This window comes from Lysinibacillus sp. NPDC096212 (genome assembly GCF_044763105.1).
In the GTDB taxonomy this organism is placed as follows: Bacteria; Bacillota; Bacilli; order Bacillales_A; family Planococcaceae; genus Lysinibacillus.
In genome coordinates this window covers 1-57,671 of record NZ_JBIWFQ010000002.1, presented here as the reverse complement: position 1 = coordinate 57,671, position 57,671 = coordinate 1, and the positions used below count along the sequence as shown (strand labels likewise).

General features: G+C 37.5%; 49 protein-coding genes, 1 pseudogene, 1 riboswitch and 1 other annotated feature (1 of these 52 running past the window's edge). Of the genes and pseudogenes, 15 read left to right on the top strand and 35 right to left on the bottom strand.

What is annotated here, in order from left to right:
- The 3 genes from ACIQ7T_RS02010 to asnB all read right to left on the bottom strand — a co-directional run.
- Positions 1–489 carry the 5' portion of a pseudouridine synthase gene (locus ACIQ7T_RS02010; protein ID WP_370081948.1) on the bottom strand. The gene continues 225 nt to the left of window position 1, outside the view, so 489 of the gene's 714 nt are visible here — the first part of the coding sequence; its start codon is at positions 487–489; the stop codon falls past the left edge of the window.
- 9 nt (positions 490–498) lie between these two features.
- On the bottom strand, positions 499–2,112 hold the full coding sequence (locus ACIQ7T_RS02005) for a putative polysaccharide biosynthesis protein (RefSeq protein WP_370081950.1): 1,614 nt from the start codon (positions 2,110–2,112) through the stop codon (positions 499–501).
- 465 nt (positions 2,113–2,577) lie between these two features.
- Positions 2,578–4,425, bottom strand: coding sequence for an asparagine synthase (glutamine-hydrolyzing) (gene asnB, locus ACIQ7T_RS02000; protein WP_370081952.1), 1,848 nt, complete (start codon positions 4,423–4,425; stop codon positions 2,578–2,580).
- A gap of 290 nt (positions 4,426–4,715) precedes the next feature.
- Here asnB and ACIQ7T_RS01995 point away from each other — a divergent pair, with 290 nt between their 5' ends.
- Both ACIQ7T_RS01995 and ACIQ7T_RS01990 read left to right on the top strand, forming a co-directional pair.
- Positions 4,716–4,922: a hypothetical protein gene (locus ACIQ7T_RS01995; protein WP_370081954.1), complete on the top strand. Its 207-nt coding sequence runs from the start codon at positions 4,716–4,718 to the stop codon at positions 4,920–4,922.
- A gap of 101 nt (positions 4,923–5,023) precedes the next feature.
- A complete protein-coding gene (locus ACIQ7T_RS01990; RefSeq protein WP_402868311.1) occupies positions 5,024–6,274 on the top strand; it encodes a BaiN/RdsA family NAD(P)/FAD-dependent oxidoreductase in 1,251 nt (416 codons plus the stop codon).
- A gap of 106 nt (positions 6,275–6,380) precedes the next feature.
- On the opposite strand, the gene ACIQ7T_RS01985 is transcribed toward ACIQ7T_RS01990, so the two are convergent.
- The 9 genes from ACIQ7T_RS01985 to ACIQ7T_RS01945 all read right to left on the bottom strand — a co-directional run bounded on the left by ACIQ7T_RS01985 (position 6,381) and on the right by ACIQ7T_RS01945 (position 19,929).
- Positions 6,381–7,073 (bottom strand): AIM24 family protein, encoded by a 693-nt coding sequence (locus ACIQ7T_RS01985; protein ID WP_370081958.1) that lies wholly within the window; start codon positions 7,071–7,073, stop codon positions 6,381–6,383.
- A gap of 389 nt (positions 7,074–7,462) precedes the next feature.
- Positions 7,463–8,734 carry an L-lactate MFS transporter gene (locus ACIQ7T_RS01980; protein ID WP_370081960.1) on the bottom strand — a complete coding sequence of 424 codons (1,272 nt, stop codon included), beginning with the start codon at positions 8,732–8,734 and terminating at the stop codon, positions 7,463–7,465.
- 933 nt (positions 8,735–9,667) lie between these two features.
- Positions 9,668–10,606 (bottom strand): hypothetical protein, encoded by a 939-nt coding sequence (locus ACIQ7T_RS01975; RefSeq protein ID WP_402868309.1) that lies wholly within the window; start codon positions 10,604–10,606, stop codon positions 9,668–9,670.
- Complete coding sequence (locus tag ACIQ7T_RS01970) at positions 10,593–11,114, bottom strand: sigma-70 family RNA polymerase sigma factor (RefSeq protein WP_370081964.1); 522 nt, start codon at positions 11,112–11,114, stop codon at positions 10,593–10,595. Before ACIQ7T_RS01970 ends, ACIQ7T_RS01975 begins: the two co-directional genes overlap by 14 nt.
- A gap of 323 nt (positions 11,115–11,437) precedes the next feature.
- The gene (leuS, locus tag ACIQ7T_RS01965; protein ID WP_370081966.1) at positions 11,438–13,852 is read right to left on the bottom strand and encodes a leucine--tRNA ligase; all 2,415 of its coding nucleotides are present in this window, start codon (positions 13,850–13,852) and stop codon (positions 11,438–11,440) included.
- Between the two features lie 88 nt (positions 13,853–13,940).
- Positions 13,941–14,152, bottom strand: a binding site (T-box leader).
- Between the two features lie 100 nt (positions 14,153–14,252).
- The gene (gene dhaK / locus ACIQ7T_RS01960) at positions 14,253–16,004 is read right to left on the bottom strand and encodes a dihydroxyacetone kinase subunit DhaK (RefSeq protein WP_370081968.1); all 1,752 of its coding nucleotides are present in this window, start codon (positions 16,002–16,004) and stop codon (positions 14,253–14,255) included.
- A gap of 435 nt (positions 16,005–16,439) precedes the next feature.
- Positions 16,440–18,164: a SulP family inorganic anion transporter gene (locus ACIQ7T_RS01955; protein WP_402868306.1), complete on the bottom strand. Its 1,725-nt coding sequence runs from the start codon at positions 18,162–18,164 to the stop codon at positions 16,440–16,442.
- A 65-nt stretch (positions 18,165–18,229) separates the two neighbouring features.
- Positions 18,230–18,577: an ArsR/SmtB family transcription factor gene (locus tag ACIQ7T_RS01950; protein WP_370081972.1), complete on the bottom strand. Its 348-nt coding sequence runs from the start codon at positions 18,575–18,577 to the stop codon at positions 18,230–18,232.
- 173 nt (positions 18,578–18,750) lie between these two features.
- Positions 18,751–19,929: an MDR family MFS transporter gene (locus tag ACIQ7T_RS01945; RefSeq protein ID WP_370081974.1), complete on the bottom strand. Its 1,179-nt coding sequence runs from the start codon at positions 19,927–19,929 to the stop codon at positions 18,751–18,753.
- Positions 19,930–20,199: 270 nt separating this feature from the next.
- Here ACIQ7T_RS01945 and mnmL point away from each other — a divergent pair, with 270 nt between their 5' ends.
- Together mnmL and mnmM are read left to right on the top strand one after the other, a co-directional pair.
- Positions 20,200–21,156 (top strand): tRNA modification radical SAM protein MnmL/YtqA, encoded by a 957-nt coding sequence (gene mnmL / locus ACIQ7T_RS01940; RefSeq protein WP_370081976.1) that lies wholly within the window; start codon positions 20,200–20,202, stop codon positions 21,154–21,156.
- Positions 21,153–21,731, top strand: a complete 579-nt coding sequence (gene mnmM / locus ACIQ7T_RS01935) for a tRNA 5-(aminomethyl)-2-thiouridylate-methyltransferase MnmM (protein WP_370081978.1) — start codon at positions 21,153–21,155, stop codon at positions 21,729–21,731. Before mnmL ends, mnmM begins: the two co-directional genes overlap by 4 nt.
- A gap of 215 nt (positions 21,732–21,946) precedes the next feature.
- On the opposite strand, the gene ACIQ7T_RS01930 is transcribed toward mnmM, so the two are convergent.
- The 3 genes from ACIQ7T_RS01930 to ACIQ7T_RS01920 form a co-directional block, all read right to left on the bottom strand.
- Complete coding sequence (locus ACIQ7T_RS01930; RefSeq protein ID WP_370081980.1) at positions 21,947–22,585, bottom strand: superoxide dismutase; 639 nt, start codon at positions 22,583–22,585, stop codon at positions 21,947–21,949.
- Positions 22,586–22,745: 160 nt separating this feature from the next.
- On the bottom strand, positions 22,746–24,248 hold the full coding sequence (locus ACIQ7T_RS01925) for an alanine/glycine:cation symporter family protein (RefSeq protein WP_370081982.1): 1,503 nt from the start codon (positions 24,246–24,248) through the stop codon (positions 22,746–22,748).
- Positions 24,249–24,375: 127 nt separating this feature from the next.
- Positions 24,376–25,182 carry an alpha/beta hydrolase gene (locus tag ACIQ7T_RS01920; protein WP_370081984.1) on the bottom strand — a complete coding sequence of 269 codons (807 nt, stop codon included), beginning with the start codon at positions 25,180–25,182 and terminating at the stop codon, positions 24,376–24,378.
- Between the two features lie 136 nt (positions 25,183–25,318).
- Between ACIQ7T_RS01920 and ACIQ7T_RS01915 the strand changes: the two genes are divergently transcribed.
- On the top strand, positions 25,319–25,837 hold the full coding sequence (locus tag ACIQ7T_RS01915) for a gamma carbonic anhydrase (RefSeq protein ID WP_142510678.1): 519 nt from the start codon (positions 25,319–25,321) through the stop codon (positions 25,835–25,837).
- A 158-nt stretch (positions 25,838–25,995) separates the two neighbouring features.
- Here ACIQ7T_RS01915 and metK read toward each other — a convergent pair whose 3' ends face one another.
- Positions 25,996–27,192, bottom strand: coding sequence for a methionine adenosyltransferase (metK, locus tag ACIQ7T_RS01910; RefSeq protein WP_132364592.1), 1,197 nt, complete (start codon positions 27,190–27,192; stop codon positions 25,996–25,998).
- A 394-nt stretch (positions 27,193–27,586) separates the two neighbouring features.
- Positions 27,587–27,706: riboswitch (SAM riboswitch) on the bottom strand.
- A 766-nt stretch (positions 27,707–28,472) separates the two neighbouring features.
- On the opposite strand from metK, the gene pckA reads away from it, so the two are divergent.
- Positions 28,473–30,059: a phosphoenolpyruvate carboxykinase (ATP) gene (gene pckA / locus ACIQ7T_RS01905; protein ID WP_370081988.1), complete on the top strand. Its 1,587-nt coding sequence runs from the start codon at positions 28,473–28,475 to the stop codon at positions 30,057–30,059.
- A gap of 564 nt (positions 30,060–30,623) precedes the next feature.
- Positions 30,624–31,580, top strand: a complete 957-nt coding sequence (locus ACIQ7T_RS01900) for an alpha/beta hydrolase (protein ID WP_402868302.1) — start codon at positions 30,624–30,626, stop codon at positions 31,578–31,580.
- 202 nt (positions 31,581–31,782) lie between these two features.
- Here the strand turns inward: ACIQ7T_RS01900 and ACIQ7T_RS01895 are convergent, their stop codons facing one another.
- The 4 genes from ACIQ7T_RS01895 to ACIQ7T_RS01880 all read right to left on the bottom strand — a co-directional run bounded on the left by ACIQ7T_RS01895 (position 31,783) and on the right by ACIQ7T_RS01880 (position 34,693).
- Positions 31,783–32,787 carry an MBL fold metallo-hydrolase gene (locus ACIQ7T_RS01895; RefSeq protein WP_402868301.1) on the bottom strand — a complete coding sequence of 335 codons (1,005 nt, stop codon included), beginning with the start codon at positions 32,785–32,787 and terminating at the stop codon, positions 31,783–31,785.
- Positions 32,788–32,816: 29 nt separating this feature from the next.
- Positions 32,817–33,593, bottom strand: coding sequence for an alpha/beta hydrolase family protein (locus ACIQ7T_RS01890; RefSeq protein WP_370082037.1), 777 nt, complete (start codon positions 33,591–33,593; stop codon positions 32,817–32,819).
- Positions 33,577–34,041, bottom strand: coding sequence for an NUDIX domain-containing protein (locus tag ACIQ7T_RS01885; RefSeq protein WP_370081994.1), 465 nt, complete (start codon positions 34,039–34,041; stop codon positions 33,577–33,579). The genes ACIQ7T_RS01890 and ACIQ7T_RS01885 overlap by 17 nt, the downstream gene beginning before the upstream one ends.
- Positions 34,042–34,375: 334 nt before the next feature.
- Positions 34,376–34,693 carry a transposase gene (locus ACIQ7T_RS01880; RefSeq protein ID WP_402868299.1) on the bottom strand — a complete coding sequence of 106 codons (318 nt, stop codon included), beginning with the start codon at positions 34,691–34,693 and terminating at the stop codon, positions 34,376–34,378.
- Between the two features lie 135 nt (positions 34,694–34,828).
- Between ACIQ7T_RS01880 and ytzI the strand changes: the two genes are divergently transcribed.
- The 4 genes from ytzI (at position 34,829) to ACIQ7T_RS01860 (ending at position 36,550) form a co-directional block, all read left to right on the top strand.
- Positions 34,829–34,975, top strand: coding sequence for a YtzI protein (ytzI, locus tag ACIQ7T_RS01875; protein WP_370081997.1), 147 nt, complete (start codon positions 34,829–34,831; stop codon positions 34,973–34,975).
- Positions 34,976–35,044: 69 nt separating this feature from the next.
- Positions 35,045–35,206, top strand: a complete 162-nt coding sequence (locus ACIQ7T_RS01870; RefSeq protein ID WP_370081999.1) for a hypothetical protein — start codon at positions 35,045–35,047, stop codon at positions 35,204–35,206.
- Positions 35,203–35,436 carry a membrane protein insertion efficiency factor YidD gene (gene yidD, locus ACIQ7T_RS01865; RefSeq protein ID WP_053485074.1) on the top strand — a complete coding sequence of 78 codons (234 nt, stop codon included), beginning with the start codon at positions 35,203–35,205 and terminating at the stop codon, positions 35,434–35,436. The genes ACIQ7T_RS01870 and yidD overlap by 4 nt, the downstream gene beginning before the upstream one ends.
- Before the next feature lie 109 nt (positions 35,437–35,545).
- Positions 35,546–36,550 carry a metal ABC transporter solute-binding protein, Zn/Mn family gene (locus ACIQ7T_RS01860; RefSeq protein WP_402868297.1) on the top strand — a complete coding sequence of 335 codons (1,005 nt, stop codon included), beginning with the start codon at positions 35,546–35,548 and terminating at the stop codon, positions 36,548–36,550.
- A gap of 80 nt (positions 36,551–36,630) precedes the next feature.
- Here the strand turns inward: ACIQ7T_RS01860 and ACIQ7T_RS01855 are convergent, their stop codons facing one another.
- A complete protein-coding gene (locus ACIQ7T_RS01855) occupies positions 36,631–37,848 on the bottom strand; it encodes a transglutaminase domain-containing protein (protein ID WP_402868295.1) in 1,218 nt (405 codons plus the stop codon).
- Between the two features lie 293 nt (positions 37,849–38,141).
- Between ACIQ7T_RS01855 and ACIQ7T_RS01850 the strand changes: the two genes are divergently transcribed.
- Together ACIQ7T_RS01850 and ACIQ7T_RS01845 are read left to right on the top strand one after the other, a co-directional pair.
- Positions 38,142–38,522: a DUF7668 domain-containing protein gene (locus ACIQ7T_RS01850; protein ID WP_370082005.1), complete on the top strand. Its 381-nt coding sequence runs from the start codon at positions 38,142–38,144 to the stop codon at positions 38,520–38,522.
- Positions 38,523–38,696: 174 nt separating this feature from the next.
- Entirely contained in the window at positions 38,697–38,921 is a 225-nt protein-coding gene (locus tag ACIQ7T_RS01845) for a hypothetical protein (protein WP_402868293.1), read from the top strand.
- Between the two features lie 282 nt (positions 38,922–39,203).
- Here the strand turns inward: ACIQ7T_RS01845 and ACIQ7T_RS01840 are convergent, their stop codons facing one another.
- The 9 genes and pseudogenes from ACIQ7T_RS01840 to ACIQ7T_RS01800 form a co-directional block, all read right to left on the bottom strand.
- Positions 39,204–39,917 (bottom strand): MraY family glycosyltransferase, encoded by a 714-nt coding sequence (locus ACIQ7T_RS01840; protein WP_402868291.1) that lies wholly within the window; start codon positions 39,915–39,917, stop codon positions 39,204–39,206.
- Between the two features lie 253 nt (positions 39,918–40,170).
- Positions 40,171–40,722 carry a GNAT family N-acetyltransferase gene (locus tag ACIQ7T_RS01835; protein ID WP_402868289.1) on the bottom strand — a complete coding sequence of 184 codons (552 nt, stop codon included), beginning with the start codon at positions 40,720–40,722 and terminating at the stop codon, positions 40,171–40,173.
- Positions 40,723–40,941: 219 nt separating this feature from the next.
- Complete coding sequence (locus tag ACIQ7T_RS01830; RefSeq protein ID WP_402868287.1) at positions 40,942–41,055, bottom strand: DUF3953 domain-containing protein; 114 nt, start codon at positions 41,053–41,055, stop codon at positions 40,942–40,944.
- Positions 41,056–41,248: 193 nt separating this feature from the next.
- On the bottom strand, positions 41,249–42,673 hold the full coding sequence (locus ACIQ7T_RS01825; protein ID WP_402868285.1) for an o-succinylbenzoate--CoA ligase: 1,425 nt from the start codon (positions 42,671–42,673) through the stop codon (positions 41,249–41,251).
- A 355-nt stretch (positions 42,674–43,028) separates the two neighbouring features.
- A pseudogene (locus tag ACIQ7T_RS01820) lies at positions 43,029–43,232 on the bottom strand (hypothetical protein); the annotation flags it as partial.
- 116 nt (positions 43,233–43,348) lie between these two features.
- Complete coding sequence (menB, locus tag ACIQ7T_RS01815; RefSeq protein WP_049667407.1) at positions 43,349–44,167, bottom strand: 1,4-dihydroxy-2-naphthoyl-CoA synthase; 819 nt, start codon at positions 44,165–44,167, stop codon at positions 43,349–43,351.
- A gap of 64 nt (positions 44,168–44,231) precedes the next feature.
- Positions 44,232–45,041 carry a 2-succinyl-6-hydroxy-2,4-cyclohexadiene-1-carboxylate synthase gene (menH, locus tag ACIQ7T_RS01810; protein ID WP_370082017.1) on the bottom strand — a complete coding sequence of 270 codons (810 nt, stop codon included), beginning with the start codon at positions 45,039–45,041 and terminating at the stop codon, positions 44,232–44,234.
- Positions 45,029–46,753 carry a 2-succinyl-5-enolpyruvyl-6-hydroxy-3-cyclohexene-1-carboxylic-acid synthase gene (gene menD, locus ACIQ7T_RS01805; protein ID WP_402868283.1) on the bottom strand — a complete coding sequence of 575 codons (1,725 nt, stop codon included), beginning with the start codon at positions 46,751–46,753 and terminating at the stop codon, positions 45,029–45,031. The genes menH and menD overlap by 13 nt, the downstream gene beginning before the upstream one ends.
- Positions 46,746–48,131, bottom strand: a complete 1,386-nt coding sequence (locus ACIQ7T_RS01800; protein WP_370082021.1) for an isochorismate synthase — start codon at positions 48,129–48,131, stop codon at positions 46,746–46,748. The genes menD and ACIQ7T_RS01800 overlap by 8 nt, the downstream gene beginning before the upstream one ends.
- Before the next feature lie 632 nt (positions 48,132–48,763).
- Between ACIQ7T_RS01800 and ACIQ7T_RS01795 the strand changes: the two genes are divergently transcribed.
- Entirely contained in the window at positions 48,764–49,684 is a 921-nt protein-coding gene (locus ACIQ7T_RS01795; RefSeq protein WP_370082023.1) for a 1,4-dihydroxy-2-naphthoate polyprenyltransferase, read from the top strand.
- 13 nt (positions 49,685–49,697) lie between these two features.
- Here the strand turns inward: ACIQ7T_RS01795 and ACIQ7T_RS01790 are convergent, their stop codons facing one another.
- The 4 genes from ACIQ7T_RS01790 to dpaL all read right to left on the bottom strand — a co-directional run bounded on the left by ACIQ7T_RS01790 (position 49,698) and on the right by dpaL (position 53,513).
- Positions 49,698–50,624: a dipeptidase gene (locus ACIQ7T_RS01790; RefSeq protein WP_402868280.1), complete on the bottom strand. Its 927-nt coding sequence runs from the start codon at positions 50,622–50,624 to the stop codon at positions 49,698–49,700.
- A gap of 48 nt (positions 50,625–50,672) precedes the next feature.
- On the bottom strand, positions 50,673–51,122 hold the full coding sequence (locus ACIQ7T_RS01785; RefSeq protein ID WP_370082027.1) for a TraR/DksA C4-type zinc finger protein: 450 nt from the start codon (positions 51,120–51,122) through the stop codon (positions 50,673–50,675).
- 241 nt (positions 51,123–51,363) lie between these two features.
- Entirely contained in the window at positions 51,364–52,125 is a 762-nt protein-coding gene (locus ACIQ7T_RS01780) for a MerR family transcriptional regulator (RefSeq protein ID WP_402868278.1), read from the bottom strand.
- A 176-nt stretch (positions 52,126–52,301) separates the two neighbouring features.
- On the bottom strand, positions 52,302–53,513 hold the full coding sequence (gene dpaL, locus ACIQ7T_RS01775) for a diaminopropionate ammonia-lyase (RefSeq protein ID WP_402868276.1): 1,212 nt from the start codon (positions 53,511–53,513) through the stop codon (positions 52,302–52,304).
- A gap of 152 nt (positions 53,514–53,665) precedes the next feature.
- Between dpaL and ACIQ7T_RS01770 the strand changes: the two genes are divergently transcribed.
- Positions 53,666–54,304, top strand: coding sequence for an NAD(P)H-binding protein (locus tag ACIQ7T_RS01770; protein WP_370082033.1), 639 nt, complete (start codon positions 53,666–53,668; stop codon positions 54,302–54,304).
- A gap of 101 nt (positions 54,305–54,405) precedes the next feature.
- On the opposite strand, the gene ACIQ7T_RS01765 is transcribed toward ACIQ7T_RS01770, so the two are convergent.
- The gene (locus tag ACIQ7T_RS01765; protein ID WP_402868273.1) at positions 54,406–57,183 is read right to left on the bottom strand and encodes an S-layer homology domain-containing protein; all 2,778 of its coding nucleotides are present in this window, start codon (positions 57,181–57,183) and stop codon (positions 54,406–54,408) included.
- Positions 57,184–57,671 lie beyond the last annotated feature (488 nt).

The window sequence follows — 57,671 nt, the reverse complement described above, 5'->3', positions numbered from 1 at the left end:
TGGTTTTGTTACATAACCATCGTCTAGCTCAACACCTTGAGCAAATTTCTCGCAGTCTTCCTCTGTCACAATTCCTTCTATTTGTGCATAGTAAACCTTCGGCACATGTTTTTTAGGAGACAATAAATTATGGGCTAATATGCCATCATTTGTTATCAACAATAATCCCTCTGTATCTTTATCTAATCGACCTACAGGGAAAGGCTGGAAATGTTGATGTAAAGGATCTAACAAATCGATGACAGTTTCATCTCGTAAATCCTCAGTTGCAGAAATAACACCAGGAGGTTTATTCATCATAAAGTATACAAATTCTGTATAGTTCACACGTTCACCAAAAACGGAGACATCCTGCTTGTCAGGATCAACATGTAATGCTGCATCCTTCGCATATGCGCCATCTACTGTCACCGCTTTTTGCTTTAGAAGCTGCTTAACTTCCTTGCGTGACCCGTAACCCATATTCGACAGTAATTTATCTAAACGCATTAGTACCCCCTATTTAAACCCCAGTTTGTTTGTAATTCTTGTCAATCGTTCACCGAGAAGCTTTTGTGCTAAGCCTAGGCGTAAAGACAAATAGCCATATACTGCTACACCTACTCCAGCACAAATAACAGAATAAACTAATGCAGAGAATTTACCACTTACCGGTCCCATTAATAACACTAAAAGTTTATGAACGAGTAATACACTTACCGCCATTGCCGCTGTCAAAAGAGAAATGAGCGTGACACGACGAATAACCATTTCTGATTTGTAGTTCAGAGTTTTTCGTAACACAAGCATATTAATAATAATTGAAACACTATAGCCAATAGCTGTAGCAAGGAGTGCGCCATCTGCCTCCATCCAACGAATTAACGGAATGTTAATCGCTAGCTTGACTAAAATTCCAGTTAACAAGCTTAAGACAATCCACTTTTGGAAGTCGATGCCCTGTAAAAGAGCTGCTGTCACTTGGAATAATGCAAATAAAATAGCAACAGGTGCATAATGGGCTAAAATCATAGCACCCATCTCGCTTTCAGTATAGAGCATAAAGTAAATTTCATTCGATAACAATGAAATTCCAACTACCGCAGGCAATGTAATAAAAATTAATATTTGATATGTTTTATCCATTGCATGTCGAAGCGATAAATATTCACCTTGCGTAAAGTACTTTGTAATCGTCGGTACTAGTGCCGACGAAAAACCTGTAGCTAACATTACTGGGATAATGACAACCTTTTGTGTTGTAAAGTTGATCATTGATAAATACTTATCCGTTACTTCCGCTAAGCCTATAGATATCATAGCTCCATTAAATGTCAGCATATCTACTAATTGGAACAACGGATTGGCTACGCCTACAAATACCATTGGAATTGAATACGTAATTACTTCTTTATATATGTTGGACATTGGTAGCTGTGTAGACGTCACACTTTGACTGCGCAGTAAATCAAATTCAGGTTGATACTTCTTCCAATAATAATAAAGTACTAGCAACCCACCAATTGCCCCAATAAATGCAGCAAATACTGCAAAGGAAACAGCTGTTTCTGGTTTCCCTTTGAAAACTACCACAACTAAGAAAGAACCACCCAATAACACAACAATACGAACAATTTGCTCCACTAACTGAGAAACCGCTGTAGGCTCCATTTTGTCATAGCCTTGGAAAAATCCACGCCAGAGGCTCATAAATGGCACGACAATTAACGCAAAACTAACCCAGCGAATAACTGAAGCAATTTGCTCTACCGTAAATGCCTGATCATCACTTTTAATAACAAGCCCCGCTATTGGCGTAGCTAGCACAAAAAGAAAAATAAACGCCGCAAACCCCGTACACATCATTATAAGTATGCCTGATTTCATAAGTTTGCGGCCTGATTGATAATCACCCATTGCATTGTATTTAGAAACAAACTTGGATACAGCAATTGGCGCACCTGAGATGGCTACTGCTAGCATTATCGAATAGGGAATATATGCATATTGATAGAGGGCAACATTTTCCTCACCCACAATCGCATAAAAAGGAAAAATATAAATTAATCCGAGCACCTTCGATAAAAACATTCCCATTGTTAATATCGCGGTACCTTTCATTAAATTGGACATCGTACCCATCCATTCATCGTAAAATCAATATTTTCATTACCGTAACACTTATAAAATATTTGCTACATGCAGAGCAGTCTTTTTTCAAAGCATTAGAGGTTTAACCTGCTTCTAGAGCAGTTCTTTCTGCTACCTGAGAAGTTTCACTGGGTACCCAAGCGGTTTCTTCCGCTACCCGAGCACTTTTACAGGGTTGTTTCAAACGTTCTTTACTGTTCAAATCTTAATACTACGCCAATAAAAAATTCAGCAAAACAACTAGAAAGCACATCATCGCAAAATATTAAATAAGTAAACCAATTGTAATCTTAACATATTTATAGGTATACAGACGCACAAATACATTAAAAAGTTCTAGAAGCTCTATAAAAAAAATAGTGGTTGTGCCCTTCCCATAGAAAGTAGAAGGCTCAAAATAATCGGTGGAGATTAAGAAAATCCCCACCGATTAATGCTACTTCTCTATTACATATCTACGAAAAATTGTTTATACCATACTAAGAACACATAGGCTGTCCAAATATAACGTCCACGATTTGCTTTTTCTTCATAGTGCTCATCTAGGTAGCCTACTAATTGTTTTGTATCAAAGAATTCATTGGCAAAGTCAGTTGTAAACATTTCTTTTACCATCTTATAATACTTTTCTTCACGCAGCCAGTGGCGAATTGGCACTGGGAAGCCAAGCTTTGGCCGTTTTGCCCATTCTTCAGGTAATTCCTGATGTGCAGCTTGACGAAGAACATATTTCGTATCAATGTCATTTACGCGATATTTTGATGGAATGTTTTTCGCTAATTCCATCACTTCTTTATCTAAAAATGGTACACGTAATTCAATAGAATGAGCCATACTCATTTTATCTGCTTTTAATAAAATATCACCTGGCATCCAAAGATTTAAATCAAGATACTGCATTTTAGTAACATCATCATCACCTGGAACCTCATCGTAAATACGTTTTGTAATCGATTTAACAGATGGACCATTTTTATAGTCTGGTTTCAAGACATTTAATGCATCTTCTTCGTCCCATACAACCGCTTCCCCAATGAAGCGTTCTTCTACTGTTTGACCACCTTTAACGAGGAAGTTCGAATATTGATTTTTAGGTAACGCCTCTGCTATACCACGTAACGCTTTACGAATACCAAATGGGATTTTCTCATATTTTTGCATTTTACCAGAGTTTTGGTACCATGAGTAGCCACCAAAAATTTCATCCGCACCTTCACCTGAAAGTACTACTGTTACATCCTTCGATGCTAACTCAGAAAGGAAATAAAGCGGTACAGAAGATGGGTTTGATTGTGGCTCGTCCATATGCCACTGAATTTTTGGTAATGCTTCAAAACACTCATCTGCCGAAATATATTTACGTTCATTTTGAATATTTAATGTATCCGATAAATCTTTTGCTAAATTTGTTTCATTAAACATATCCTCGTAGTCAGAGAAACCAACAGAGAAGGATTTATCAGGGCGTAATAATGAAGTAATATAACTTGAATCAATACCACCTGATAAGAAAGAACCAACCTTTACATCACTTATTTGATGCGCGTCTACTGATTCACTTACAGTCGTACGAATGTCTTCTACATATTTTTCAATTGGAGCTTCTTTTGCATGGAATTTTTTATCCCAATACTGCACAATTTGCTTTTGTCCATTTTGAATAAGCATATAGTGTGCTGGTTGTAATTTGTACACACCTTTAAAGAACGTTTCGTCCATTGAAGAATATTGGAACGTCAGATACGGACGTAGCGCATTTTTATTTAATTCTTTAATAAATGCTGGGTGTGGTAAAAATGATTTAATTTCTGAACCGAAAATAAACGTACCATCTGTTGTGTTTTCTGTATAATACAGTGGCTTAATACCGAAGCCATCACGAGCGATGAATTGTAAATCATTCTTTTTATCCCAAATACAGAATGCGAACATCCCGCGAAGCTTTTTGACAAATTCTACTCCGTATTCAACATAACCATAAATAATAACTTCACTATCGGAGTGTGTTTTAAAGTTGTGACCTTTTTCAACCAAATCAGCACGTAGCTCTTGGAAGTTGAAAATCTCTCCATTAAATACGAGAACGATATTACCATCTGCACTGTACAACGGCTGATTTGCCACGTCTGATAAGTCGATAATACTTAATCGACGGAATCCTAACGTTACTTTATCATCACTGTGAATCCCACCGCTGTCTGGTCCACGGTGAATAATTGTATTCATCATATTTTCGATCGTTTGATGATGATCGATCACATTTGTTCCATTAATATAGCCTATAAATCCGCACATTCTATTTTTCACCTCATAATTTAGTGCTTAACCTTTACCATAATAGCATGAAAAGACATTCATTTCATACAGACAATATAGATAAAGCAAAACTTTCATCAGTGAGGTTATTCTACACTGATTATTCGTTCACCACGAGCACTTTATCTCTCGAAAATACCTCAATTTTCCTTCAAAACTTTACACGCTTAAGCTCCTCACCATAATGTGGAGTTGATTTCCGTTCCGACTGGGCGCTTTGTAGCTGCCGCTTCGCTTTCGCGCAGAGCAAAGCTTCCTTGGGGCGTCCGATGAGCCGCTTAGGCCAACACGATGTTGGTCACGAAGGCGTTATCACAGGATGTGATGGTTTTAGCCTTCGTTCCTCTATTGCTGATCCCCAAGGAGTCGCCCAGTCTCCACTCCAATCAACTGATATACATAGCAAAAGTTTTATCACATGTCATTCCCAACGTTATGGTGACAAGCTACTTAAAGTAGAAGATAAGGAATTATAAAATACTTTTGTTTTATTTTCAATGTGAAAGAAGCCCCTCTATATAGACTTCATGTATAATAGGAAAGATTCCTAATTTGAAAAGAAAGTGAGTTTAAATATATGTACGATGTTATCGTTATCGGTGGTGGCCCATCCGGTTTAATGGCTGCTATCGCTGCTGGAGAGCATAAAAAGAAAGTATTATTACTAGAAAAAGGGACGAAGCTTGGCAAAAAATTGGCCATTTCAGGCGGTGGTCGCTGTAATGTCACAAATCGTTTACCTGTTGAAGAAATAGTTAAGCACATACCCGGGAACGGTCGTTTTCTTTACAGCCCATTCACGGTTTACAATAACGAAGATATTATCACATTTTTTGAAGGACTTGGCGTGGCATTAAAAGAGGAAGATCATGGGCGTATGTTCCCTGTATCTAATCGCGCGCAAGATGTTGTAGATGCACTTATTCGCCAGCTTCAGAGGCTACATGTTGAAGTGCGCTTAAACACACCTGTTAATAAACTTCTAATGGATGAGGAAAAAATTCTTGGGGTACGCCTTACAGATGGCACAGAAATTCGTAGTGAGGCAATAGTCGTTGCAGTTGGCGGAAAAGCTGTTCCACAAACAGGCTCAACAGGAGATGGTTATCCATGGGCAGAGCGTGCTGGCCATACAATTACAACTCTTTTCCCTACTGAGGTTCCTGTTCTATCAAAAGAGGATTTTATTCAAGCTCGTGAGTTACAGGGGCTTGCCCTAAGAGATGTCGCTGTCTCTGTTCTAAACAAAAAGGGCAAGGTGCTCGTCACACATCAAATGGACATGCTCTTTACTCATTTCGGATTAAGCGGTCCTGCTGTTTTACGCTGTAGTCAATTTGTAGTGAAAGAATTAATGAAAACAGGTTACGAGCCTGTGACAATGCGTATTCAAACACTTGTAGATTTTAATGAAGAAACGTGTCTGCAATATTTAAACAGACTCATTAAAGAAGATCCAAAAAAAGCGGTGAAAAATGTTTGGAAAGGAATTGCACCTGAAAGCTGGCTTCTATTTTTATGTGAACGTGCAGACATCGATGTACAACTGACAGGTACTGAATTATCACAGGAAAAAATCCGCAATTTAGCTAAACTACTCGTCAACTTCACAATGACAGTTAGTGGTACGCAATCCCTTGAAAAAGCATTCGTCACTGGAGGTGGCGTCTCTATTAAAGAGATTGAACCGAAGACAATGGCTTCAAAGAAAAAAGCTGGTTTATTTTTCTGCGGAGAAATCCTTGATATTCATGGCTACACAGGAGGCTATAATATAACATCTGCACTCGTTACAGGACGTATTGCAGGGATGAATGCAGCACTTTAATATACCCTGTATCTCAGACTTCTATCAGCGATTTTCAGCAGCTTATCAGCGATTCAAGTTACTTCTCATCATAATAAAAAGCGTGTCCCGAAATGGACACGCTTTTTTAGCTATCTTTAGACATATATACTTCCTCAAATGGTTGAATGATGACAAATCCTTCACCTGAAAACGCCATTTGAATGGATTCGCCACTACCACGACCGATAAATGTTCGGAAGCTAATATCTGTTTTAAACTCTGGTGCCAGATTACCTGACCATGCTACTGTGGCATGAGGATCTGTATAGACCGTTTCACCAGGCTTCACTAACAATGTTAACGGTTCGAAATGAGTTGTGATAGCTACCTTCCCTCTTCCTTGTAAGGTTACATTAAACAACCCACCTGACATCACGCCTGCCATTTTACGCATTAAATGAATATCCCAATCAATACTTGGCTCAAAGGCAAGTAAATCATTGCCGTTTACACAAATACTTTCGTCCTTTAAATCGAAGACCGTTATTTTTTTCCCTTGATCGGCTAAATAAAGTCGCCCCTTACCTTTCGCTTTCATAAGTTGTGTACCTTCGCCGGTTAATGCTTTTTTAAACATTTTACCGAGGCCATGTTCCAACACACGCTCACGCTCAAACTTAATATCTCCTATGTAAGAAATCATCGCGCCCATTTTCGACCAAACCTCGCCATTTAGGTTGACCTCCAATACACGTTCAGTTTCTAACTCGAAATATTCATTTTCATTGTCGTCTTGCTGTGTTTTATTAACAAATTCATTTAAAGAAAACTTCCCCATTTCACATAGCCTCCTTGTTTATTTTATATACGTTTCAACTTTTAAAAAGATTCAATCAATACTGTTTACTTTTTTATTAGATGACTCCTCTATCCCTTAATATAATTAAACAAGCTTTATTGAGGAACATAAGGGGTGACAAAAAAACAGTTTGATCGCCCTCTTGAAAATGAACCCCTCAATCGCTTTCCGTTACAAAATTTCTCTTTTGGTAGCGAAATCACTTTATTTCCCGTAATGATATTGACATCAGACACCGACTGTTATACATTAAACAGAGATTAATCAAGTGTTATATAACAACAGCTACAAAAAATGACCATACAAGCGTCATGTGCGAAATGACACTCATATGGCCGATACCTTCAAGTGCGAATTGAAAGTATAATTTATTGTGTAGCGGAGACGTCTCCAACCTTTTGAGAAGCTTCTTTTAATGCTGTTCGTTTACGTACATCTGCACGTAATGTTAATGAAATAATTAATGAAGCAGCTATTAATCCTGTAAACACATAGAATACTGGAATATAACTTCCATAAGAATTTTTAATTGTGCTCACTAAAAGCGGTCCAAAAATACCACCTAATGACCAAGTTGTTAATAAATAACCATGAATAACTCCAAGTTGTTTCGTACCGAATAAATCACTTGCAAATGCAGGTAGATTCGAGAAACCTCCACCATAGCAACTAACAACTAAGAAAATAAGTGCTTGGAAAATAATAACGTTTGTTGTATGCGGTAAGACGATAAATGTAACTAGCTGTGCGATAAAGAAAATTACAAAGACGTTCGAACGACCAATATAGTCAGACACAGCAGCCCATACTAAACGACCACCACCATTAAATAATCCCATTATTCCTACCATTGCTGCGGCTCCCGCAACTGATAATCCTACAATTTCTTGAGCCATTGGAGATGCAACAGAAATCATCATAATACCTGCTGTTACGTTTACTAAATGCATCGACCAAAGCATCCAGAAATGCTTAGTTTTTACAGCTTCACGTGCTGACATGACAGCTAAATCTTTTTTCACTACGTCTTTACCATTATCTGCAGCAGCCTTCATATTCGCTGGCATATAACCAGGTTTAGGCGGTGCTATATATGAAGCCCCTAAAATCATTAACGTGAAATAACTTGCCCCTAAAATAAAGTACGTTGTAGAAATACCTACAGCCTCCATTAAGTTAGCTGCGACCGGCGCTGTAATAAGTGCCCCTGAACCAAATCCAAGTACAGCCATACCTGTTGCTAAACCGCGGCGATCCGGGAACCATTTTACTAATGTCGATACAGGTGCAATATAACCAATACCCATACCCAATCCACTTAGTAAACCATATGTTAACCAGTACAATGTTACGGAATCCATTGAAATTGCTACACCTGCACCAGCTTGTCCTGCCCCAAATAGAACAGCTGCTATCATTGCAGATTTACGTGGCCCCATTTTTTCTACTAAGTTACCGAATAATGCTGCTGAAAAACCAGCAAGCCCCATCATTATTGTGAAGGCAACCGTTACGTTTGTTTCACTCCATCCCATCTCTGTAACAATCGGTAGCTTGTATACACTGTATGCATATGCTCCACCGATCGAAAGATGAATAGCGATTGCGGATAATGCAATTAACCATCTATTTTTATTCATAATTTCTCTTTTCTCCCCTCTTTTGCTACCTGTGAAAGTTTTATGAACGTCCCTGAAAACAATTTAACACTTAGAATTATTCAAATGCAAGATGTTTTTTCAAAAAATATTATTTCTCCAAAAAGTATTTTATTTTTTACCCTAGTAATTTTATAACGAAAACCTTACAGCCTCTAAGTAAATAGATGTTTATTAAACGAAAACCCCAACATTTTTCAGCTAATATTATTTTTCTACTCTATTATCAAGTTACACATAAATTATTTCGATATAATTAATTTTGTGCATATTTTCACATGCAATCTATGTATATTGCATTTTTTCTAACTCTCATTAATCCTGCACATTTCTTTAATAGGACACAAAAAGATAATCAATATGTAGAAATTTTTAGAATAAAAGAGAATTTTAAAGCTTAAATAAACGAATTTCCTCCTCGTAAAAGGATGCTAAAAAACATTATTAAATGATTCATTTAACTTTTAATGGATATCCAATTAAATAAACCCAATACACATTTTGTATATTTCAAAATGAATCATCACTACCCATCCATTTTTATTATTCAAATATATATTTTTTTATTTAAAATGAATCCTGCACATTCTTTTTAACAGTGGATAGTCCTACTTTTTTAAATTATAGATTACTAAACCAATCAGTTATAACAAAAACATTTGCTATGGCACACAAGTAAAAACAGTAATATTTTACCAACATTGTAATCGGAATAAAATTTCGAAATAGGATCATTTATGTAAAAAATAACTAGTTCTTTATATGATTTTAATTTTATTATTTGTTGTTTTTATACCTCAATTATCACTTTGGTTGCTATTATTCAATTAAAGTCCGTCAATTTTAGACGATTATATGTATCAAAAAGAGATGCTCTAAAATAATTCGAGCATCTCTTTTCGTTCGTTTCCTCTTTTATAGAAAATAAATAAAAAATACAATAATTATTGGCAATAGTGCAAGAAATGAAGCAATCGATATATAATGCCTTTTTTCCTCACGCCCATAATAATAGTCAATCACAATAGAATCTACAGTGAAGACTGCTAGAAATGCGCATACTCCAGCTGTATATAAAAACCATCCATATATATTAAATACAATAAAAATCGCCCCTTTTATAAACATAGCAATATACGTTGAACGTTGATGGCCTGTATTTATATATTTCGGCTCCTTTGGAATGTTAAACTTTTTTCGAATTGCTTTTTCTAAAAGCCACTCTAAAAAGAGAACAATGAGTAAAAAAGTAAACATCTCACCGAAACTAAAATCCTTCCCATCTTTTTGCATAAGGGCAATAAATGCTGATGCAGTAACGTCGTCTTTCACCTTGTAAAAGATATTTGTATGTCGATCGCTAAAAGCTAGCTGTTCATCGTTTAAGAACATTTTTAGCTGCACAGCCTGCCCATTATCAAACTCCACCCATACATCACTAAATGCATAATAATCTGTGTCCTTCTTCGATATAACCGCCTTCTTTAGTACATCGGCAATGAGCGTTGTTTCCGGATCTGTTTTATAAGCTTGTTGTCCAAAAATCCAGCCAGTTCTTCCTGCCTTAAAGGTATCTTCCTGCCAATTCTGCGCAATGGTAAATTGTTCAATATTTTCATGTTGGGCTAGTTCAACAATGCTAGCATGTTTAGCTATGTCTACTTGTTTCCATGGCCCAACTACAATTAAAAAGAGGATCGTCACGACAGCTCCAATGATAATCGTCGGATATCGCCATCTACTAGGTTGTTTATTTTGCTGAGAAACATTTTGCAAAATTCGCTCCTGCAATTGTTGTGAAAAACGCGGGGCTTCGCCAAGCTCTTTATCCAGTTTATCCTTAAAAGATGTCATCTTCTAGCACCTCCCAATGACTCGAGTCCAGTTTTTCCTGCAATATTTGCCTAGCTCTGCGAAGTCTTGTCTTCACTGTATTTTCTGTACATGCAAGAACCTCTGCTATCTCTCGAACCTTTAATTCTTGATAATAATAAAGAATAATTACTTCTCGATAGGTAATTGGAAGCTCAAACAAAGATGCTGTTAAAATTCTCCGCTCATCCTCCTCAAGCAAATTTGTTTCAGGCGTCCGCTTACTGGCTCCTATGTGCAATTTTTCAAATAAAATATGACGCTTATTTTTCCAGCTCCGTAAATAGTCATGGCTTTTATGTACTGTTATTTTTACTAAATATGTTTTTAGTGAGGATCGTTGTTCAAAGCGCTCTTGTTGCTGGTAATAAGCAAAAAATACATCTTGAACGATTTCTTCAGCAATTGCCCAGTCTTTAACATATAAATAAGCTACTCGAAGACAATATTCACCATGTTCATTCATAATATTTGCTAAATGCTCACTCAAACAAACACCTCCTATTCCCATTCACACTATAGTCGTATCGAAATCTCAGTTGGTTTCAGTAGAAAACAATTTTTTCATAGTAAACGGGGCTAATATTAAAAGATACAAATGTTTCAGCACTAAAACGTGTGGTTAATTCCCGTTCTCGTTCCGGCTGGGGACGTTCGATAAAATGTAAAAAGACAGAATCAAAATTTGATTCTGCCTTTTATCATATATTAATGAAATGATCCAACCATCAAAAGTGCTTCCATTAAGACTCACCTGTTCTGTAACAAGTAATCTTAACTTTTATAGAAGCATATTAAAGTTGTTTCCCTCATTTATTTAACGACGATGTTAACAAGCTTGCCTGGAATGACAATAATCTTCACTAAGTTTTTGCCTTCCATATACTCTTGTACTTTACCATCTGCAAGTGCTACTTTTTCGATTTCCTCTTTTGAAGCATCTTTTGCTACGATGATTTTTGCACGTACTTTGCCGGCAACTTGAACAGCGACTTCCACTTCATCATCAACAAGTTTAGACTCATCATATGTTGGCCATTGCGCATATGAAAGTGTTTCGGCATGACCTAAAATCTGCCATAACTCTTCAGCAACGTGTGGAACCATTGGAGCTAGCATCTTCACAAAACCTTCAGCGTAAGCTGTTGGAATAACATCGGCTTTGTAGCAATCATTGATGAATACCATCATTTGTGAAATAGCTGTATTGAAGCGAATACCTTCGTAATCCTCTGTCACTTTTTTCACAGTTTGATGATATGATTTTTCAAGTGTTTTGTCATCAGAAGCTTGAATTTTCGCAGCGATTGTACCATCTTCATTGACAAATAGACGCCAAATACGATCTAAGAAGCGACGTGCCCCGTCCAAGCCATTTGTTGACCATGCAACAGATGCTTCTAGTGGACCCATGAACATTTCATATAGACGTAAAGTATCCGCACCGTGTGAAGAAATGATTTCATCAGGGTTAACGACATTGCCTTTTGATTTAGACATTTTTTCATTACCTTCACCAAGAATCATCCCTTGGTTAAATAATTTGTGGAATGGCTCTTTCGTGTGTACAACACCTAAATCGTATAATACTTTGTGCCAGAAGCGAGCGTATAGTAAGTGTAATACGGCATGCTCTGCCCCACCGATATAAATATCAACTGGTAACCAGCGTTTCAGTAACTCAGGGTCCGCAACTGCTTCTTTATTAGTTGGGTCAATATAACGTATGAAGTACCAGCTAGAACCTGCCCACTGTGGCATCGTGTTCGTTTCGCGACGACCTTTTTTGCCTGTTTCAGGATCAACAACATTTACCCATTCAGCAATGTTCGCTAACGGAGATTCACCCGTACCTGAAGGACGAATATTATCTGTTTTTGGTAGCACTAATGGTAATTCTGATTCCGGTACTGGCGTCGTTGTACCATCTTCCCAATGAATCATAGGAATTGGCTCTCCCCAGTAACGTTGACGAGAGAATAACCAGTCGCGAAGACGGTAAGAGATTTTCTTCTCCCCTACTCCTTTTTCCTCAAGCCATTGAATTGCCTTAGCAATACCGTCCTCTTTGTTTAAGCCATCAAGGAAGTCAGAGTTAATGTGCTTACCATCTCCTGTAAATGCTTCTTTACTAATGTCTCCACCTTCAAGAACAGGAATAATTTCTAAACCAAATTCTGTTGCAAATTCATAGTCACGCTCATCATGTGCCGGAACCGCCATGATTGCACCTGTACCATATGATACTAACACGTAGTCTGCAATCCAAATCGGCATTTTCTTACCGTTAATTGGATTCACTGCATAGGCACCTGTGAATACGCCTGTTTTTTCTTTCGCTAGATCTGTACGCTCTAGATCAGATTTCATTTTTACTTTATCTAAATAAGCTTCAACAGCTTGACGTTGTTCAGCAGTTGTAATTTGCTCCACTAATTGATGCTCAGGTGCAAGAACACAGTATGTAGCACCAAATAACGTATCAGGACGAGTTGTAAACACTGTGAAGTTTTCATCTGTTCCATCTATACTAAATGTTACTTCTGCACCTTCCGAACGACCAATCCAGTTACGCTGCATATCCTTAATAGACTCTGGCCAATCAACTTCCTCTAAGTCGTCGATTAAACGATCAGCAAAGGCAGTAATTTTAAGCATCCATTGTTTCATCGGACGACGTTCTACAGGGTGACCACCACGCTCTGATTTTCCATCAATTACTTCTTCGTTTGCAAGTACTGTTCCTAGTGCCGGACACCAGTTTACAGCTACTTCATCTATATAAGCCAAACCTTTTTTATAAAGTTGGATAAAGATCCATTGTGTCCACTTATAATATTCTGGATCTGTTGTGTTAATTTCACGATCCCAATCATAGCTAAAGCCTAGCTCTTGGATTTGACGCTTGAATGTCGCAATATTTTTCGCTGTAAATTCTGCTGGGTCATTTCCTGTATCAAGTGCGTATTGTTCTGCTGGTAAACCGAATGCGTCCCAGCCCATAGGATGTAGGACGTTATAGCCTTGCATGCGCTTGAAGCGTGAAAGGATGTCTGTCGCTGTGTAGCCCTCTGGATGTCCTACATGAAGACCTGCACCAGATGGGTACGGGAACATATCTAATGCATAAAATTTTGGTTTTTCAGTTTCATTTTCAGTTTTGAAAGTTTTGTTATCTGCCCAATATTGCTGCCACTTTTTTTCAATTTGTTGATGATTAAAACTCATTATTTTTCCTCCTTTGAATGCGTCATACTTTTCTTGAAGAATTGACAAAATATTTAAAAAATAAAAAAACTCGCCCCTTTCTTTGTCAGAAAGGGACGAGAGAATTCGTATCTCCCGCGGTACCACCCACATTAGTGATCACACTCGGCTTTAGCTTCCTTAACGCGGAAGGAACGGCACGAGCTGTTTCACTCGGGCAGACTCAGAAGGCGAGTTCAATTTGCTTTCCTACTAGCTCCCACCAACCGCTAGCTCTCTAAAAAGAAACACAAATTTACTATTCCTCATCATTGTCTTACATGTATTGCATTTATTCTAATGGAAAGTACTGAAAAGCACAAGACTTTGTTTACATACTACCCATTATTGAACAATTCAAACCCTATTTGTTAGACTGTATCTATTTTAAACTACGAGAAAGCTCCGTAAAAATAACCCCTAGCGCATAAGCACCAGCATCCGGATAACCTAGACTTCTTTCACCAACTGTACCAGCGCGACCCATTCGAGCAACAATTTCTTTTGTATATTCTGCTCCTTTAACAGCTGCCTCTGCCCCTTTTTCAAAGGCAGTTTTAAAATCCGCACCAGCTGCAGCGCTTTCTGTCCAAACATTTACACAAGGTACAAGCGCATCTACAAGCGTTTTATCGCCTACCTCTGCCCCTCTTCCGAAAGAGCGCTCACCGATAGACTGTATGCCTTTAAGCGCAACTTGTAACATTTCAGCAAACTCTCCGACCGTTAATTCCATTTTTCCTTCTACAGCTTTACCCGCAGCTCGGAAAGCCCCTCCCCAAATGGGTCCAGAAGCTCCTCCGCAATGCTCCATAATTACCATAGAACTCGCATCAAGGAAAGTCCCAATATTTAAATGTTCCTGACCTAGAATCGAGCTCCATTCTCGTTTTAATTGCTTAAATCCTTTTGCGACGCTCATTCCGAAATCGCCATCTCCTGCATGTGTATCTAATTCGCAGAAAGGTACTTCGTTCTTGATAATAATTTCACTCATTTTATCTACGAGATAAATTATATTATTTAATGTGATTACCTCACTCTTGATAATAGCGTGTTCTTCCACTGTTTCCGTCTCAAAGACAACTTGTTTCTCTTCCAAGTTGTCATTAATATCTACGTACTCTACATTATCAACCGGTCCCTCTACCTTAAATGCAGGTGTATTACATTCTTTCGATAGTAATGTTTTCAGCTCATTATCTAGTTTCATTACTGTTAGAGAAATCCCAGCCATATCAATACTTGTCATGTAATTGCCGACAAACGTTCTATTGATTCGTATATTTCTTTTACTCAACTCTCTAGTCACTGCATTGTTAAACAGATAAAGTTCTTGAAGCGGTGTACCGCCAAAACCATTTACTAGAACAGCAATTTCAGCATCTTTATCTAATCTTAAATCTTTCACAAGGTCATTTGTCATACGAAAAGCTAATTCATCTGCGGCCATAACTTTTTCACGTTTTCTCCCTGGCTCTCCATGAATACCGACGCCATATTCCATCTCATCTTCATCCAATTTGAAAGTCGGTGATCCACTAGCTGGAACCGTACAGGAAGTTAGTGCTAGACCAATTGTTCGAACATTTGCCGCTGCTTTTTCCGCAGCAGCTTTGACTTGCATCAAATCCAAACCTTCTTCTGCTGCAGCACCAGCGATTTTATGCACTAACACAACCCCAGCAACGCCGCGTCTTCCTACTGTATAAAGACTATCCTCTACTGCAATATCATCATTTACGCGGACGTACTCTACTTGAATGCCATCCTCAGTAGCTAAGTGGGCACCATTTTTAAAGTTCATAATATCTCCGCTGTAATTTTTAATAATAAGCAGTGTACCTTTTTTGCTAGCTGTTGCTTTAATTGCTTGATATACCTGTATTTGCGAAGGAGAAGCAAAGACGTCACCGCATACTGCAGCATCCAGCATTCCTTTCCCTACTAACCCCGCATGTGCCGGTTCATGCCCACTACCGCCACCGCTAATTAAAGTTACCTTATTTTCATTCATTTCTTTTTTCTTAATTATTTTATATTTTTTTAACAACTCAAGTTCCGGATGAGCCATAACCATCCCATTGCACATTTCCATAACGAGTGTTTCAGGTTGATTCATAATTTTCTTCATTTTTATTCCTCCCCTGTAAGCTTGGTTACATTCTTCGCAGCCTATTCATATTCATACTTCTATAATTATTCATAGAAGATTTCTACTATGATATGATTTCTATTATTTGAAAGCATATTCTTATTAATTATAGCAAAATGAAAGCGCTTTATCTCGAAAGGACAAAATGAACGATTTGTCTAAAGACACTCGGCCTTTTTTGTTGTAGAGATGATTATCATAATCTCTCATACAGTTCATCCCCCATCTAACTTCTACATTTTCGTAGAATTCCGAGGTGAGAGACTTTACCTGTTGCTTCACTTTCGGTGAGAATAAACTACTGCCCGTTAGGTTGGGATAAAGTGAAACTTTAAGCAGTGGGGATTTTCTCCATCCCCACTGCTTATTAGTCTTCACCAATCGGGCGTTTACGGGCAGTTTTTCTTCAGATAACTACTGCCCGTTAACGCGGGATAATTCCTGACATTCACGGAAAGCAAAGTGCTTACATCCAATACATTTATTTGTATCTAAATAACTTAAAGACTTATTAATCGCTTCTCCTGTACGCTGATAGAAATTCTCTTCACCAATTTCAGCATATAAACCATTTTTTTGTAGCGCTAATTTCAATTCATCTTGCACACCTGTAACTAAAATAGTGCCACCCTGAGCTTTAAAATTCCGGATGACATTACCAAAATATGTCTCACCTGTCGTATCCAAAAAGGGCACTTTGCTCATGCGTAATATCAAAACTTTTTGTTGTTGTTGAATGGAACTTACATTTGCCTCCTCAAAAGTTTGAGCTGCGCCAAAGAAAAGAGGACCCTCAATTGTATAAATACTAATTTGTGGACAGTCACGTTTCTGGTGGACAACATGTGATTGTACCTTCCCACTCTCTTTCGAATGATCCGGTAATACTTTTGTTACTACAAGCTTTTCGCTCATACGCTTCGCAAATAATACGACTGCTAACACAAGTCCAACCTCTACAGCTAATGTTAAGCTTGTAAAAACAGTCAGTAAAAACGTAATCATTAAAACGAGGGAATCTCCTGATTTTAATTTAACGATATGCGCAAAATGCTTTTGCTCACTCATATTCCAAGCCACGACCATTAAAACTGGAGCCATACTTGCTAACGGAATATGTGAAGCAAAGGGCGCTAGTAATAATAAAGTAACTAATACAAATACACCGTGAATAATACCTGATATTGGTGATACTGCACCTGTTTTAATATTTGTCGCAGTACGCGCAATAGCCCCTGTCGCAGGGATACCCCCAAAGAAAGGAGTGACGATATTAGCAATTCCTTGACCAACAAGTTCGCGATTACTATTATGTTTTGTATTTGTCATTCCATCCGCTACTACTGCAGATAGAAGTGATTCAATTCCGCCTAGCATAGCAATCACAAAGGCTGGTCCAATAAGTAGCTGAATTCGCTCCCATGTGATATCTGGAATCGCAAAATTCGGTAATGTATTTGGAATTTGACCATAGGCCGTTGCGATTGTGGCAACTTGTCCAGAAAAAAAGAACGTTGCAACTAATGTAGAAACAACAATGCCTGCTAACGCCCCTGGAACTTTGGGTAAAACTTTCGGTGTTATTAAAATAATGATCAGACTAATGATTGCCGTTAAAACACTATAAAAGTTTGTTGTACCAATATGCATAACAATTTCTTTTACATTGTCAATAAAATACTCATGTCTTTTAATATTAGTCAAACCTAAGAAATTAGCAATTTGGCCTGTAAAAATAATAACTGCAATTCCTGCTGTAAAACCTATTGTCACGGGACGTGGGATAAATTTTATTAATGAGCCAAGTTTAAATATCCCCATTAAGCACAAAATGACCCCTGCCATTAATCCAGCGATAAGTAAGTTTTCATAGCCATATGAAATGACTACCCCTAGCAGAATTGGCACAAACGCACCTGTAGGTCCTCCGATTTGAAACTTCGAACCACCCAAAAGAGAAATTAGTATTCCAGCAATAAAAGCTGTATATATTCCATACTCAGGCTTAACACCTGACGCAATGGCAAAGGACATTGCCAGTGGTATTGCTACAATCCCGACAATAGTCCCTGAGATTAAATCTTTCTTCAAATGATGAACAGAATATCCTTCATATCGTCCTGTAAACAGTGACTTCATCTATAAATCTTCCCTTCAAAATAATAAGCAAGGTAAATGTTTCATAAGAACACAGTCTACAAAATTTACATATCTTCTTCATTATTTTCGTTAATAGTCATTTCTTCTAATCTTGAAATTGTATTTATCAAGTGATTGTTGAAAATATCTTTTGTTACACCTAGTAATTCTCCAATCATCGGATCGCTTAAAGAATAGTAAACTTTTTTCCCCTCTTTCGTCCCATGCACAATATTTTTGCCTCGTAATACACTTAATTGCTGAGAAACAGCTGAGCCCTCTTTTTCTAAGCAGCTTTGAATTTCATTGACATTTTTCTTACCGTCTACTAGTAATTCCAATATTCTAATTCGTAATGGATGTGCTAAAGCTTTAAAAAAATCTGCCTTAAATTGCTGCAAGCTCTCTTCCACATAAATCCCTCCACGGAACTTCATTTTCATATATTCAAATATTTGAATATGTATGATTGATTGTACGCTACTATAAGCAAACTTTCAATATCAAACATTAAAAAACGAGCAAAAAACGTGTTTCCCACACAGTTTTTGCTCGTTTTCGGAAATTCTTTGTTAAATTTAACCTATTAATCTATCACTGTTTTATTCTTTCGTAAAGGATAATCATAGATAAGGCATGGAATAATCGCAAACAATACTATAATTACTAGGATTAATACGAGTACAATCATGCCAAACTGATCGACCATAATACCACCAAATAGAGGGCCAATCATACGACCAGTTGTTGCCGCACTATTAATAATCCCTTGATAAAAGCCCTGACGCCCTTTTGGTGCAAGCTGATTGGCGATGGTAGGTAAAGCAGGCGTATAAAACATTTCACCAAAAGTTAGCACTACCATTGCTGCTCCAAACATTTTAAAATCACTTGCAAATGCAATGATTCCAAAGGATATTGCGATAAGGATAACGCCTAATACTAATTGACGCTTTAATTTATTTTCCCAACGTTTCACTAGCGGCGCAATTAGCGGTTGCCCTAAAACGATAAGCAGACCATTAATAGTCCAAAGTAAGCTGTACTGTTTCAATCCTAATCCTAGATCTTGCGTATAGGAAGAAATAGTCGCACTCCATTGTGAATAAGCGAGCCAGCATAGTACAGAGGAAGAACTTATAATTAATAATGCATAAAACGGCGCTTTATTTATAATTCGCTTACTTTCACCCACGACATTCATCGGTGCAATGCTCCCCGCTTCTAATCGTTTAAAAGTAAAAAACGCTATAAAAAAGAACAAAATATACATAGCTAAGTTGACCTTAAAGACGTAGTCAAATTTATAATCAGCAACAACGCCGGCAAGTGCAGGACCAATTGCTACTCCTAAATTTTGAGCTAAATAAATTGCGTTAAAGGCCTTTCGTCCACCCTCAGGCCACGCAGTTCCAGCTAAAGCAAACATTCCTGGGAATACAATACCTCCACTAAAGCCGAGTATCGTTAAAATCCACACATAATGTGGCCAGCCGTGCCAAATCGTTAAAGCTATTAATGAGGCAATCGTTAACAGAATGCCTAGCATTGTTGATTTATAGCCACCTATTCTATCAAATAAATAACCACCTAAGAGATTTCCTATTACGCCAGCAGCAGAATTCAGCATCAACACAAAGCCAGCCATCGCAAGGGACTTCCCTAAATAATCGTGCATATAAATGGCATTTAAAGGCCATAAAAATGAATTGCCCGTCGTGTTCACAAGCATTCCGATAATTAAAAACCAAACGCTTTTTGGCATAAAATATCCTCCATTATTTCGCTACTCTAAATAGTTAGTTTATGTTGAAAAATACAAAAGTACAAGAAAAATAAATTTACTCTTTTCACATAGGATTTAGAATATTTACTGTGTAGTTTTTTCGGCCATCCTCATGATTTACTCCTGTCGATGTACTTTTCGTTTGGCTTCCCTCATCAATCGCTCAGGTCATTCACATAATATTAAATTCTTCCCTCATGACGGAAGCACTAGCACGTGATAAAATATAGTGTTAGAGGAGTGAAATAAATGACAGAAACAAACTTTCCTTTTCCTTCAGATGGAAAAAGGTATTATACATGGAATCGCTATTTACGTGAGCAATTTGGTCATAAAGTTTTTAAAGTAGCACTAGACGCGGGCTTTGACTGCCCAAATCGTGATGGTACGGTTGCCTTCGGAGGTTGTACGTTTTGTAGTGCAGCAGGTTCAGGTGATTTTGCGGGCAACAAAGTTGATCCTATCGAGGTGCAATTTGCTGAAATACGTGACAAAATGCATCAAAAATGGAAGGACGGCAAATATATGGCTTACTTCCAAGCATATACAAATACACATGCACCACTTCCTGTATTAAAGGAAAAATTTGAAGCAGCATTGGCTCAAGAGGGTGTTGTTGGATTATCCATTGCAACACGCCCAGACTGTCTACCAGATGATGTAGTCGAATATTTAGCTGAATTAAACGAGCGTACTTATTTGTGGATTGAACTTGGGCTTCAAACTGTGCATGAAAAAACTGCAAATCTTATCAACCGTGCCCACGACTATGCAACATATGTGGAAGGTGTTGAAAAGCTACGAAAGCATGGTATTCGTGTATGCTCTCACATTATTAATGGCCTTCCTCTTGAAGACTATGACATGATGATGGAAACTGCTCGTGAAGTCGCAAAGCTTGACGTACAAGGCATTAAAATTCATTTACTACACCTTTTAAAAGGTACTCCAATGGTTAAGCAATATGAAAAGGGCATGTTAGAATTTTTAGATCAGGACATTTACACAAAACTAGTGGCAGATCAACTTGAAATTCTACCACCAGATATGGTTATTCACCGTATTACAGGTGATGGACCAATTGATTTAATGATTGGCCCAATGTGGAGTGTTAATAAATGGGAAGTATTAAATGGTATTGATGCAGAGCTAGAACGCCGTGGAAGCTGGCAAGGGAAATTTTATCAAGCTGAGGTTGCCAAATGAAGCTACAACGCGTTTTACAATATGCACAACAGCTGATAAAAGATACAGTTGAAGAGGGCGATACTGTAGTAGACGCCACAGCAGGAAACGGCCACGACACATTATTTTTAGCACAACTTGTCGGCGATGAAGGTCAAGTATACGCCTTTGATGTTCAAAAGAGCGCTGTTGATGCAACTCTCCACCGCCTTTTAGACAATGGCTTAGAGCATCGTGCACTTGTTTTAAATAGAGGGCATGAAGAAGTAGCCAACTATGTCCACAAGCCTGTAGCTGCTGCAATCTTTAATCTCGGTTATTTGCCTGGTAGTAATCACGACATCATTACACAGCCAAATACTACGATACAAGCAATTGGAGATTTGCTAAAGATGCTAAAAATCGGTGGTCTTATTGTCCTTGTCATTTATCATGGTCATCCGGGTGGTAAGGAAGAACGAGATGCTGTAATAGATTATGTCAGTCAACTTCCCCAAAAATATGTACATGTATTAAAATACGAGTTTCTAAATCAACAAAATGATCCTCCCTTTGTGATTGCTTTGGAGAAAATGAAAGATTACTCGTTAAGTTAGTTAGAACGTTTCAATATGAGGCATGATTCCGATAAAGCATTGGAATCATGCTTTTTTAACTTCTTTCAGCAATTTTTTTCTGTAGCGAAAGCAAAGCGTCAGCTACAATTATGCCGAAGCATAATTGATTTTAGAAAAGAAAATATCCCCCGATGGCGCGGGGGATAGGGAGGAGTACTTAATTTTTACTTTCATGTCAAATTACCTTAATTAACTTAGTTAGATTTTAAAAGTGTTTGTCGTTTCATTGCATCCACATATCGCTGATTGACTTTATCCCAATCGATAGTATTCCACCAATTCGTAACAAATTCAGGTCGACGATTTTGATATTTCAAATAATACGCATGCTCCCATACATCAATAATGAGTAGAGGAATTTTCCCCTCTTTTAAAGGCGTTTCTTGGTTAGCTGTACTCATAATGGTTAATTGTTCGCCATCCAGCACTAGCCATCCATACCCACTTCCAAAGCGGGTAATCGCTGCATTAGATAGCTGATCCTGAAAATTATCAAACGTTTTAAAATAATAATCAATCGCCTTTCCAATATCAGCATTTGCCTCACCACCGCCATTGGGACTCATCAAATCCCAAAATAAACTATGGCAATAGTGTCCTCCACCATTATTTTGTACAGCTGTTTGAATATCTGCTGGTAGCACATCAAGATTGCTTAATAAATCTTCCAACGACTGATTTTGTAAATCCTTTTGACCTTCTAAGGCCGCATTTAAATTATTTACATACGTAGCGTGATGCTTAGAATGATGAATCTCTAACGTTCTAGCATCAATATAGGGCTCCAACTGATCATAATCATATGATAGTTTCGGTAAATGGAACACAGTCAATTTTTCACCTCCTCCCAAAAAAAGTTTCTCAAAGGAAAGATAATTTCCTTAAGACAAAATATACCTTCTTTTTCTATTGCCGTCAATAGAAATTTTTTATAAAACAAAAAAGCTATCTAATAGAATGTTAAATTCTATTAGATAGCTTTCTCTTTATTGTCTATTTATTTTTACGTTTTTCATTATAATCTATCCAGAAATCTGCACCTTTAATTCCTAGTTTACGAGGATCAAAAACAGGATCTTTTCCTTCTTTTTTCTGTTTCTCATAGTCCTTTAATGCTACTATAGCAGGCTTCATAATAATTAAAATCGCTAAAACGTTAATCCAAACCATTAGACCTAATCCAACATCCCCCATCGCCCAAGCAAGATCGGATGTGCGGACTGTACCGTAAAACGCAGAAATTAAAATTGCAAATTTAGCCAGCCATATGACGACTTTCTCTGTAGCTCCTGAGAATAAATAAGCCACATTTGTTTCGGCTATGTAGTAGTATGCCATAATTGTCGTAAAAGCAAAGAAGAATAAGGCAATCGCTACGAATGGTCCACCAAAACCTGGTAGTGAAGAGTCTACTGCATATTGTGTGTATGCTGCGCCTTCTTTAATACTTTTCGCAAATGTGATTTGTTCTTCTCCAGTTAATCCGCCTTTATTGAAATCGCCAACATAAACAAATGAATCAGTACCCGCTTTTTCATCGTGTACATTATACATACCAGTAAATAAAATCATAAATGCTGTAGCTGTACAGATTAATAAAGTATCAATATACACAGAAGCTGCTTGAACGATACCTTGTTTAGCAGGATGCGATACCTCTGCAGCTGCTGCTGGATGCGCCCCTGTCCCCTGACCTGCCTCATTTGAATAAATACCACGTTTAACCCCCCATGCAATAGCGGAGCCAATAATACCACCAAAGATTTCTTGTGCACCAAATGCGCTAGAAAAAATTAATGAAAATACAGCTGGTACTTCTTTAATATTCATTGCAATAATGATGATGGCCATCAGAATATATGCTAATGCCATAAACGGTACAATGATCTGCGCAGCATTGGCAATCCATTTAATACCACCGATAATAATAGTACCTAATAATACGACAATAATAAGTCCTGTAATCCAAGTCTTAATATCGAAAGCGTTTTCAACAGCTGTAGCAATTGCATTCGATTGAACACCCGGCATCAAAATTAACATGGCAGCTAATGCGGCAACAGCAAATATAACTGCAAACCACTTTTGCCCCATACCTTTTTCTATGTAAAAAGCTGGCCCACCACGATATTCTGTATCTTTCTCTTCTTTATAAATTTGAGCCAATGTCGACTCAACGTAAGCAGTTGCCGCACCGATAAATGCGATTGCCCACATCCAAAAAACAGCACCAGGTCCCCCCATCCCGATTGCTGTAGCTGTACCGGCAATGTTACCTGTACCTACTCGACCAGACAATGCGATAGACATCGCTTGGAAAGATGAAATCCCCTTATCCGATTTTTCGCCTTTAAACATTAAAACAAACATATCTTTAATGTGTCTTACTTGTAGGAACCGTGTGATAATTGAAAAAAAGAGCCCAATTAACAAAATGCCATAAATAAACCACGGTCCCCATAAAATCTCATTAATTTTCCCAACGATTGTTTCCATTTTACCCCTCCAATGTGAAAAAATATTACTTTAAGTCATTATAGTATTACACTTTTCTGAAAATTACAACATTATATTCAAGTAACAAAAAGTTAGTAATTTTCTAGTTAATTGGAGAGGTAATTCACTATTCAATTATATAGCCAATTCTTCGAAGAGCATTATTAATAAAATCACGTATATAAACAAAAATCTCGTCACGCTCTACTTCATGAAATAGATTATGATAACAGTTTGCCCATTCTTTGAATTGAAACTCTGTAAATTCCATCTGATAAAGCCAATTCCGTGTTTGTTTGGTTTCAGTAATATTATCTTTTTCAGCTGTCATAACTAACATAGGCATGTTAGGGAATTCAGCCTTCGGCAATAACACTAAATTGCGCATCATTTGTTGTAGCTCGCGATACCATTTCACTGAAACAACGGATGAAAAAGGAACCTCATCCTTCATCTCATCTCTACCTTCTATACTGCGCGTTAGTGATTCTAATGTAATTTCATGGGTCAGCTTCACATTGGCAGTCAGGGCACTTAAACTAGTTAAAGCATTTGATAGTTTACCTGGCAATAGATTTAAATGAAGCCAAGGTGAAGTTAAAATAATTCCTGCACATTCATATTTTCTTTTTTGCATGGTATGTAGTAATAGAGTCGCACCAAGTCCATGTCCTATTAAAAAGACAGGTAAATTATACGAAAAAGCATTCTCGATTAAATGCCTTGTATATTTGTTGTATTCTTTAAAATCTTCATCGTGAACACTTGAATATCCTACATTTACTCCATGATTAGGTAAATCCCCCATGACTATGTGGAAGCCTTCCAATCTAAGTTTTTCTATAAGCCATGCATACCAACGGTGATTTTCATATGCACCATGAAGAATAGCAACCACAGCCTTTGCTTGTCCATCAGCTTCCCATTTCCACATTTCACATAGTCCTCCTAAAAAAATAATTACACAATGATTATATCGTAATATCTTGATCATTTTAATTTTATATTTCCATCAAGTTGCGTATTTGATACGATAATATTACATCAAAGAAAGAAAAGAGGCGATCCTCATGATCTATCCATTTAAAGGTAAAAAACCCAATATTGACCCTTCTGTTTTTATTGCTGATTATGCAACCGTTACCGGCGACGTTACAATAGGTGCTGAAACAACAATTTGGTTTAACACAGTTATTCGAGGAGATGTATCACCAACAATTATAGGAAAAAGAGTTAGTATTCAAGACCTCTGTTGCTTACATCAAAGCCCCAAATATCCACTAATTATTGAAGATGAAGTAACAGTTGGACATCAAGTAACTTTACATAGTTGTACGATTCGAAAAAAAGCCTTAATAGGTATGGGCTCTATAGTATTAGACGGAGCGGAGATTGGAGAGGGTGCATTCATTGGGGCGGGTAGTCTAGTACCTCCAGGCAAAGTCATTCCTCCAAATAGTTTAGCACTAGGCCGTCCTGCAAAGGTTGTAAGAGAATTAAACGATGAAGATAAAGAAGATATGGAACGCATCATACGTGAATATGTAGAAAAGGGTCAATACTATAAATCTCTTCAACCAAAAAATTAATGTAAAGCAGCTCCACGATTGCTTGGGCAACCGAGCAATATAGGAGCTTATTTTTTTCGTTAAAAAACAGCGAAAGGGGCTAAATTAATGTTAAGCCCCTTTCTGTAATAGTATTTTAAAATATTTCCCCAGCTACTTCATTGCTTTAGCTGAATAGTTTATAAACCTGCTTTTTCTTTTAATGCGTCAGCTTTGTCTGTTTGTTCCCAAGGTACATTTAAATCTGTACGACCGAAGTGGCCATATGCGGCAGTTTGCTTATAAATAGGACGACGAAGGTTTAGCATTTTAATAATCCCCGCTGGGCGTAGATCGAATAGCTCGCGTACCCATTTTACAATTTCACTTTCCGTAACTTTTCCTGTTCCAAATGTATCAACAGCAATAGATACAGGTTGAGCAACACCAATCGCATAAGCTAGTTGTACTTCAGCTCGATCAGCTAAACCAGCAGCTACGATATTTTTCGCCACATAGCGTGCTGCATATGCTGCTGAACGGTCTACCTTAGTTGCGTCCTTACCTGAGAAAGCACCTCCACCATGACGTGCATAGCCACCGTATGTATCAACGATGATTTTACGTCCAGTTAGACCAGCATCCCCTTTAGGACCACCAATTACGAATCGGCCAGTTGGGTTGATGAAATATTTAGTATCGGCATCTAGTAATTCACTTGGAACAACTGGAGCAATAACGAATTCTTTTAAGTCTGCTTGAATTTGCTCAAGTGTAGCTTCTTCATCATGCTGTGTTGAAATTACAATCGTATCAACGCGTACTGGTACATTGTTTTCATCATATTCAACCGTTACTTGCGTTTTTCCATCTGGACGTAAATATGCTAGTTCACCAGATTTACGTACTTCCGTTAAACGACGAGCTAATTTATGCGCTAAACTAATTGGTAATGGCATAAGCTCTGGCGTTTCGTTACATGCATAACCGAACATTAAACCTTGGTCACCTGCGCCAATTGCTTCAATGTCAGCGTCTGTCATAGAGCCTTCACGCGCCTCTAATGCTTGGTCAACACCTTGAGCAATATCAGGTGATTGCTCGCCAATAGCAACAAGAACTGCTAGGTTTTCAGCATCAAAGCCGTATTTCCCACGTGTATAACCGATTTCTGCTACAGTATCACGAACGATACCTTTAATATCTACATAAGTAGAAGTAGTAATTTCTCCAGCTACTAATGCTAAGCCTGTTGTTACTGTTGTTTCACACGCTACACGCGCGTTTGGATCTTCTGCTAAAATAGCATCTAAAATGGCATCCGAGATTTGGTCACAAATTTTGTCTGGATGTCCTTCTGTTACACTTTCTGATGTAAACAGTCGACGGTTTGTCATTTGATTTTCCTCCTATTACTTTTACAAATAATATTTGCGAATTAATACGGTACTCATTACCCATGTCAAGTTCGCCCCTAAGGATTGAACTCTCAAGCCATTGTTGCTGTCGTTGCACTTTCGCACATTAAACATTTGTTGCTGTCGTTGCACTTTCGCACAGTAAACATTTGTTGCTGTCGTTGCACTTTCGCACAGTAAAACAGTTGTTGCTGTCACTACGCTTCCGCACAAATAAACAGCTGCTTCTTTTAACACGAGGATTTTTGAAAGATCCGTCATTATAATAAGGAAAGGACTGTATACTTACCTTTAATTCGTTTTTAACAATAAAAAAATCCTTTTCTCACGCTTACTTAACATGAGGAAAGGAATAATGACTTCGGACCTTTCACTCTTATCGTTCAAGGGAGTTTCCCCTTGCATCAGATTGGCACCAGCGCATGTCGTGAAATAGTTCATGCAGGTTGCCGGGTTTCACAGGGCCTGACCCTCCACCAGCTCGGGATAAGAGTATCCGTTCAATATCTCATAATACGTAAAAGGTCGAACATTGTCAAATATTTTTAACTTCTTTCAGCGGGTGTCCAACATCGTGCTGTTGCTGTCGCTTCGCTTTCGCACAGACTAAAACCCTTTGCTGACGCTACGCTTTCGCGCAAAAAACATTGTCAGGCCCAAGCACAAAGCAGATTCCGGACGCATTGTTTATCTGTAGCGAAAGTAAAGCGACAGTTACAATTATGCCAAGACATAATTGATTGTATTCTTATAAAGAAAGTATCGGATTTATATAGAAACAAATTTGGATTATACTGTAATTTAAAACAAAATAATCCCTACTCTCCACCTTACATCATGTGTTAACATATGTGTAACCCTTTACAGCACATTTTGTAGCAAAAGCAAAGCGTTAGCTACAGAACATGTGGTGGATGAATATGATTGTAGCCCCTTTTCAGTCGAAGACAAGCTCCAACTAATAAAAAGCAAGCTAAAACTTCACATCCTGTGCGAACCCCATGTTAGCCCAAAGCTTCCAAACACAATTTTTGCTGTGTCGAAAGTGAATGTGTGATCACTTATTATAAATAGGGTAAAAAGCATTATCAAAACAAATCAATTTACTTTTTGTCGTTTTCTTGAAAAGTAATAAAATCTGAAAAATAATTTCTGAATTAGTATAGATTATTTAAGCAATTGTGTTATACTATTTTTGAAATTAAGAAAATCTCCCTCAAACTCTAGGGAATACTATAAAAAAGGATGGTATTTAATCGATGAATTCAGTAGAAATTGCAAACGAACTGAAGGAATTATTAAGCGGCGGTAACATTAATGTTCAACTTTCAGTACCACAATTAGCTGAAAAGGCTACTTCTCGTGGTGAAGCTATGTTAACAGTAGATGGCGCAGTTCGTGCAGAAACTGGCAAATACACTGGTCGTTCACCTAAAGATAAATATACGGTAGAAGAAGATAGCACAAAAGATAAAATTGACTGGGGAAAAGTTAACCGACCAATTTCTTCTGAAGTGTTCGATAACTTATATGTAAAAGTAGTAAAATATTTAAAAGAACGTGACGAATTATTCGTATTCAAAGGCTTTGCTGGTGCTGACAAAGATTCGCAATTAAGCATCCAAGTAATCAATGAATATGCTTGGCACAATCTTTTCGCCCATCAATTATTTATCCGTCCAACTAAAGAAGAATTAGCTTCTCATGTTGCTGACTTCACAGTTATTTCAGCTCCTAACTTTAAAGCAGATCCTGCTATTGATGGCACTGCTTCTGAAACATTCATCATTGTATCACTTGAAAAGAAAATTATCCTAATCGGTGGTACTGAATACGCTGGTGAAATCAAAAAATCTATTTTTGGTATTATGAACTACTTGTTACCACAACAAGGCATCCTTTCAATGCATTGCTCAGCAAACGTTGGTGAAGCTGGTGATGTTGCATTATTCTTCGGTTTATCTGGTACTGGTAAAACAACTTTATCAGCTGATCCTGATCGTAAGCTTATCGGTGACGATGAACATGGTTGGTCTGATAACGGTGTATTCAACATTGAGGGCGGTTGCTATGCAAAAACAATTAACCTTTCTGCTGAAAAAGAACCAGAAATCTACAACGCAATCCGCTTCGGTTCTGTACTAGAAAACGTAGCTGTTGATCCAGAAACTCGAGTTTGTGACTATGATGATGGTTCATTAACAGAAAATACGCGTGTAGCTTATCCAATTCAATACATTGAAAATATTGTTGATCCATCTGTTGCAGGTCACCCAAAAACAATCATCTTCTTAACAGCTGATGCGTTTGGTGTATTACCTCCAATCAGTAAATTAACAAAAGAGCAAGCAATGTACCACTTCCTAAGCGGTTTCACATCTAAACTTGCTGGTACAGAACGTGGTGTAACGGAGCCAGAACCAGTATTCTCAACTTGCTTCGGTTCTCCATTCCTTCCACTTCCAGCAACAGTTTATGCTGAAATGTTAGGTCAAAAAATTGACGAGCACGGTGCACAAGTATACTTAGTGAACACTGGTTGGACTGGTGGCGAATACGGAACTGGTAGCCGTATGAAGCTTTCTTACACTCGTACAATGGTACGTGCTGCAATTGACGGCAAATTAGCTAATGTTGAAACAATTCAAGATTCAGTATTCGGTTTAAACATTCCAACTTCTATTGAAGGTGTACCAACTGAAGTGCTTAATCCTCGTGATGCATGGGCAGATAAAGCTGCTTATGATAAAAAAGCTTCTGAACTTGCTGGTTTATTCAACGAAAACTTCAAGAAATTCTCAAATGTTTCTGAAGCTATCACTAAACTTGGCGGTCCATTAAAATAATTCATTAAGCAAAGGGAACGATTTCAGTCGTTCCCTTTTTTGTGTTGAAAGAGAAAATATTTGTGAATATACTAGCCCTTTAAATGAGGGTGATTTCCATTCTAGGTTACTCGCACACAGAACAGTATCGTTTTATCACCATAAATTAAAGTGGCACGCCAGAAGATACATGCCGATTGGAGTGGAGACTGGGCGACTCCTTGGGGATCAGTATTAGAGGAACGAAGGCTAAAATCATCACGTCCTGTGATAACGCCTTCGTGACCAACCTCGTGTTGGCCCGAGACCCTGGAGCGAGCAGCGGCTCATCGGACGCCCCCAGGAAGCTCTGCTCTGCGCGAAAGCGAAGCGTCAGCGGAAAAGCGCTCAGTCGGAACGGAAATCAACTCCCTCGTTTTGCCGAAGAGCCATACTTTAAGACACCTTAATTTCATGTATTTTAACAACATGCAAAGGGAACGATTAGAGTCGTTCCCTTTTTTATCTCCCCTATTTTATAGAATTCTATTTTTCATATTAGTAACTTTGTGTATAATTCATAATAGTAGTTTTAGGGGGATATATATGAAAAGAAAATATAAAGTGATTATTACCATTGTCAGTCTGCTATTAGTATTGTTTGTTGTGGCTGGATTTTTTGCAGGGAATTATTTTTATAACTTCGCCTTAAATCCTAATACTGATAAATCAGATGTGTTTAATGCTCCACAAAATTCTATTGTTGTCAGTCCTAAGGATGCTAAAGAAAAAGAAGAGAGCGAAAAGTGGTTTAAAGAAAATTACAAGGACTCTTATATACAGTCTTTCGATGATTTAAAATTACATGCCTATACACTTAAAAATACAAACAACACAAATAAATGGGCAATTGTTTTCCATGGATATTCATCTGATGGCTCACAAATGACAAAGTATGCTAAGCATTTTTATGATACAGGCTACAATGTTATCGTACCTGATGCAAGGGCTCATGGAAAAAGTGAGGGTGACTATATCGGTATGGGTTGGCATGATCGACTTGATGTAGTCTCTTGGATTAATAATGTTATCAGTTCTGATAAAAACGCTGAAATTGTTTTGTATGGTGTTTCCATGGGAGGTGCTACAGTGATGATGGCCTCAGGAGAGGATCTACCTGGCAATGTTAAGGCTATTATTGAGGATTGTGGTTATTCCTCAGTTTGGGATGAATTCTCCTATCAATTGCAAGCAATCTTTAATTTACCTGAATTTCCCATTATGCAGTTTTCTTCAATTGTAACGAAGTTAAAAGCTGACTATACGCTTGGTGAAGCTAATAGCGTCAAGCAAGTAGCGAAATCGAAAACACCGATGCTATTCATTCACGGAAGTAATGATACATTTGTTCCATCTGATATGCTAGATGAAGTATATGAGGCTGCCAATGTACCGAAGGAGAAATTTATAGTTGAAGGTGCCGGACATAGCGGTGCAGAAAGCGTTGCTGGAGACGCTTATTGGAAAACTATTAATAACTTTTTAGCAAAATATATAGACTAAATGTCTTTTTTTCTACCGTTCAGGTGCCAGCCATAAAGCACCTGAACGTTTTTTGTCTACCTGAGCAGTTTTCACCTGGCCCGAGCGATTCTTAAGTCCACCTGAACAGTCTTCGAATAAAAAAACTCCTTTTTGAAAAAGTGTTAATCAAAACGGAGTAAACTCTCTAAATGTGAAATTTGTATCCATTCCCCTGCAACTTTTAGAAATAAATGCTTTGGAAACCTTGAAGTATTTGTAAATCAATTTTATCTGCTTTTGTCCTCTGAATGATAAAATCAAATCCTTTTTTGGTGTTATCTGCAAATTTAGGCAATGCTTCCAGAGTATCTGTTAAAGGTTTGTTGAAATTGTCCCAATGTATTGGAATAATAAGTTTAGGTTGTACTTTCCGCACGGTTTGCTCATAATACATGTTTTGAAAATCTTGATCCTGAGCCCCTAATACTCCAATTCCTAAAAATAATACATCAGCTCGAATGTCATCTAATGCCCCATCTATATAGTTAGCACTTGGCTTAACAAAGAACGTTTTATTATGATGCGTAATTACGAAATCGTATGAAGAATCTTCATGATAATCTAGAGCTTTTGCTGGTTGTTTAAGTGGTTCTTTAATTTTTTCTCCTTCGTCAAAGGTTGGTGAATGTTTTGATCGAAGGACAGTGACACTAAAATCACCAAACTGCATAGCCTTATTTACTTCATATACAGACATCTGTTTCATATTTATACCATTACCAAGTCCTATATTAATTGCTGATTCTGAACCATATACATGTGTACCAGTTTGTTTAGCGATATAAGCTAAATCTAACGCATGATCATAATGTGTGTGAGCAATAAATAATCCCTGAAGCTTATTATTATCAATTCCTATTTTTTCTAAGGCTTTATTTACAGCATCTGCATCAGTTTTTACAGTACTGAAAGGCAATATTTTTAATAAGGGCGGTCTAGAAATAAAACCATCAATCAATAATTGTGTGTTGCCATCATCAAATAATAAAGATGATGTTCCTAAAAACGTGACCTTTATCTGACCTTGATTTAATGCTTTTTGCTTTGTTTTCGAAGCGTAATATTCCTTGTATTGTTGAACATCTGCTGAAGGTGTTAAAAACTTATAATAAACAAAAGTAGAAGCGATTATCTTAAATACTAATCCTACAATAATCTTGCGTCTTTTACTTATTATGTATTTCAAACAATACTCTCCTCTCAAAACATAATGTTTTATTGACGTTTCATCCACTCGCAAAGTGCATGTACTGTTTCTCTATTTTTGGCCGGTGGATACTGATGAGCATAACGAAGATCATACCATGTATCATATCTTTTATTAGCATCCTTTAAATAAAATTCTAATTGTCTCGCATGTTCAATATCTACATTTTCATCACGATAGCCATGAATAATAAGTACTGGAGCCGTAATGTGCTCTATCTCGAAAAGTGGTGTTCGAGCATCATAAGCATCTGGTACACGATTAGGCGTCCCTCCAATAACCCGCTTCATCATCCTGCGCATATCTGTCCGCTCCCAATATGTAGCTGTTGCATCAGATACTCCTGCCCATGTCACAACAGATGTAATATCTCTACGTAAGATAGCAGTCCAAAGCGCCATAATACCACCACGTGAAAAACCAAAGACATGAATATTATCATTACAAAACTGTTTTAGCACGTCTACTGCGTATACAGCATCATAACGATCCGCTCCTGCAAACTCATCTCGTCCTTCTCCACCTCGATTGCCACGGTAATATGGAGCAAAAACGATAAAGCCTTGAGCTGCAAACTGTGCGACACGCGAAGGTCTAACCATGCCAATGCTTTGCATGCCTCCCCGTAAATATAAAAAGCCATCATATGTACCTTCTGCCTTAGGCTCCGCTAGTAATCCCTTCACACATAGACCCTGTGACATATACGTGATTTCCGTTAAACGAATAGCTGGATTAGGCGAAGGATAAGGACGTTTTCTAACGATCTTACCATTGGTCATAATGCTTCAACTCCTCCAGCATTTTCTGCATTCCTGCATCCTTCATATGAAAGCTTAAATTTGGATGATGAGCAAATTCTTCATCCGTAAGCCAAGTCATCCCTGAAGTTTCTAAATCAAATTCAATGTCCTCCTGCCCCGCAAACTGCGCAGTAAAGACCGTTTTACAAAATAAGATGTCATCATGAACGGCGTATTCTGCAAACCATCTAAGGTTTTTTACATGAACACCAGTCTCCTCGAATACTTCCCTAATTGCTGCCTGCTCCAATGTTTCCCCAGGTTCTTGCTTTCCACCTGGAACCTCGACACCACGTCGTTTATGAATCGTACATAACCATTTATTTTCATGTTTTAATAAAACAAGTACATGCTTAGGCTCAGTGTCCAATTCGCCTCTTTTAAAACTTAAATCCACTTGAAAACCATTTAAATCTGTAAATGTAAACATGCTCTTCAACTCCTTTTTCTATATTTCATACACTGAGTCGAATCAGCGTTACGGTGATGATCTTTTATTTCACTATAGAGTATTCATGTATCTATAATCAACAGATAAAATCACTAATATAAACTTCTATTAAGCGGTGCGATAGGTGTTTTTTTACAAGAAGTAATACCACATCCAATACTCTGTTCATTCGATTGCGAACAATAATAGCGTCCTGTATTGGATTTTTTTACTGTCTACTAATAAACACGAGCTCTTCTCTTAAGACCCATGAGAAATTAGCTTTCATTCATATAAAAAAGAGTCACTGATGTTTTTCAGTGACCCTCTACCTTTAGACACGTTTATTGAAATATGGAAGTTGTTCAACAAATACCTTCGTATCCGCATCCCCATACTCATGAACTAATGCATAGATTTTTTTTAAGCGCAAATCAATTTCATCATTTTCTCTATCAAGATGATACTGTATATATGGCAATTGCGCACGCCACGCATTCGCGATTTCCAACATTTGCATTTGCTGAAAAATCTTTTCAAAGACATCTAATGCTTGGCGATCTACGTTGAGTTCAAAGTTCCACTGTCCTGCATATGGATTTGTATAATACGTTCTATTGGCTAGTGAAAAATATACACGCTGACGCTCCATCACAAAACACTCCTTTTACCATAGTATGGTGGTAAAAGGACTGTTTTATTCGCTGGAATGTCAAACTTCCTTCACAACTAAGTAGGATTATCTAATTTATAATAGGAAGTATGAATAAGGAACGGAGTGAATGCCATGAGTTTAATCACACTCTTAGTTGTAGCAGCAATCATCGTAGTATTAGTAACGATTGCGACTATTTTAAGTGTCAATCGTGCGTATGCTTTTAAACATACAGTCGATGAAAAACCACAGCAAAGCTTTCATAAAGATGATGACTAGTTCAATTTGTACATTTTTTTAAGACATTCTTTTATAATATTATTAAAAATAGAATTTGGAGTGAACACAATGGGAGTACCATTACCAATAATCATTATGATCGCAATGATGATGCTTATGTTTGGCGTTTCTGTCATTGTCTTGTTGAAGAAAAAAGGCAATTTCTTTACACAAACTATCGATGCTAAGCCTAAGCAAATTAACGCTCAACAAGAGGACAAGAAAATATGAAATATCCCTTTATATGGCTCATTAAGTTTTACAGAAAATTTATATCACCCATGACACCGCCATCCTGTCGCTTCCATCCTACATGCTCCTCCTATGGACTTGAAGCTTTTCAAAAACACGGTGCCATTAAAGGATTCTATTTAACGATTAAACGTATATCAAAATGCCAGCCATTCCATCCAGGTGGCTTTGATCCAGTACCTGAAAAATGGCCTTCGAAAAAGAATTAATTTTCGAGGGTCATTTTTTTCTTGTGCTTTTATCAGATGTGCGTTATTATAGGAACTGTTCTAAAAAATAAATCGTAATGATTACTATTTGAAAGAGGTATGCTATAAGATGAAAAAAGTATTTTTGTTATTTTTAGTTACAGTCCTTGCCCTATTCACTGCTGCCTGTGGGAATAAATCAGCTACATCCAAACAGTCAGAGACAAAGGATAAATTAACAATTTACACAACTGTCTATCCATTAAGTTATTTTGCACAACGAATTGGTGGCGATTTTGTAGAGGTTTCTTCTATTTATCCTGCTGGCGCCAATGAGCACACATTTGAGCCAACACAAAAAGATATGATGAAATTAGCAGATGCCGATATATTTTTCTATATAGGCTTAGGACTCGAAGGCTTTGTTGAAAATGCCAAAAAGACTCTAGCTAATGAAGATGTAACAATGGTAGCAACTGCAGATCAGGTTACAGATGAAAAATTAGCTATGAGTACAGGTCACTCACATGATGATGAAGAGGAAGCACATCATGATCACGAAGATGAAGACGGACACGGACATGATGACCATGATCACGGTAATGTAGATCCACATGTTTGGCTATCTCCAACTATCAGTCAAGACTTAGCACTTTCCATAAAAAACACTCTAGTTGAAAAAATGCCAGAACAAGAAGCTACATTTACAGCTAACTACGAGGCATTGGTAAAAGAACTACAAGATTTAGACAATGAATTTAAAGCTATGGCTGATAAAGCGCAAGAGAAAACGTTCTTCGTATCTCATGCAGCATTTGGCTATATCGCAGGACAATACGGCTTAAAGCAAGTTCCAATAGCCGGTTTAAACTCACAAAATGAGCCTTCTCAAAAAGAACTTACGGCGATTGTTGATAAAGCAAATAAATTGCATATTCACTACATTTTATTCGAGCAAAATGTCTCTTCTAAATTAGCTGAAGTTATCCAAAAAGAGGTTGGAGCAGAGTCTCTCGTCTTGCATAATTTAAGTGTTTTAACAGCAGATGATGTAAAGAATAATGAAACATACTTCACCCTTATGAAGAGAAATATTAAAACTTTAAATACTGCAATCAATTATTCCTCGGAATAATTGCGTCCGGAATCGGCTTTGTGCTTGCACAAAGAGCTCCTTTCCGATTCCGTGACATCCGCCGGAGGCTTTAACTTCTTTCAGTGGGTGTTTGGACACCCGCTGAAAGAAGTTAAACGAACACAAATAAATGAGTAAGGAGGTGCCCCGAACATAGTATGGGGCACCTCCTTTATTATGACGTACTTTTCTTGTGGCATTCGTTTTCCCGCTCTATAAATACTAATTAGCCCTTTTTTCTTATGGATAGCGTTTTGTTTTATCTTTCCATTATCCTTTATTTGGGCTATTATACTTTCTAAAATAATTGGTTCCCATTCATTTAAATACACCCGAACAGAATTATCGCTTTTATTACCTTTTAAAAGCAATCTAGGCTGTTCTATTAATTGTTTTACTGTTTGTTTATTTTTACTTAAAATGGAAAGCCCTTTATCAAAGGTAAATTGACCATCCAGTATTGGTTTTGTAAGAACTTCAACCTTATCCGTTTTTTGCAAATCAAAATAGGCTTCACTTGTAGCGGCTGGGAAACTCGTGTAGTCCCAAGAGTGATCCTGAGCTAATTGGCGATCAGACACTAAAAAATAATTATAACGGACCTCACCCTTACGATCAGGCAATGGATCATCCCATGTAACATCGATATGATACCATTCATCATCAAGCTTCACTAAGACCCAGGCGTGTAGTTGTTCCCCTACTTTTCCTGGTACATATTGTACCTCAAAGCCTAGCTTCTCTAGCATTCGATAAAGCACTAGAGCATATGCCTGACAAACTCCCTTGTTCTCAGTAAGCAATGTGTAGGGAGAATACTGACTTCCTTTCGTTTCCTTCGAATATTCAGCAGTTAGAACGATAAAATCATGTGCAGCCTGTATTTTCTGCAATTCACTTAATCCATGCATAGGTGTAATAATATTCGTCAAAGTCTGTTCTACAAATGCCTCCTCTTCCTGTGAAATATGATAGGTAAACTCAAAACTAATGACAATATTATTGGCATAGCCATCATATTTCCATTTAAAACTAGAAATATTGGCGTAAATATATGGATCTTGAATAGCATGTTTAATAAGCTCTGATAGTTCATCTTTTATTTCCGACGTATTACCAGTATAACGAATATCAAATTCAGTAGATAATTGCATGACTTGTTTTTGAATTAGATGTTGTAGTGTTTCTATTGTATTGGCCGTTGCGATATTCTTTTGTTCATAGTTTGCGAATACTTGCACATGACTCATTTGTAGAACAAATAATATAATGACAACATTATATATATATTTTCTCATATGAGTCTTTCTCCTTTATTAACTAGTTTATGCCTGTCATTTCTTATTATGTTAATGAATGATTAATTTAATCCTAAAAGTTTACTCTTAAAACGAATAAAGAAGGCTTCTTTGAAACGAAATATATAAGGACAATTAGAAAGCCTGTATCGTTGATTACAAAGTAATCATTGATACAGGCTTTTTATAATACTTATTCAATTAATGCCCTGTTAGTTTAAGTGAATTTTCTCACAAATTGTATGATATTATACAGTTGAATAGAAAGACAAATTAGAATTTGGAGGTTCAATATGAAAAGTGAAGATAAACAATATGCTTTAACTGTTATTACTAATATATTAAAAGTAATGCACAGTAAAGAATATGAAAACATTTTAAATTATGTGGATGAATCTGAAGTGGATGATATTGGTGAGTTATTCTATTATGTCCAAGAAACATTAAACTTAAATAGATTTGATTCATTTGATGAATTTGGCGCTCCATGTAATTTCCACCCAAAATACGAATATTCACAAATCAACTTCTATGAATTCAATGATAACAGTGGATTTGCTGTTGATTATGATTTAACTTCAAATTCAAAATTGGCAGATATGTGTTTACAAATGGAGTTTTTATATACGGATGATGGATTAAAAAGTGTTTTTATCACAGTTGACCCACAGTAAAACAAGATTCAGAAGTTCGACTTTTGGTTGAATTAGCGAATAAAATCAAGAATTAACAACTTATAAATCTAAATATGAAAAGGAGAACATATGGAAATATACAACATTAATTTGAATATTCATTATTCTGCCCCACAAGAAGTTTGGGATAAGTTGGAGTGTTTATATAGAGAAATGCCTAACTGGAACAACTTTGTAAACGGCTTTCCACAGTGGTATGGTTCAGATGGTAAATTGATAGAAGTAAGTATTGAATCAAGTGGATTACAATTCTATGCTAAATTACCATCAGAAGAATGGAATGAATGGATTGCATTATTTAAGAATAGAGCTACAAAATTATTGGGATATGAAATTGGCGAACCAGAAGACGGTTTTGAATTTCACTATTATGATTAACCCTTCAAATTCCAAGTTGTCCATAAGCTTAATTTGAAAATACATAAGACACTTCGGTGTCTTTTTTATATCATCGACAATTCTTCCAATCACACCTAATTGCTATTCAACTAACCTGCACCGTTAGTTGAATAAGAACAAGGTGAAACCTCTGTGGAATCCCATCTTATCTTGAAGTAAAGCACCCGTTCGCCATCCATGTAGCGCAAAAACCAGCGCTACACCACAGAAAATGAAAGATGATTAAATTCTTTCATGGGAGTTTAAAAAGAACTTTAGTTTCTAAATAAAGCGATATTTACGTGAAAATTGCGTGATGACCAAAATAATCGTTAACCCAACAACGAGATACCACATTATATGAAAAGGAACTATGAACATTAATACACCAAATAAAATAGCTGTTAAAGTGCTAACTGTAATTAATTGTATACTCGTAAATTTATCTTTAATAAAATAATATAAAGTGAGTGGTATCGCTAAAGTAAATATCGGAATATAAATTGTTATAATAGATATTTTAATAAGGGATATTGAAAGTACTGCTATTACGAAGCCTATTGACGTAGCAAGAGTTCTTCCTACAAATGCTTTACCTGAAAAATAGCCGTATAGCAGAATAAACATAATCGTTAAACTGGCACAAATTCCCGTTATTAAAACAAATGAATGGCCTATGACGAAAGCAGCCATTGAGAAACAAACTAAAGAAACGAATGGCAACAGCAATATTGAAAGATTTTGCACTTTTTCTATATTCATTACATTTGTAAAACCTACAAGACATAATAACGTAAACGGAATCGTCAAATATCCTAATTCAAAGTGATTACCTAGATTAATATCACTAACCTCAAGTTTGCCGACCATTATTATTACAAGTGATGCACAAATTTGACCAATCATCCCCCAAATGCTTGATAATTTAAAAGCTTGCGTAAGCTTATCTGTAATTACAATTGAAACGATGCCAATTAATAAAGCTAAATATAACAAGTTTTACCTCCCGAAATAATTTATTAAAAATACTAAAAGTTAAATATTACTACCCAAATTATACAACATATGGAAAAATAACTAAATACAATAGTGATGCTTATTGAACTAAACTGCTTCGTTAGTTCAATAAAGAAAAAAAGAGCTGCATATGCAACTCAATGATCTTCAAGTAAAACCCCCGTTACTTTAAGTGCAAACTTTCACAATCATATTTAATAACACAACAGTTGTTAAGCCAACTCTTGTTTACTTAAATTTCCAAAGCAGGTTTTAATGCTTCCCATTCTTCTCTTAAAATGCCCATACGAATAGAATCATAATAATTGTCTTCATAAAAGCGTACTTTTCTGATACGAGCTTCCATTTGCATACCTAATTTCTCTCCAACCCGGATCATTCTATCATTCCCTGACCAAGTAGTTAAACCTACTCTGACAAGTGGTAATGAATTAAATATATGATTAAGCCAAAGTTTTAGAGAACGAGTCCCTATTCCTTTATTCCAATTTTGACCTTCGTGTATAACAATACCTAATTCCAACCAGACAGATTGTTCATCTTCAAAATAATAAGAAACAATCCCACATACGACTTCATCTACTGTGATAACCCACATATTCTCTTTACCAACCCATGTTGGTGCAGTTTCCATGAATTTTTCAAACGGAATGGATTTATGCGGAAAGTAAGGTGCATCCCATTTCTTCCATTCTGGTGCATCTTCTTTATAAATTAACTCCCATAGTTTCGATAAGTCTTGTTCCTCAATTGGACGGATTATTAATTCGTTATCTTTGTACATACAATTCCTCTTTTCAATAATTTTTAAATTCATTGATTGAAAAGAAGATTCCCTCTACTTTTCAATCACCTTGTTGAAATTAATGTGTTTCATCTTTATCACACCTTTCCTTGTAATGTTATTATTGTATCATTTAACCAATTTCGATTAAATAAATTTTGTTAACCTGATCAAAATTCAATAAAAGAGAGCATTAATCTTTCTTGGTCAACGCCCTTGCTAGTTAGAAATATAGAAGCAAACTAAAAGAGCAAACGCAGATTCAAGGAAAGATATTATTGCACTCATTCTTGGATTTACTTTTAATTCAGAAATACCTATCACTAACCCCATTGACGCTACTCGCTATTCTGCGTTGGAGAGCATCAAGCAAATTCCTCCATTTATATTGCCTGCTGCTACGTCAGCACCAAAGCGCTCAATCGGTACGGAAATCAACCACTCGTTTTGCCGAAGATCCATACTTTATAATTTTTTCACCAACACGAAAAGAAGCCATCTTATCAACGAAGGCTTCTTTTTGTTATTAATTCATTAATTTTCTACGAAGTAATTTGTTGGCACCGTTTCGAGGGAGCTCGTCCGTAACAATAATTTCTTTTGGTATTTTATATTTAGCAAGCTTCTTTTGACAAAATGCTAGTATTTGCTCTGCCTGTACTTCTTCTTTTAATACAACAAAGGCGATTGGTACTTGCCCCCACGCATCATCATCGATTCCACATACTCCCGCTTCCTTAACAGCAGGGTGTGTAAGTAGTACATTTTCGATTTCAGCAGGATAAATATTTTCGCCACCTGAAATAATTAAATCAGCCCGACGATCAATGACAAATAAATAACCATCTTCATCTATATAACCAATATCCCCCGTATGGAGCCAACCATCAATCGTTGCATCTTTTTGAGCAAAACGACCAATGTACCCTGGTGTAACATGTGGGCCACGTATGCAAATTTCTCCTTCACCGTTGTCATTCGGCTCAGCAATGCGAATTTGATTAAAAAATAATGGTTTTCCCGCAGAACCAATTTTTTGCATCGCATCTTCATTTGCTAATGTTGCAGTTTGTGACGAGGTTTCAGTCATACCATATGTTTGAGCTACAGCTAAATTTAATGCATGCGCTCTCTTTAAATAATCTTCTGGCACTGGTCCACCACCTGCTAGCATCATTTTAAACTTCGGTGAGGCTTGTGCGTTTTTCTGTTCAAGGGTATGTAAAATCCTTTCCAATGTGACAGCGACTACCGACATATGTGTAACCTCGCCATCCATTATATTTTTGGAAATGGCTTCTGCATCAAATTGATCATATAAATGCACTTTATTGCCGTACAATAGTGAGCGCACTAAAATAGAAAATCCACTAATATGAAAAAGTGGTACCGCACATAACCAAGTATCCTCTGCATGTAAACCAATATTTAAAACGGAGGCCGTTGCACTTGCCTGATGATTTCCGACAGTTTGACAAACGCCCTTTGGAAAACCAGTCGTACCAGATGTATACATAATCGATGTTGTTTGGTTTAAAGACCATTCTTTCGTAATATCAATAGCCGCTTCTGTACTTTTTTCTATAGTAGAAAATAAATAATAAGACGTATGTGATGGTAATTTTTCTATATCCTCATCGGCAATTAATATCGCCATAGCCTCTGAATCCTCTAGCTGATAGGCAATTTCATCCTGTGTTAGCCTACGATTTAGCATAACCATTTCGCATTGTAAATGCATACACGCGTACATCATAATGACAAGGGAAGGCTTACTCGGACCCATTATTGCAATACGGTCCCCTTGTTTTATATCCAGTGCTGTAAGTTGACGAGCACGTTTCAACGATAAATCATTTAATTCTTGAAACGTCCAAGTCTGCCCATTATATGTTAAACCGTTTCGTAAAGGTGTTAAATACGCTCGCTGTAAAATCCAATTTAAATACATCTCATTATTCCTCCAATCAGCCTTAATCTTACCGCTTTATCGCATCATCCGTCTATTCGGTGCTCTGACATAGGGTTTTTGCCGCTTTGGCGTGCGGTTCCACTGCAAAGCATGGTGTTCCGACGCTTATGCATGGGTTCCGTCGCTTATGCATGGGTTCCGCTGCTAATGCACGGGGTTCCGCCGCTAACGCACCCTCTTCCGCTGCTAATGCATCCCGTTCCGCCGCTAACGCACCCTCTTCCGCCGCTAACGCACCCTCTTCCGCCACTAACGCACCCTCTTCCGCCGCTAATGCACCCTCTTCCGCCGCTAATGCACTCTGTTCCGCCGCTAAATGCACTCTGTTCCGTCGCTAAATGCACTCTGTTCCGTCGCTAACGCACCCTCTTCCGCCGCTAACGCACCCTCTTCCGCCGCTAACGCACGCCTTTCCGCCGCTAACGCACGCCTTTCCGCCGCTAACGCACGCCTTTCCGCCGCTAACGCACGCCTTTCCGCCGCTAACGCACCCTCTTCCGCCGCTAACGCACCCTCTTCCGCCGCTAACGCACGCCTTTCCGCCGCTAACGCACCTTGTGCCGTCGCTCTAGCAAGTCTATCCGTCTCGGCCCTTTAGATATACAAAAAGCTCGTATCTCATTAAGATACGAGCCGTTTAAACGTTTCAGGTAATCAAGGGAATCTTGGGAATTGACCGAAATCTGGTTGACGTTTTTCTTTGAATGCGTCACGACCTTCTTTAGCTTCATCTGTTGTGTAGTAAAGAAGAGTAGCGTCGCCAGCCATTTGTTGAAGACCAGCTAAACCGTCTGTATCTGCATTCATTGCTGCTTTTAAGAAGCGTAGAGCAGTTGGAGACATTTGTAGCATTTCTTCACACCATTGTACAGTTTCATCTTCTAATTGCTCATAAGGAACAACTGTGTTAACTAATCCCATATCAAGTGCTTGTTGTGCATCGTATTGACGGCAAAGGAACCAAATTTCACGCGCCTTTTTATGACCGATAATACGTGCAAGATAGCCTGAGCCATAACCAGCATCGAATGAACCAACTTTTGGTCCAGTTTGTCCAAAGCGAGCGTTATCAGCAGCAATTGTTAAGTCACAGACAACGTGTAATACGTGTCCTCCACCGATTGCATAGCCTGCAACCATCGCTACTACAGGTTTTGGAATAACACGGATTAAACGTTGTAAATCAAGAACGTTTAGACGTGGGATCTCATCTTCACCAACGTAGCCGCCATGACCGCGTACTTTTTGGTCTCCACCTGAACAGAAGGCATGCTCACCTTCACCAGTTAAAATGATAGCTCCAACATTTTTATCATCACGTGCACGTGAAAAAGCATCGATCATTTCCATTACCGTTTTTGGTCGGAATGCGTTGCGCACTTCTGGACGGTTAATCGTAATTTTTGCGATACCGTTATAGAACTCATACTTAATGTCTTCATAAGTATGTAAACTTGTCCATTGACGTGTCATTGAATTGCCTCCTAATAATTAAATTCGTCTCGTTCAAAATCGAGACGATAACGTAAAAATTATATTACGTTAAATACTCCTCTACTATTGTAGCAAACTCAGCGGGATTTTCCACATGAATTGCATGTCCAGCGTCATTTACTGTCGTATGTTTGGCATTTTTTAATAACGCTTTCATTTCTAGTGCAATTTTACAAAATTTATCATCTAGTGAGCCTGTCATTAAAAGTACAGGAAATTCAAGCTTCTCCAATGCCATCCAATTTGATGGTTGACTTCCTGTACCAATGCCTCGTAAACTACCTGCCAAGCCTTCTTCCTTCTGAGAAAGTCGTTCGAACCTAATCGCTTCTTGCACATTGTGTGATAAACACTTTTGAGATTCAAACAAAGGAATGTTTTCCCATGCATTGACAAATGATAACAATCCATTACTAATTATTTTTTCAGCAAGAGCGTTATCCCTCTCACAACGTTCAGAACGTTCCTTTGCAGTTCGTAAACCTGGTGAAGCACTTTCTAAAATCAGCTTTTCAATTCGTTCAGGATAGGAGATTGCATACGATAATGCAACTCTCCCTCCCATTGAATAGCCTAGCAGCATAAATTTTTTGAGCTGTAGCTGGCCAAAAACTTCCTCTAAATCTTGGATTTGTTCTTGCATAGAGAAACGACTAATTTGTTGAGGTATAACGGTTTGGCCATGCCCAATTAAATCGATGGCAATAACTCGTACACGAGGTAGAGCCTTCGCTAAATTTCGCCATGTAGCCGTACTACCTGTAAAACCATGCAATGCCACGAGCGTTTGCTCCGCTTCTTCATTCCAGATTTCTACGTATGTTTCAAGCCCTCGAATCATTAGCTTTGCCATGCTTTTAACCCTACGTTAATGCGATTCCATAGTGCTCGATGCGCATACACATTTTCCTCTCGATTCGTGAAAATTTCAATTAAGCGCATTGGTCGTTTTTTCATCGTAGTGAACTTTACTGATAGCTCTGAAATATCATCTACTCGTATATAATCCATATCGTACATATTGGCAATATCATGGAATTTAAGGGCAGTTGGCGTACCAAATAAATCTTCATAATGTGCCTCAACTGTAGATTGTGGTAAATAAGAGAAAATACCGCCGCCATCATTATTCATAACGATCATTGTCAAATTGCATTCCTGGTATCTTGAAGCAATGAGACCGTTGACATCATGTAAAAAGGCTAAATCGCCAATAAGCAAGTAGGTTTCACGGTTATTTCCTTGACTAAAGCCCATTGCAGTTGATACGACACCATCAATACCATTCGTTCCACGATTCGCAACAATTCGAATATCCTTCTGTGTCGCCATTAAAAACGTATCAATATCACGCACTGGCATACTGCTACTAACAAAAATATCACTGCCATTAGGAATCATTTTTAGTAATCGACTTACCATTGCTCCCTCATCAATCGCACCGTCAGCATAATGTTCAATATACTCAAGTGCAATATCATTAGCATCTTGCCACTCAGCTAAATACTCTGTCTCAAGTGCTGTTTCAGAGATTTCTAATTGCGTGAGCCACTCACCAATACTTGCATGAACAAAATGAGTAGACACACCTGTAGAATCACGGAACATCGGATCTTCATCGACAACAATATACGTATTAGGCTGAGATTTAGTAATAAATTGCATGATAAATTTAGAAACAGGCTGTGCTCCTAAACGTAGCACCGTATCTGGTTCAACTAATGCTTTAAAATCTTCACTTTTCATAATGGCATCATACGTCGTGATCATATAAGGCAGACAATCTTCTGGTACAGATGACCGCATCTTAGATAAACTCTCGACAATGACCGGCCATTTTAATTGGCGAATAAACTCCCACATAGTTGTTAAATCTGTACCGAGTGCTAGCTCACCAATAATAATAAAGCCTCTTTTGCTTGCACGTAAAATCTCCGATAGCTCTTGTTGAGTCTCCTTTGAAGGTACTAACTGACCCATACTGCTATGCTTAAATGTCACTTCTGGAAGTTCCTCTCGAAAATCAATCAACAACGGTTCTCTGAACGGTACATTAATATGCACTGGTCCAAATGGTGCGCTCATCGCCACCGCTACCGCACGTGCAATATGACGCTCAATAAACGGCAATGTTGGTGCAGCACCATCTGCCAAAGGGAAATCCACGCTCCATTTGACATTTGTACCATATAAATTCGGCTGATGAATAGCCTGTGGTGCACCCACCTCTCGCAATTCATGTGGACGATCAGCTGTAATGATGATTAACGGTACACGAGCATAGCTTGCTTCAACAATGGCAGGAAAATAGTTTGCCGCAGCTGTTCCCGATGTACATAAAAGAACAACAGGTTTTGCTGTAGCCTTTGCAATTCCTAGCGCAAAAAAGGCAGCCGATCGTTCATCAACTTGACGATACATTTGGAGCTGTTTCGTTGAAGCAAATGCATAAGCTAAAGGTGTCGAACGTGAACCAGGGCTGACAACAACGTTCTCAACACCAGCTTGCACTAGTGATGCTACCATTTTATAAACATAATCCGTTAAAATTTTCCGTTCACTCATGTAATTGTCCTCCTAGCGCACGAAGCATTGGACGGAATTTCACTAATGTTTCCTCATATTCAGATTGTGGCTCTGAATCTGCTACAATACCGCCACCAGCATATAAATAAGCTTTGTCCTTAAGTAAAGCAGCCGAACGAATGGCCACTGCAAATTCCCCATTGCCATCAGCATCTACCCAACCAATTGGAGCAGCGTAAAGCCCACGATTCATAGGCTCATACTTACGTATAGCTGCCATTGCCTCTTTCCTTGGCACACCGCCTAAAGCTGGCGTTGGATGTAAAGATTTTGTCAGTTGTAATATTGTTGCTTCATTATTTAACTGACCTTCAACAGGTGTATATAAATGTTGTATATCTCTAATTTTTAGTAAGCGTGGGCCATCCGGTATTGTCATCTCTACACAATTTTTACGGAATGTTTCCGCAATCATATCGACAACATATTGATGTTCGCCACCATTTTTCGAATCATTTAATAAGCTTTGTCCATAGGCTTCATCTTCCTCTGCTGTCTTACCACGTTTAATAGAACCTGCAACACAAGATGAAAAGGCTCGGCCCTCTTCTACTTTTACAAGACGTTCAGGGGACGCACCAAAGAACAATAATTCTTGACGTTCTAAACCAAATAAATAGCTTTCTGGCTGCTCATGAATAATTTGTGAGAGTACCTGTGGTGAAGAAACTTGTTCTTTAAATTGCAATGCTAGTGAGCGTGCAATAACGACTTTATCTGCCTTCTTCTGCTTAATCAATGCAGTTACTTGGTCAATCGAAGCTAAATACGGCTCCTTATATGGCTCAAAGTAACTTGTGATTTCAGGCTTTGCATACGTTTTCACTTCTTTTACTTGAGCAGCATGAATTAAATGATCTCGCTCTTTACGTAGCGCTTCGAGTTGGGACTCTGCCTGCTCATTTTTTGAAATAAGGTGAATACTTACAAACGCTTTGTCATCTCGGATAACAAGCTGGTATGTTGCGAGTGCAAAATAAGCCTCTGGAAAGTCTGTCCACTCCCCAGTCACTTCATTTTGTGGATCGAATGTAAATCCACCAAACAAAATTGGTTGTAGCTCGCTTTGTCCCTTCACACAGTTTTTCGTTAAATTTTTCCACTCTGCTTCTACTGCATCGAAGCGATTATTTTTGGCGTTATTTTGAATCGTATAGGCATGTCCTAGCCCTACTAATGTCATTGTTTTTTCTCTATTTTGCCAATAAAATCGTTCACCTTTATAATGCTCCTCGCCCGCTGCATAAAATGCGAGCGCCGATAAGCGACTAACTTCAATTGTTTCCATATAAAAATGAAGGCTTTGGCCCAAAGAGTCCACTTCTACCTCTGTGGCTTGGTACCACTTCTGTTGCATGAAAATTACCTCCGTTGTTGCAATGTACATAATGAATGACACACGGTATATTTTGTACTCGTTCTACACTTTCAGTCATAAATACTGCTTTGGCTTTTCTTTAGCACAATTGACCAAAACTTTGCATCATGAAATGAACGTTTGTACTTTTACCACATCATATTTTTCTGTTAAAATAGGGGTCATTTTTTATTTGCTAGCCTATTCTTCGTACTGTTGCTATTATCTTAATTATTGTTTTCAGTTCATAAATGCATGTTCTATTGTATCATTTTTTTTAACTTCTTTCAGCAGAAGACTCCCTCCTCTATAGGTGGTGAAATGAATGCGGATTTAAGCTACTTTTCAGCGGGTGTCCAAACAGCCGCTGAAAGAAGTTAAAAGCCTCCGGCGGATGTCACGTAATCGGAAAGGAGTTCAATATAGGATGTTAGCCTAAAATCATCGCATCCATGCGATAACGGCTAACTGACCTGCATCACGCAGGCCTAAGCACAAAGCCGATTCCGGACGCAATTATGCCAAGGCATAATTGATCTGAACTGTATATAATAAGCTGTGAACCTATCCATTTTCTCATTCTTCGTATAAAATAAGAATAGTCTACAACATTTGAAGGAGAGAAAGACCTTATGACCAAAGTCATTGAAGCTGATAGGGGTATTAAAGTTTGGTGGCATTTAACACGTCCTCACACTTTAACCGCTTCATTCGTTCCAGTATTTTTAGGAACAGCTATTGCTTTAGCAATTGAAAAACAAACAATTGATTTTGGACTATTTTTTGCTATGCTCATTGCAAGTATGCTTATACAAGCAGCAACAAATATGTTCAATGAATATTACGATTACAAACTAGGATTAGACAATGAAAATTCTGTCGGCATCGGCGGAACGATTGTGCGTCACGGTGTTCAACCAAAAACAATTATGATGATTGCCTTAAGCTTCTATGCAATCGCTATGTTGCTTGGCATTTACATATGTGCCTCAACTTCTTGGTGGCTTGCTGCTGTCGGGCTTGTTTGTATGCTTATTGGTTTTTTATACACTGGCGGACCTTATCCAATAGCCTATTCACCATTTGGAGAAATTGTATCTGGCGCTGTTATGGGAATGGGGATTGTCTTAATCGCCTTTTATATTCAAACGCTTACTGTGACATTAGACGCTGTTTTGCTTTCAGTACCAAGTATGATTTTAGTTGGAGCTATCATGCTGTCCAACAATATCCGTGATATCGTAGGAGATACAGAGGGTGGTCGACGAACGCTTGCTATTTTAGTAGGTCGAGATAATGCCATTTCTGTGCTATCTGGCTTTTTTATCGTTTCGTATTTATGGGTAATTGCTCTTGTAGCCATTGATGGTATTACTTTTTGGGCTCTAATCATTTTCTTAAGCGTTCCAAAGCCACTTCGTGCGACTCAAATTTTCCGCGATAAAAAAGAAGCGAAAGAAGTTATGCCTGCGATGAAATTTACAGCGCAAACAAATACATTCTTCGGCTTCCTCTTAGGAATCGGTTTATTAATTCAATATTTCTTTTATTAAAAATGTAGCAGCCTTAACGGGCTGCTACATTTTTTACATAGCATCTAAAATTCTCACTTGCAATACCACGAATTTCTTCGGTTGAAAAATGTTCACGTAACGCCTCTAACAAATTTTGTGCCTCTCCTGCGTGTGCTAATCCTTTTACAGTAGCATCTATTCCATCGAAATCTGAACCTAGTCCAAGGTGCTCTACCCCTACTATATTCGCTAGATGCTTCACATGCGCTACTAAATCCTCCATCGTAGCATTGTCATGGATAAAAGGCGGATAGTAAACGACATGAATATGCCCTCCATGCTCGATAAGTGCTTTTGCCTGAGCGTCCGTTAAATTTCTTGGATGATCGCAAAGTGCACGTGCATTACTATGGCTCGCAATGATATGCTTCGCTAGTGGTAAGACATCCCAGAAACTCTGTTCATTTAAATGCGAGACATCGATAATAATATCTCGCTTATTTAGCAAGTCTATAACCTCTTTACCAAATGGTTTTAAACCAAGGTTTGCATCCTGTTCAGCACCGTGGGCCACAGCATTTTCCTCATTCCACGTTAAGCCAACTAACTTCACACCTGCATCTAATATTGCAGCAAGCTTTGCTAAATCTTCGCCGATTGGACCACAGCCCTCTAAGCTTAAAATTGCACCAATTTCATGCGGAGCTAAAGTATCTAATTGCGACCAATCCGTAATATGCACCATGCCCTCAGTTTGTAATACATGTGTATGGAAGGCTTCAATTTGCCGCACTGCCTCTAAAAATCGCATGCTTTGCGGAATTTTAGGATTAATAAAAATAGCAAATACTTGTGCCTTAACCTGCCCTAATTGTACTCTCTGTCGATTGGCTTGCAAACGTACATCATCTTCAAATTTTGCCGCTTCTAAAGTTGTTAATTTCGATAGAGCATCGCAATGTAAATCAATTATGTCCATATCCTCACCCCATACAGCTATTATAATACCTGTGAGTGAAAATGCTTACTAACTTTTATCTTGAGGAGTGTCAGAAGAGCCGAATTCCTCAAGTTCTATGAAATCATCCGATCTTGGCGTAGAAGACAACACATCTTCCTCTACTGGTCTTAAATTTTCTTCTTTGTGCTCAGCATGTTCAACACATGTCAATGCTTTCGGCATAGCTTCTAAGCGACCTATAGGAATCTCTTCACCACATACAGCGCATTTACCATACGTACCATCCTCCATCGCTTTTAGTGCAGCCTTTATTTCCTCAGCATCATCACCCCTGTGCTCATCAATCGCCATTTCCGTTAGCTGATCCGTTAAGTCACTCGCATTGTCAGCTGGATGATTATCATAATTAGACAGCTCTGTAGCTTGTGGACGCTCTGATTCCTCAAGTTGCTGTTCTATTTCCTGTAGTTCCTGCTCTAATTGCTTTCTTAATTTTTCCATTACTTGTGGGTTCAAAAAAATCTCCTCCTCATGCCTTCATTTTTTCCTAAATTAATATTTCTAAAACACTAAAGCATAAAGAGGAGTTATTTATTTTGTTTAATTAAAAATCGTCACTTCCTGCGACAACAGCTAACTAACCTGCATCATGCAGACCTAAGCACAATTCAAAATCCTGACGCATTGTTTTCTGTAGCGAAAGCACAGCGACAGCTACAAAATGTTTTCTGTAGCGAAAGCAAAGTGTCAGCTACAATTACGCCAAGGTGAAACTGATGATGGCATCATGTAAAAATTGTGCTGCTCCTTTAGAAACGCGCTCATCGTAATATGCAGAAAAGCGTTCATCCGCTATATACATCTGAGCTATACCTGCATGTGCCTCTTTAGAATATTGTGACCATGTAAAACTAAGCCAGCGCTTATGAAGCTCTGCAACCTCCATTGCCACATCATTGTTTGTATCGCCGATTTCCATCGCTTCTTTTAAACGATTAAATAATTGCTGTTCTAGCTGTTGCATTGCTTCATACTGTTCCTCTGTCATATTCATTACCTTTGCATTCGATGTATCAACCGTTTTGTCACCATATTTTGCACGAATTTCTTGACCATATTGCTTTTCATTTTCCGCGATTAGCTTCTCTTTTAGTCCATTAAATTTTTCTTCATTTGCCATTGGTTGTTCCTCCTCAATAGATTGAATGGTTTTTTCTACTGTTTGTAATATCTTTTCCAGCTGCTCCTTGCGTTTCAGTAAAGCAGTACGATGGGTTTTCAGTGCCTCTGTATGTTGAAAATCAGGCGCTTGAATAATTTCCTTAATTGTTGCTAGCTTCATATCTAATGCTCTATAAAATAAAATTTGCTGGAGCATATCAACTTCAAACTGTTCGTAAAATCGATAGCCCGCCTCATTCGTTCTTGCAGGCTTTAGTAATCCAATTTCATCATAATAACGCAGTGTTCTTGTGCTAACCCCAGATAATTGAGCAAGCTCTTGAATTGTATATTCCACATTTTTCACCTCCACTAATGCTACTGTAAATGTTTACGCAACGTTAAGGTCAAGAAAAAAATCAAGAAAAATTGGCTCATTACCATAACGTCGGGTTGATTTCCGTTCCGACTAGTCGCGTCGTAAATGAAAAAAGCAAACTAGAACATTTTATTATCACTAGTTTGCTACTTTAATTAAATTTCGGAATACTTGCCATGCCACACAATATTTCTGTAGTTTTCTACATCTGTGTCACCTTCAGTGTTAATAAACAATACCCGAGAATCTTCATCTAATTGTAATGTTTCCTTCAGTTCTGTATATTGCTTATTCGTCATCAACTCATAAAAACATCCAACCGGGGCAGCTCCCGATTCTCCAGCAATAATTCGTGCATCTGTCGCTAGCGGATTCCCTAGAATGCGCATACCTGTTGCAGCAACTTCCTCATCACAGCAAATACTTACTTTCGTATAAGTCTTTAACAGGCCCCAAGCAAGCGGATTCGGCTCACCACAAGCAAGACCTGCCATAATTGTTTGCATCTCTCCACCAACCGTTACAAACTGTTCATCTCCTGCTTTAAAGCTTTCATAATAGCAATTCGCTACAAAAGGCTCCACTAAGACAAATGTAATCTTTTGCTCATAATATTGTTGTAAGAAAGCTACAACTGCCCCTGCAAAAGATCCAACCCCAGCTTGTAAAAATACATGGGTAGGTGCTTTTTCCAACTGCTCAACGGCTTCTTTTATTAGTGTTGTATAGCCTTGCATAATCCATAACGGAATTTCCTCATAGCCTTCCCACATCGTATCTTGAATAATGATCCATCCATTTTCTATTGCTAGTTGTGACGTATAACGAACGGTATCATCATAATTCATTGTCGTTATTTCAGCATATGCACCTTCATTTTTAATATTTTGGAGACGTTCCTCTGCACTACCAGCTGGCATGTAAATACGGGCTTTCAAACCTAGTTCTCTAGCAGCCCATGCCACTCCACGACCATGATTGCCATCTGTCGTTGAAATAAACGTTAAATCCCAAAGCTGCTCCTTTACTTCAGGTGATTTAAGTTGCTCAAACGATAGCTCATCAATATTTCTATCTAACTTTTTGGCAACGTACTGCCCAATTGCATACACGCCACCTAATACTTTAAATGCATTTAAGCCAAATCGATAAGATTCATCTTTTACAACAATTTTTTGTACCCCAACGAATGATGCAAAAGCATTTAAACAACGCAATGGCGTGCTTTCAAACTTCTCATATGTACGCTGAAATTTACCAACACGATTTACTTGTTCCGATGAAAAATGACGTAGAAAAGGTTCTACTTGTTCTACATTCTTCTGTAACAAATATTGTTGGTTGTTAGTCCACAATAATTTCCTCATTCATATCCCCCTAGTGCTTGTTCTATTTTCATCTTAGCTTATAGATTCGCAAAACAAAACCATATTACATACTTTATTAAAAAAAGAAAAATTTGAATCCTTTTGATAAGGTTTATCGTATATCTACTAATATATTCAACAGGAGGGATATAATGGGTAATGTTTATAAGATAGCGATAATTGGGGGAACAGGGAAAGTAGGAAGGCATATAGCAACTCAAGCAATACAAAAAGGATATCATGTTCGGATGCTTGTTAGAAATCCTGAAAAGTTACAGTATAAAAATGATGCTATTGAAATAGTAAAAGGGCAGGTACAGGATATAGAAAACATCCGAGAACTTCTTAAAGATTGTCAAGTTGTTATTAATACATTTGGTCAACCAACTAAAGAGGAACCTATATATAGCGAAGTTACAAATAATATTTTTAATGTGATGAAAGAATTAAACATTAGTCGTTATATAGGTGTTTCAGGTGGTTCTCTAACGATTAAAGAGGACAAAAAAAGCATGATGAATCGTTTAGGAGCAAAGATATTTGAAGTATTCCTTTCAAAAATGATGCAAGATAAAAAATTAGAATGGAAATTTTTATCAAATAATAAACAGATCAAATGGACACTAATTAGATTACCGTTTGTAAAAGATAGTTTAACATCCAATCAGATAAAGGAAAACCTGACGGATATGCCTGGTACAAAAATTACGAATCAAGATATAGCCACTTTTATCATTGATCATATTGATAATACAAAATACGTACATAAAGCACCGTTTATCTCCCATTAGATATAAGAAAATAGCATGCTGAGTATATATCCAGCATGCTATTCTTTATAGTTAAAGACAAATATTATTTCATAGGAAATTCTTGCTTAATCCCTTTTTATTTATCTTTGTACTGTAATTGTTTGGGAAGTGAAATCTAATTTATTCCCATTAAAATCCATAATTTCATTACGCGGTGAAGTTTGAATCGTAACACTTCTGCCGTTTTCAAATAAATAGCCATTCTGAGGTATTGTAATTAATACTCTATCATTACCTTGTGAATAGGTAGTTGCTGCTACCGAAGAACCATTCACTGTAATATTAAAATCCAAATTATTAACGTTTGTTACTGGTTCACTGAAAACAAGCTCTAATGTTTGTGAATTGCTGACATTAACATTCACAACCTTTGGTGCAATATTTTCTTTAAGGTTAATGGATGTTCGCACCTCGTCAAATGATTCCATAGAGTTTGCTGCTCTTAAGCCTTTAATCGTAAAGTTTCGTGCGCCATTAAAATAATTTGAATCCTTTTTTAATGTGAGCTTAATACGATTTAAATTGGATCCTTCTACAACAGCACTTTCTATCTGAGCATTATCAATACTATAATTTTGAACATTTTGAGCAAGTGCAGGATCAACAGGATAATTGAAATTTAAATAAACAATATTATTATCTTTAATAGAATAATCTGTTGCAGATGTTTGAATTGCATTGTATTGTGATAAAGCTAATTTATTGCCATTTATATTTAAATCACCATTACGTGTAAATTTAACATTTTGCACTTCAGTGGCTGGCACACCGTATAAATTGGTAACATTAAATAAATTTAATTTGCCATCGTAAAGAGCTCCTTTTGTATCATACATGCCTAGCAGTCCTGCCATTTTAACACGTAATTTCGTAGGTTGATCTTTTACGGTCTGAATATCACTTTGGGGTCCTCTTGATACCTCATATAAAATGTAATTATTCGTGAATTTCCCAGTAAATGACGCTTTTGCGTTAACGCCTAACTGTACTGGCTTATCGAAAGTTAATTGTAAATATTCTACACTATCCTCGTAAACAATTTCAGAATTCGTTAGGGCCGGCGCTTTATCATCTCTTATAAAGTTATACGCTGTTGAGAATGTTGCCGTTTCACCTGATAAGTCAGTAATTACTCGACCAGAAGCTGTACCGATCGTTGTAATTCCTTGAAGCGAGCTTTTTGAATCTACCGTAACATTAAATAAACGACCATTTTTAGGATCTTTCTCTACTGAATTCACAGAAATTGAAGTCTGACCGCTTTTGACTGAAAGATCATATGGATAAAGTGGTTGAATCTCCTCTGAGAACAATAGCTGGAACGTATTCGGTCCAGTTTGTGTAACAGAAGAAAACGTCGGTGGAACACCATCCTTATCTCCCTTTTTCACTGTTACAGTAGAAGGGTTTGGTGAAATTATGTTCCCTGCCATATCTGTTGCCGCTACGAATGTAATTTGAACAGCTGTACCAGGGTCTAAATACTTACCATTCATGGTTGCAGCTGATAAGTCAAATGTCGCTTCAGTTGAGTTTTGCTCAATGCTTCCAACTACATTCGATACCTTTGTACCATTTGCTAATGTAAATTGAATGCGTTCATTTGGAAATGCTGCCATTGGCTTAGAAAACTGCACTTTAACGATTGAAGAATTTTTTCCTTGCGTTGTTCCTAAAATCGTAGGCGCTTGTGTATCTCCAGCAATAACAAAATTCGCATCTGCATTTTGAAGCACTGTGCCCTTTTCAGATTTAATGTTGCTGAACACATAACGATGTGTACCTTTTAATGGTTCATTCATTGTAAAAGTGATTGATTTTTTATCAGCGCTGATTTCTGTTTTTACAACTGATAGAGCTCTTAAAGTATCCACATTAGAGAAAGCTACAACATTATCCTGTAATTTCCCATCTGCTTTTAACACAGAAAGTGGGTCAATTGCTTGGTTGAAGACAACTTTAATCTGAGAAGCATTAATTCCCTCAATTGATTGTACATTTAACTCATTCACTTCATATGTAACAACAGCGGAATATGGTTTGTCATTAATTTTGAAATCTACCTTCGTTTCCACATTTTCAGTAAGTGGAGTCGCTAATGTTACCTTATGGCTTGTCCCATCTGTTAATGTTACCTGTAGTGTTTTTGCATCTATAACTTTAACTGTTTGGATGGCCACTTCAGGACCCCTTACCATTTCACCGATATTCGTCATTGAACGATGTAAAAACGATGAAAATTGACCACGTGTTAGTGTGTTTTTCGGATTAAATGTCTTTACATTTGTAATTTTGGCATATTCTAATGCGATGATGGCCTCATGATTTTCTGGTGAAGCTACTTTTAAATCTGTAATAGAAGATTTAAAGTTTTCTTTTTTATACATCGCAATTAAATCGATATCGTAAACTTTCTCAATTGCACGTACTAAAATAGAAGCCATTTGTTCGCGAGAGATATACTCGGAAGGTAATAACTTGTTGTTAGTCCCTTTGAAAATACCAGTATCATTTATAAGCGCTGCATATTGTAGTAATTCTTGATCTTTTGAAGATGTAGGCATGTCTGTAAAACGTACTTTTTTATTGTAGTCTGCTGGCACTTGGAAGTGTTCTAATTCAAGCCATTTTCCTAAAAATTTTGTTACATTACCTTTCGTAAGGACCCCAGTTGGCTTAAACGTACCATCTGGATATCCAGCTACAATTTTTGCATCTGCTAGTGCCAAAATGGCCTCTTTATGGTCATTTTTTGCAATATCTGTAAAGTTAGCCGCATTTGCAGTAGGAACAACAGCTGCAGCAATCAAAGCAGCAGACGCTGCACTCATAATCCATTTACTCTGTTTTTTTTTCATAATTATTACCTCCTATTAATTCTATTCATTCCCATTATAAAAGAAAGATAGATATATTCCAAAGGATATACCAATATTACGGCTATTTTCCATGGATTATTTGTCCAATTAATAGTGGTCACAAAGCAAATACTAATTATATTTAATTTTTTCTATATGCATTGCATAGTTTTAATGTTTTATTTTGAGAGAGACGCGGATCTTAAGGTTGATTTTTAGTGGCTTTTTAGATAGTTTATAGCCAAGGCTAAATGAAGGTTATATACGATTGTCTCTAAGCGTGATAAGAGGAAGAATTTGATCGTATGAATTAGCAAACTCGATGGAACGGGCTATTCTAACTGTACAGCGGTTCGGCGGAAAGGAATTTTCGATGTTTGATAAAGTACCATAAAAAAAATGCAGTAGATGTAAATTACATCTACTGCATTTCAGTATGACCCGTACGGGATTCGAACCCGTGTTACCGCCGTGAAAGGGCGGTGTCT

What these genes read in the sequence shown, in the direction of transcription:
- ACIQ7T_RS01945 (WP_370081974.1), bottom strand. Translation starts at nt 19,929, where the DNA reads ATGCCAAAAAGCGTTTGGTTTTTAATTATCGGAATGCTTGTGAACACG.
- dpaL (WP_402868276.1), bottom strand. Translation starts at nt 53,513, where the DNA reads ATGAGGAAATTATTGTGGACTAACAACCAACAATATTTGTTACAGAAG.
- metK (WP_132364592.1), bottom strand. Translation starts at nt 27,192, where the DNA reads ATGACAAACCGTCGACTGTTTACATCAGAAAGTGTAACAGAAGGACAT.
- asnB (WP_370081952.1), bottom strand. Translation starts at nt 4,425, where the DNA reads ATGTGCGGATTTATAGGCTATATTAATGGAACAAATGTGATCGATCAT.
- leuS (WP_370081966.1), bottom strand. Translation starts at nt 13,852, where the DNA reads ATGAGTTTTAATCATCAACAAATTGAAAAAAAGTGGCAGCAATATTGG.
- ACIQ7T_RS01795 (WP_370082023.1), top strand. Translation starts at nt 48,764, where the DNA reads ATGACCAAAGTCATTGAAGCTGATAGGGGTATTAAAGTTTGGTGGCAT.
- ACIQ7T_RS01790 (WP_402868280.1), bottom strand. Translation starts at nt 50,624, where the DNA reads ATGGACATAATTGATTTACATTGCGATGCTCTATCGAAATTAACAACT.
- ACIQ7T_RS01800 (WP_370082021.1), bottom strand. Translation starts at nt 48,131, where the DNA reads ATGCAACAGAAGTGGTACCAAGCCACAGAGGTAGAAGTGGACTCTTTG.
- ACIQ7T_RS01980 (WP_370081960.1), bottom strand. Translation starts at nt 8,734, where the DNA reads ATGAATAAAAATAGATGGTTAATTGCATTATCCGCAATCGCTATTCAT.
- ACIQ7T_RS01880 (WP_402868299.1), bottom strand. Translation starts at nt 34,693, where the DNA reads ATGGAGCGTCAGCGTGTATATTTTTCACTAGCCAATAGAACGTATTAT.
- ACIQ7T_RS01825 (WP_402868285.1), bottom strand. Translation starts at nt 42,673, where the DNA reads ATGTATTTAAATTGGATTTTACAGCGAGCGTATTTAACACCTTTACGA.
- menH (WP_370082017.1), bottom strand. Translation starts at nt 45,041, where the DNA reads ATGGCAAAGCTAATGATTCGAGGGCTTGAAACATACGTAGAAATCTGG.
- ACIQ7T_RS01920 (WP_370081984.1), bottom strand. Translation starts at nt 25,182, where the DNA reads ATGTGGAAATGGGAAGCTGATGGACAAGCAAAGGCTGTGGTTGCTATT.
- ACIQ7T_RS01900 (WP_402868302.1), top strand. Translation starts at nt 30,624, where the DNA reads ATGAAAAGAAAATATAAAGTGATTATTACCATTGTCAGTCTGCTATTA.
- ACIQ7T_RS02005 (WP_370081950.1), bottom strand. Translation starts at nt 2,112, where the DNA reads ATGTCCAATTTAATGAAAGGTACCGCGATATTAACAATGGGAATGTTT.
- ACIQ7T_RS01955 (WP_402868306.1), bottom strand. Translation starts at nt 18,164, where the DNA reads ATGAAGTCACTGTTTACAGGACGATATGAAGGATATTCTGTTCATCAT.
- ACIQ7T_RS01765 (WP_402868273.1), bottom strand. Translation starts at nt 57,183, where the DNA reads ATGAAAAAAAAACAGAGTAAATGGATTATGAGTGCAGCGTCTGCTGCT.
- ACIQ7T_RS01855 (WP_402868295.1), bottom strand. Translation starts at nt 37,848, where the DNA reads ATGAGAAAATATATATATAATGTTGTCATTATATTATTTGTTCTACAA.
- ACIQ7T_RS01860 (WP_402868297.1), top strand. Translation starts at nt 35,546, where the DNA reads ATGAAAAAAGTATTTTTGTTATTTTTAGTTACAGTCCTTGCCCTATTC.
- pckA (WP_370081988.1), top strand. Translation starts at nt 28,473, where the DNA reads ATGAATTCAGTAGAAATTGCAAACGAACTGAAGGAATTATTAAGCGGC.
- ACIQ7T_RS01975 (WP_402868309.1), bottom strand. Translation starts at nt 10,606, where the DNA reads ATGACATCTTTTAAGGATAAACTGGATAAAGAGCTTGGCGAAGCCCCG.
- dhaK (WP_370081968.1), bottom strand. Translation starts at nt 16,004, where the DNA reads ATGAAGAAAATTATGAATCAACCTGAAACACTCGTTATGGAAATGTGC.
- ACIQ7T_RS01830 (WP_402868287.1), bottom strand. Translation starts at nt 41,055, where the DNA reads ATGGGGTTAGTGATAGGTATTTCTGAATTAAAAGTAAATCCAAGAATG.
- ACIQ7T_RS01995 (WP_370081954.1), top strand. Translation starts at nt 4,716, where the DNA reads ATGAGCCGCTTAGGCCAACACGATGTTGGTCACGAAGGCGTTATCACA.
- ACIQ7T_RS01870 (WP_370081999.1), top strand. Translation starts at nt 35,045, where the DNA reads ATGGGAGTACCATTACCAATAATCATTATGATCGCAATGATGATGCTT.
- menD (WP_402868283.1), bottom strand. Translation starts at nt 46,753, where the DNA reads ATGAGTGAACGGAAAATTTTAACGGATTATGTTTATAAAATGGTAGCA.
- mnmL (WP_370081976.1), top strand. Translation starts at nt 20,200, where the DNA reads ATGACAGAAACAAACTTTCCTTTTCCTTCAGATGGAAAAAGGTATTAT.
- ACIQ7T_RS01835 (WP_402868289.1), bottom strand. Translation starts at nt 40,722, where the DNA reads ATGTACAAAGATAACGAATTAATAATCCGTCCAATTGAGGAACAAGAC.
- ACIQ7T_RS01985 (WP_370081958.1), bottom strand. Translation starts at nt 7,073, where the DNA reads ATGGGGAAGTTTTCTTTAAATGAATTTGTTAATAAAACACAGCAAGAC.
- ACIQ7T_RS01845 (WP_402868293.1), top strand. Translation starts at nt 38,697, where the DNA reads ATGCCTAACTGGAACAACTTTGTAAACGGCTTTCCACAGTGGTATGGT.
- mnmM (WP_370081978.1), top strand. Translation starts at nt 21,153, where the DNA reads ATGAAGCTACAACGCGTTTTACAATATGCACAACAGCTGATAAAAGAT.
- ACIQ7T_RS01850 (WP_370082005.1), top strand. Translation starts at nt 38,142, where the DNA reads ATGAAAAGTGAAGATAAACAATATGCTTTAACTGTTATTACTAATATA.
- ACIQ7T_RS01770 (WP_370082033.1), top strand. Translation starts at nt 53,666, where the DNA reads ATGGGTAATGTTTATAAGATAGCGATAATTGGGGGAACAGGGAAAGTA.
- ACIQ7T_RS01925 (WP_370081982.1), bottom strand. Translation starts at nt 24,248, where the DNA reads ATGGAAACAATCGTTGGGAAAATTAATGAGATTTTATGGGGACCGTGG.
- ACIQ7T_RS01885 (WP_370081994.1), bottom strand. Translation starts at nt 34,041, where the DNA reads ATGTTTACATTTACAGATTTAAATGGTTTTCAAGTGGATTTAAGTTTT.
- yidD (WP_053485074.1), top strand. Translation starts at nt 35,203, where the DNA reads ATGAAATATCCCTTTATATGGCTCATTAAGTTTTACAGAAAATTTATA.
- ACIQ7T_RS01915 (WP_142510678.1), top strand. Translation starts at nt 25,319, where the DNA reads ATGATCTATCCATTTAAAGGTAAAAAACCCAATATTGACCCTTCTGTT.
- menB (WP_049667407.1), bottom strand. Translation starts at nt 44,167, where the DNA reads ATGACACGTCAATGGACAAGTTTACATACTTATGAAGACATTAAGTAT.
- ytzI (WP_370081997.1), top strand. Translation starts at nt 34,829, where the DNA reads ATGAGTTTAATCACACTCTTAGTTGTAGCAGCAATCATCGTAGTATTA.
- ACIQ7T_RS01990 (WP_402868311.1), top strand. Translation starts at nt 5,024, where the DNA reads ATGTACGATGTTATCGTTATCGGTGGTGGCCCATCCGGTTTAATGGCT.